48 protein-coding genes, 2 pseudogenes and 1 riboswitch are annotated in these 53,672 nt (G+C 76.0%); of the genes and pseudogenes, 22 read left to right on the top strand and 28 right to left on the bottom strand.

Going from position 1 to position 53,672, the window contains the following annotated elements; genetic code table 11:
- Positions 1–158: 158 nt before the first annotated feature.
- Complete coding sequence (locus tag ACF053_RS02165; protein WP_079046800.1) at positions 159–332, bottom strand: CsbD family protein; 174 nt, start codon at positions 330–332, stop codon at positions 159–161.
- Positions 333–348: 16 nt separating this feature from the next.
- Positions 349–750 (bottom strand): hypothetical protein, encoded by a 402-nt coding sequence (locus ACF053_RS02160; protein WP_391952015.1) that lies wholly within the window; start codon positions 748–750, stop codon positions 349–351.
- A 313-nt stretch (positions 751–1,063) separates the two neighbouring features.
- Between ACF053_RS02160 and ACF053_RS02155 the strand changes: the two genes are divergently transcribed.
- The 3 genes from ACF053_RS02155 (at position 1,064) to ACF053_RS02145 (ending at position 4,033) form a co-directional block, all read left to right on the top strand.
- Positions 1,064–1,525 (top strand): cupin domain-containing protein, encoded by a 462-nt coding sequence (locus tag ACF053_RS02155; RefSeq protein ID WP_391952014.1) that lies wholly within the window; start codon positions 1,064–1,066, stop codon positions 1,523–1,525.
- A gap of 75 nt (positions 1,526–1,600) precedes the next feature.
- Positions 1,601–2,587 (top strand): NAD-dependent epimerase/dehydratase family protein, encoded by a 987-nt coding sequence (locus tag ACF053_RS02150; RefSeq protein WP_391952013.1) that lies wholly within the window; start codon positions 1,601–1,603, stop codon positions 2,585–2,587.
- A 207-nt stretch (positions 2,588–2,794) separates the two neighbouring features.
- Positions 2,795–4,033: a DNA polymerase III subunit beta family protein gene (locus ACF053_RS02145; protein WP_391952012.1), complete on the top strand. Its 1,239-nt coding sequence runs from the start codon at positions 2,795–2,797 to the stop codon at positions 4,031–4,033.
- Positions 4,034–4,199: 166 nt separating this feature from the next.
- Here the strand turns inward: ACF053_RS02145 and ACF053_RS02140 are convergent, their stop codons facing one another.
- Positions 4,200–5,549 carry a cytochrome P450 gene (locus ACF053_RS02140; protein ID WP_391952011.1) on the bottom strand — a complete coding sequence of 450 codons (1,350 nt, stop codon included), beginning with the start codon at positions 5,547–5,549 and terminating at the stop codon, positions 4,200–4,202.
- Positions 5,550–5,786: 237 nt separating this feature from the next.
- Between ACF053_RS02140 and ACF053_RS02135 the strand changes: the two genes are divergently transcribed.
- Positions 5,787–7,172: a cytochrome P450 gene (locus ACF053_RS02135; protein WP_391952010.1), complete on the top strand. Its 1,386-nt coding sequence runs from the start codon at positions 5,787–5,789 to the stop codon at positions 7,170–7,172.
- A gap of 353 nt (positions 7,173–7,525) precedes the next feature.
- Complete coding sequence (locus ACF053_RS02130) at positions 7,526–8,635, top strand: selina-4(15),7(11)-diene synthase (protein ID WP_391952009.1); 1,110 nt, start codon at positions 7,526–7,528, stop codon at positions 8,633–8,635.
- A gap of 211 nt (positions 8,636–8,846) precedes the next feature.
- Here ACF053_RS02130 and ACF053_RS02125 read toward each other — a convergent pair whose 3' ends face one another.
- From ACF053_RS02125 to ACF053_RS02115, 3 genes are all read right to left on the bottom strand, one after another.
- Complete coding sequence (locus ACF053_RS02125) at positions 8,847–10,100, bottom strand: cytochrome P450 (RefSeq protein ID WP_391952008.1); 1,254 nt, start codon at positions 10,098–10,100, stop codon at positions 8,847–8,849.
- A gap of 79 nt (positions 10,101–10,179) precedes the next feature.
- A complete protein-coding gene (locus tag ACF053_RS02120; RefSeq protein ID WP_391952007.1) occupies positions 10,180–10,749 on the bottom strand; it encodes a hemerythrin domain-containing protein in 570 nt (189 codons plus the stop codon).
- A 203-nt stretch (positions 10,750–10,952) separates the two neighbouring features.
- Entirely contained in the window at positions 10,953–11,429 is a 477-nt protein-coding gene (locus tag ACF053_RS02115; RefSeq protein ID WP_391952006.1) for a VOC family protein, read from the bottom strand.
- Between the two features lie 190 nt (positions 11,430–11,619).
- Between ACF053_RS02115 and ACF053_RS02110 the strand changes: the two genes are divergently transcribed.
- Entirely contained in the window at positions 11,620–12,336 is a 717-nt protein-coding gene (locus ACF053_RS02110; protein WP_391952005.1) for a ribonuclease H family protein, read from the top strand.
- A 225-nt stretch (positions 12,337–12,561) separates the two neighbouring features.
- Here the strand turns inward: ACF053_RS02110 and ACF053_RS02105 are convergent, their stop codons facing one another.
- From ACF053_RS02105 to ACF053_RS02085, 5 genes are all read right to left on the bottom strand, one after another.
- Entirely contained in the window at positions 12,562–13,215 is a 654-nt protein-coding gene (locus ACF053_RS02105) for a response regulator (RefSeq protein WP_391952004.1), read from the bottom strand.
- On the bottom strand, positions 13,208–14,575 hold the full coding sequence (locus ACF053_RS02100) for a sensor histidine kinase (RefSeq protein ID WP_391952003.1): 1,368 nt from the start codon (positions 14,573–14,575) through the stop codon (positions 13,208–13,210). Before ACF053_RS02100 ends, ACF053_RS02105 begins: the two co-directional genes overlap by 8 nt.
- A 29-nt stretch (positions 14,576–14,604) precedes the next feature.
- Entirely contained in the window at positions 14,605–15,411 is an 807-nt protein-coding gene (locus ACF053_RS02095) for an ABC transporter permease (RefSeq protein ID WP_391952002.1), read from the bottom strand.
- Entirely contained in the window at positions 15,408–16,313 is a 906-nt protein-coding gene (locus tag ACF053_RS02090) for an ABC transporter ATP-binding protein (protein ID WP_391952001.1), read from the bottom strand. The genes ACF053_RS02095 and ACF053_RS02090 overlap by 4 nt, the downstream gene beginning before the upstream one ends.
- A gap of 159 nt (positions 16,314–16,472) precedes the next feature.
- On the bottom strand, positions 16,473–16,670 hold the full coding sequence (locus ACF053_RS02085) for a hypothetical protein (RefSeq protein ID WP_391952000.1): 198 nt from the start codon (positions 16,668–16,670) through the stop codon (positions 16,473–16,475).
- Between the two features lie 163 nt (positions 16,671–16,833).
- On the opposite strand from ACF053_RS02085, the gene ACF053_RS02080 reads away from it, so the two are divergent.
- The gene (locus ACF053_RS02080; RefSeq protein ID WP_391951999.1) at positions 16,834–17,586 is read left to right on the top strand and encodes a MerR family transcriptional regulator; all 753 of its coding nucleotides are present in this window, start codon (positions 16,834–16,836) and stop codon (positions 17,584–17,586) included.
- 79 nt (positions 17,587–17,665) lie between these two features.
- Here ACF053_RS02080 and ACF053_RS02075 read toward each other — a convergent pair whose 3' ends face one another.
- The 3 genes from ACF053_RS02075 to ACF053_RS02065 all read right to left on the bottom strand — a co-directional run bounded on the left by ACF053_RS02075 (position 17,666) and on the right by ACF053_RS02065 (position 20,888).
- Positions 17,666–18,055, bottom strand: a complete 390-nt coding sequence (locus ACF053_RS02075) for an ATP-binding protein (protein ID WP_391951998.1) — start codon at positions 18,053–18,055, stop codon at positions 17,666–17,668.
- A gap of 88 nt (positions 18,056–18,143) precedes the next feature.
- Positions 18,144–18,521 carry an STAS domain-containing protein gene (locus ACF053_RS02070; protein WP_391951997.1) on the bottom strand — a complete coding sequence of 126 codons (378 nt, stop codon included), beginning with the start codon at positions 18,519–18,521 and terminating at the stop codon, positions 18,144–18,146.
- Between the two features lie 735 nt (positions 18,522–19,256).
- On the bottom strand, positions 19,257–20,888 hold the full coding sequence (locus tag ACF053_RS02065) for a carboxylesterase/lipase family protein (RefSeq protein ID WP_391951996.1): 1,632 nt from the start codon (positions 20,886–20,888) through the stop codon (positions 19,257–19,259).
- A gap of 728 nt (positions 20,889–21,616) precedes the next feature.
- On the opposite strand from ACF053_RS02065, the gene ACF053_RS02060 reads away from it, so the two are divergent.
- Complete coding sequence (locus tag ACF053_RS02060) at positions 21,617–22,192, top strand: AAA family ATPase (protein ID WP_391951995.1); 576 nt, start codon at positions 21,617–21,619, stop codon at positions 22,190–22,192.
- Positions 22,193–22,348: 156 nt separating this feature from the next.
- Positions 22,349–22,528, top strand: a pseudogene (locus ACF053_RS02055) (right-handed parallel beta-helix repeat-containing protein); the annotation flags it as partial.
- A gap of 88 nt (positions 22,529–22,616) precedes the next feature.
- Here ACF053_RS02055 and ACF053_RS02050 read toward each other — a convergent pair.
- The 3 genes from ACF053_RS02050 to ACF053_RS02040 form a co-directional block, all read right to left on the bottom strand.
- Entirely contained in the window at positions 22,617–23,549 is a 933-nt protein-coding gene (locus ACF053_RS02050) for a hypothetical protein (RefSeq protein WP_391951994.1), read from the bottom strand.
- The gene (locus ACF053_RS02045) at positions 23,540–23,788 is read right to left on the bottom strand and encodes a hypothetical protein (RefSeq protein ID WP_391951993.1); all 249 of its coding nucleotides are present in this window, start codon (positions 23,786–23,788) and stop codon (positions 23,540–23,542) included. Before ACF053_RS02045 ends, ACF053_RS02050 begins: the two co-directional genes overlap by 10 nt.
- Before the next feature lie 217 nt (positions 23,789–24,005).
- On the bottom strand, positions 24,006–24,737 hold the full coding sequence (locus ACF053_RS02040) for a hypothetical protein (RefSeq protein ID WP_391951992.1): 732 nt from the start codon (positions 24,735–24,737) through the stop codon (positions 24,006–24,008).
- A gap of 499 nt (positions 24,738–25,236) precedes the next feature.
- On the opposite strand from ACF053_RS02040, the gene ACF053_RS02035 reads away from it, so the two are divergent.
- The 3 genes from ACF053_RS02035 (at position 25,237) to ACF053_RS02025 (ending at position 29,878) form a co-directional block, all read left to right on the top strand.
- Positions 25,237–27,627: an ATP-binding cassette domain-containing protein gene (locus tag ACF053_RS02035; RefSeq protein WP_391951991.1), complete on the top strand. Its 2,391-nt coding sequence runs from the start codon at positions 25,237–25,239 to the stop codon at positions 27,625–27,627.
- A gap of 539 nt (positions 27,628–28,166) precedes the next feature.
- Positions 28,167–29,252, top strand: a complete 1,086-nt coding sequence (locus ACF053_RS02030; protein ID WP_391951990.1) for an LLM class flavin-dependent oxidoreductase — start codon at positions 28,167–28,169, stop codon at positions 29,250–29,252.
- Entirely contained in the window at positions 29,249–29,878 is a 630-nt protein-coding gene (locus tag ACF053_RS02025) for an FMN reductase (protein WP_391951989.1), read from the top strand. The genes ACF053_RS02030 and ACF053_RS02025 overlap by 4 nt, the downstream gene beginning before the upstream one ends.
- A 197-nt stretch (positions 29,879–30,075) precedes the next feature.
- Here the strand turns inward: ACF053_RS02025 and ACF053_RS02020 are convergent, their stop codons facing one another.
- Together ACF053_RS02020 and ACF053_RS02015 are read right to left on the bottom strand one after the other, a co-directional pair.
- Entirely contained in the window at positions 30,076–30,555 is a 480-nt protein-coding gene (locus ACF053_RS02020; RefSeq protein WP_391951988.1) for an LIC_13387 family protein, read from the bottom strand.
- On the bottom strand, positions 30,552–31,775 hold the full coding sequence (locus tag ACF053_RS02015) for an FAD-dependent monooxygenase (RefSeq protein WP_391951987.1): 1,224 nt from the start codon (positions 31,773–31,775) through the stop codon (positions 30,552–30,554). The genes ACF053_RS02020 and ACF053_RS02015 overlap by 4 nt, the downstream gene beginning before the upstream one ends.
- An 89-nt stretch (positions 31,776–31,864) precedes the next feature.
- On the opposite strand from ACF053_RS02015, the gene ACF053_RS02010 reads away from it, so the two are divergent.
- A complete protein-coding gene (locus ACF053_RS02010) occupies positions 31,865–32,449 on the top strand; it encodes a TetR/AcrR family transcriptional regulator (RefSeq protein ID WP_391951986.1) in 585 nt (194 codons plus the stop codon).
- A 429-nt stretch (positions 32,450–32,878) separates the two neighbouring features.
- Here ACF053_RS02010 and ACF053_RS02005 read toward each other — a convergent pair whose 3' ends face one another.
- Entirely contained in the window at positions 32,879–34,288 is a 1,410-nt protein-coding gene (locus ACF053_RS02005) for a GAF domain-containing protein (RefSeq protein ID WP_391951985.1), read from the bottom strand.
- A 69-nt stretch (positions 34,289–34,357) separates the two neighbouring features.
- A riboswitch (ZMP/ZTP riboswitch) is annotated at positions 34,358–34,446 on the top strand.
- A gap of 58 nt (positions 34,447–34,504) precedes the next feature.
- On the opposite strand from ACF053_RS02005, the gene ACF053_RS02000 reads away from it, so the two are divergent.
- A complete protein-coding gene (locus tag ACF053_RS02000; protein WP_391952624.1) occupies positions 34,505–35,350 on the top strand; it encodes a bifunctional 5,10-methylenetetrahydrofolate dehydrogenase/5,10-methenyltetrahydrofolate cyclohydrolase in 846 nt (281 codons plus the stop codon).
- 228 nt (positions 35,351–35,578) lie between these two features.
- Here ACF053_RS02000 and ACF053_RS01995 read toward each other — a convergent pair whose 3' ends face one another.
- Complete coding sequence (locus ACF053_RS01995) at positions 35,579–37,054, bottom strand: SWIM zinc finger family protein (protein ID WP_391951984.1); 1,476 nt, start codon at positions 37,052–37,054, stop codon at positions 35,579–35,581.
- Entirely contained in the window at positions 37,051–40,272 is a 3,222-nt protein-coding gene (locus ACF053_RS01990; protein WP_391951983.1) for a DEAD/DEAH box helicase, read from the bottom strand. Before ACF053_RS01990 ends, ACF053_RS01995 begins: the two co-directional genes overlap by 4 nt.
- A 320-nt stretch (positions 40,273–40,592) precedes the next feature.
- Here ACF053_RS01990 and ACF053_RS01985 point away from each other — a divergent pair, with 320 nt between their 5' ends.
- Positions 40,593–41,702: an acyl-CoA desaturase gene (locus ACF053_RS01985; protein ID WP_391951982.1), complete on the top strand. Its 1,110-nt coding sequence runs from the start codon at positions 40,593–40,595 to the stop codon at positions 41,700–41,702.
- A 181-nt stretch (positions 41,703–41,883) separates the two neighbouring features.
- Here the strand turns inward: ACF053_RS01985 and ACF053_RS01980 are convergent, their stop codons facing one another.
- The 3 genes from ACF053_RS01980 to ACF053_RS01970 form a co-directional block, all read right to left on the bottom strand.
- Positions 41,884–42,828, bottom strand: coding sequence for a hypothetical protein (locus ACF053_RS01980; RefSeq protein ID WP_391951981.1), 945 nt, complete (start codon positions 42,826–42,828; stop codon positions 41,884–41,886).
- Between the two features lie 227 nt (positions 42,829–43,055).
- The gene (locus ACF053_RS01975) at positions 43,056–43,394 is read right to left on the bottom strand and encodes a hypothetical protein (protein ID WP_391951980.1); all 339 of its coding nucleotides are present in this window, start codon (positions 43,392–43,394) and stop codon (positions 43,056–43,058) included.
- 109 nt (positions 43,395–43,503) lie between these two features.
- The gene (locus ACF053_RS01970; protein WP_391951979.1) at positions 43,504–44,103 is read right to left on the bottom strand and encodes a class I SAM-dependent methyltransferase; all 600 of its coding nucleotides are present in this window, start codon (positions 44,101–44,103) and stop codon (positions 43,504–43,506) included.
- 476 nt (positions 44,104–44,579) lie between these two features.
- Between ACF053_RS01970 and ACF053_RS01965 the strand changes: the two are divergent.
- From ACF053_RS01965 to ACF053_RS01950, 4 genes and pseudogenes are all read left to right on the top strand, one after another.
- Positions 44,580–45,032: pseudogene (locus ACF053_RS01965) on the top strand (DUF742 domain-containing protein); the annotation flags it as partial.
- Positions 45,016–45,597: a GTP-binding protein gene (locus tag ACF053_RS01960; protein WP_391951978.1), complete on the top strand. Its 582-nt coding sequence runs from the start codon at positions 45,016–45,018 to the stop codon at positions 45,595–45,597. The pseudogene ACF053_RS01965 and the gene ACF053_RS01960, both read left to right, overlap by 17 nt.
- A gap of 99 nt (positions 45,598–45,696) precedes the next feature.
- Entirely contained in the window at positions 45,697–46,104 is a 408-nt protein-coding gene (locus ACF053_RS01955; protein ID WP_391951977.1) for a roadblock/LC7 domain-containing protein, read from the top strand.
- A gap of 51 nt (positions 46,105–46,155) precedes the next feature.
- Positions 46,156–47,640 carry a DUF6397 family protein gene (locus ACF053_RS01950; protein WP_391951976.1) on the top strand — a complete coding sequence of 495 codons (1,485 nt, stop codon included), beginning with the start codon at positions 46,156–46,158 and terminating at the stop codon, positions 47,638–47,640.
- Here ACF053_RS01950 and ACF053_RS01945 read toward each other — a convergent pair.
- Entirely contained in the window at positions 47,637–48,683 is a 1,047-nt protein-coding gene (locus ACF053_RS01945; RefSeq protein ID WP_391951975.1) for a phosphatidylinositol-specific phospholipase C domain-containing protein, read from the bottom strand. The genes ACF053_RS01950 and ACF053_RS01945 overlap by 4 nt on opposite strands.
- 231 nt (positions 48,684–48,914) lie before the next feature.
- Here ACF053_RS01945 and ACF053_RS01940 point away from each other — a divergent pair, with 231 nt between their 5' ends.
- Positions 48,915–50,462 carry an ATP-dependent DNA ligase gene (locus ACF053_RS01940; RefSeq protein WP_391951974.1) on the top strand — a complete coding sequence of 516 codons (1,548 nt, stop codon included), beginning with the start codon at positions 48,915–48,917 and terminating at the stop codon, positions 50,460–50,462.
- On the opposite strand, the gene ACF053_RS01935 is transcribed toward ACF053_RS01940, so the two are convergent.
- Positions 50,444–50,842, bottom strand: coding sequence for a DUF6328 family protein (locus ACF053_RS01935; RefSeq protein ID WP_391951973.1), 399 nt, complete (start codon positions 50,840–50,842; stop codon positions 50,444–50,446). The genes ACF053_RS01940 and ACF053_RS01935 overlap by 19 nt on opposite strands.
- 1,015 nt (positions 50,843–51,857) lie before the next feature.
- Here ACF053_RS01935 and ACF053_RS01930 point away from each other — a divergent pair.
- Positions 51,858–52,526, top strand: a complete 669-nt coding sequence (locus tag ACF053_RS01930) for an HAD family hydrolase (RefSeq protein WP_391951972.1) — start codon at positions 51,858–51,860, stop codon at positions 52,524–52,526.
- A gap of 48 nt (positions 52,527–52,574) precedes the next feature.
- Here ACF053_RS01930 and ACF053_RS01925 read toward each other — a convergent pair whose 3' ends face one another.
- Positions 52,575–52,898: a plasmid stabilization protein gene (locus tag ACF053_RS01925; RefSeq protein WP_391951971.1), complete on the bottom strand. Its 324-nt coding sequence runs from the start codon at positions 52,896–52,898 to the stop codon at positions 52,575–52,577.
- Between the two features lie 181 nt (positions 52,899–53,079).
- Between ACF053_RS01925 and ACF053_RS01920 the strand changes: the two genes are divergently transcribed.
- A complete protein-coding gene (locus ACF053_RS01920; RefSeq protein WP_391951970.1) occupies positions 53,080–53,484 on the top strand; it encodes a hypothetical protein in 405 nt (134 codons plus the stop codon).
- Positions 53,485–53,672: the final 188 nt, after the last annotated feature.

Raw genomic sequence — 53,672 nt, 5'->3', positions numbered from 1 at the left:
GCCCCTCTTTAACTCCGGCGCCCGGCGGGCCGGTCACACCGGGGTTTGGTGCTGCTCCCCGCCCCGCGGGTGTCGGGGGGGCCCGGGGTTGTTCCCCCCCGGGGGCCCGCCCCGTCCGGACGGTCAGCCGGGCCCCCACGGCCCGGGTCGGAACGTCCCTAGTGCTTGAACGTGTCCTTCAGCTTCTCGCCGGCCTGCTTGGCGTCGCCCTTGACCTGGTCCGCACGCCCCTCGGCCTCCAGGCGCTCGTTGCCCGTGGCCCTGCCCGCGGCCTCCTTGGCCTTGCCCTTCGCGCTCTGAGCGGCGTTCTCGGCCTTCTTGCCAGTGGTCATGTCCCACACCTCCTGCTCACGTGTCGGGGCCGCGCCCCACGTCCGGCGGGCGCGACGTCCCCTCACCGCTCCGGTTGCCCCCGATCCGCCGGTTCATCCGCCCATCCGTCCGCCGTGCCGGCGGGCTACCCGTTCCGGCCCCCGCCCAGTAGCGGCGGATCCGCTCCAGCCGACGCAGCAGCGCCCGCTCCCGCCACGCGTACTCGGCGCGCCCGATCCGGCCGGAGGCGAGGTCCCGGGCGAGGAGCGCCCGCCGCCGGGAGAGGCCACGGGCGTCGTACCGGGCGCCCCGCGCGAGTCGCAGGCCGTCCCGCGCGACGAGGACGGCCCGCCCCGCGGCCCGTACGGCGCCCCCCGCGACGTGCGTGACCCGGGCCGCGGCGAGCGACCCGAAGAGCGGCCGGGTGGTACGGCCCATGGCGACCTCGCTCCCACGGAGCCGTCCGACGGGGGGAATTCCACCGTAGCGCCGCCCCCACCCACCGGCCACGGAAGCCGACGGCGCCCCTGCCGGGCCCCACGGGACGCTGCCCGGCGGCGCGGATGTGCCAGGCGACCCGCCCCCGGCCGCCCCTGGCCGCCGCCGCCACCGCCGCTGCCGGACCGGGGGCGAGGCGCGTCGGGAGGCGGCCGCCGGCGGTGGCGTTCCCCGCACGCGGCTCGGCAGTGTCCCCGCCCGGCGCGGCGTCCCGGTCGTAGGCTGGCCGGACGGCGAGGAGAGGGAGGGAACCGTGCCGGACTGGAAACACCGCCTCGGGCTGGAGGCGCACCCCGAGGGCGGGTACTTCCAGCGGATCTACACCAGCCCGCACACCGCGCCGACGCCGTCCGGACCGCGTCCCGCGGCGACCGCGATCCACTACCTCCTCACGCGTGACGAGCCGCTCGGGCGCCTGCACCGCAACCGCAGCGACATCCTCCACTTCCTCGTCGACGGCGGCCCCGTCGAGTACGTGACCGTCACCCCGGACGGCGCCCTGGACAGGGTCACGCTGCGCGCCGGCGAACGGCACTTCCTCGTCGTCCCCGGGCAGGTGTGGAAGGGCTCCCGGCTCACCGGCGACGCCGCGCACGCGCTGGTGGCGGAGGTCGTCACGCCGGGCTTCGACTACGCCGACCACCGGTTCGCCGGTCCCGACGACTTCGCCGACCGGCCCGGGCTGCGCGAGGAACTCGCCCCGTTCCTGCCCTGAAGCCCCCGGGGAAGGCGCCGTCCGCCGGTGGCGAAACCGCCTGGCGCCCGGTACCCGGGGTGCTTGGGTGGCGTCATGGAGATCCTTGTGTTGGGTGGGACGGCCTGGCTGGGCCGTGAGGTGTCGCGGCAGGCGCTCGAGCGCGGTCACCGCGTGACGTGTCTGGCCCGCGGCGAGAGCGGCGAGGTCGTTCCGGGCGCGACGCTGGTGGCCGCCGACCGGCGGGCGCCCGGGGCGTACCGGCCGCTGGCGGACCGCACCTGGGACGCCGTCGTCGAGGTGTCCTGGCAGCCGGGCCTGGTGCGCGGGGCGCTGGACGCGCTCGGGGAGCGGGCCCGCCACTGGACGTACGTCTCGTCCGTGAGCGCGTACGCCACGCACGCCGAGCCGGGTGCGGACGAGTCGGCGCCGCTGCTCGACCCGACCGACCTCGACGAGGTCGACCGGTCCTCGTACGGCACGGCGAAGGCCGCCTGCGAGCAGGCGGCCCGCGCGGCGGTCGGCGACCGTCTGCTCGTCGCGCGCGCCGGCCTGATCGGCGGCCCCGGTGACCGGAGCGACCGGGCCGGCTACTGGGTGGCCCGCGCCGCGCGGGACCCGCGGGGCCCGCTGCTCGTACCGGCCGACCCCGCCCTGCCGACGCAGGTGGTCGACGTGCGCGACCTCGCCGGCTGGCTCCTCGACGCGGCGGCGGAGCGCACCACGGGCACGTACGACGCGGTCGGACCGGTCGTCCCGCTCGGGGAGTGGATCGACCTGTCCCGCACCCTCGGCGGGCACACCGGCCCGGTGGTGACCGCCGACTCGGCATGGCTGGTCGCGCAGGGCGTCGCCGGGTACATGGGCGCCGAGTCGCTGCCGATGTGGATGGTCGAGCCGGGGTGGGAGGGCTGGTCCGCCCGCGCCGGCGCGGCGGCCCGCGCGGCCGGGCTCCGGCACCGGGCCCGGGCCGAGCTGCTCGCCGACACGCTCCGCTGGGAGCGCGAGCTGGGACTGGACCGCGAGCGGCGCGCCGGGCTGAGCCCCGAGCGGGAACGCGCCCTCCTCGCGGCCCTCGACTGAACCCCGGCACGGGGAGCGGCGGCGGACGGGAGGCGGCGGGCGGGGGAGCGGCGGGCGGGGGAGCGGCGGCGGACGCAGGGCGGCGGGGGAGCGGACCCGCCCGGCGGGCGGCCGGTGCCGGCTCCGGGGGGGCGCCTCGCCCGCGCGGCCGGACCGTCCCGGGTCCGGTTTGACCTTCAAGCCGCTTGAACGCCCACAATCGCCGGCATGGACGACAGCGACGAGCTGATGGGTATCGGCGCCTTCGCGCGCCGCGTCGGGCTGGCCCCGAGCGCCCTGCGCTTCTACGACGACTGCGGGGTCCTCCCGCCGGCCCGCGTGGACGGAGTCACCGGCTACCGGTACTACGCCCCCCACCAGCGGGAACGGGCCCTGCTGATGCGGCGGCTGAGGGAGGCGGGGATGCCGCTGACCGACGCCGCCGTCGTCCTGGACGGAAGCCCCGAGGAGGCCCGGACGATCCTGCGCGAGCACGCGCGGAAGGCGCGGGACACGGCCGACGCGGCCCGGTCGCTCCTCGACGACGTCCTGCGCGCGCTGCCCGGCGGCGTCACCCGGACCGTGGCGCGGCTCGGCGGGGCGGAACTGGCCAGCGCGGTACGGCAGGTCGCCCCCGCAACGGCGTCCGCGTCCGGGCGCGAGGAGTTCCCCGTGCTGGGCTGCGTCCTGGTCGAGGTCGACCACGACGAGGTGCGGCTGGTGGCGACGGACCGCTACCGGATCTCGGTACGCGCCCTGCGTCCGCGCGGCGTCGAGGGGGTTCCGTGCCGGGTCCTGATCGACGAGGGGCAGGCGCGGGAACTCGCTTCCTGGGCCCTGGGCCGGCCCGAGGTGTCCCTGGAGACCGACGGGCGGGGCGTACGGCTCGTCGACGGCGGAGCGGCCCTGCCCGTGCGGGCCGCCGAGGGGACCTTCCCCGACTACCGCCCGGTCCTGGACGCGCTGCCCGCCGCGCCCCACCGGGTCATCACCGATCGGGCGGCCCTGCGCGCGGCGGTCGCGGTCGCCGGGGGAGCCGCTCCGGGCACGCCCCTGACGCTCCGCGCCGGGGCCGGGCGGTTGACGCCGGTGTGGCGGGGGACGACCGGCGCCGCGCTGCCGGCCGTCGGCCACGGGGGCCCGGTGGAGGTGGCCTTCGACCCGGCGGCCCTCCTCCCGGCTCTCGACGCCGGGGTCGGGCCGGACGTGCTGCTGGAGATCACCGCCCCCGACCGGCCGGTCGTCGTCCGCTCCGCCGACCAGGGCAGCTTCACCACCCTCGTCATGCCCGTGGCTGCCGTCGCCCCCGAAGCGAACGCCGTCGAAGCCACGACCGCCGAAGCCGCCAGCGGCGGAGCCATCACCCCCACGGCCACAGCGCCCACGGCCACAGCGCCCACGGCCACAGCCCCCACCACCACAGCGCCCACGACCGTCGCGGGGACCACCGCCCGTACCGCCGGATGACCACCACCGAGAGGACGGAGGACACACCCATGGACCCGGAGGACCCGGACGCCCCGCTTCCTGGGGCAGCCGCGCGGCGCCCCGTCGGCGCCGCGCTGCCGAGAGTGGGTCTCGTCCCGGTGATCGCCGGCTCGGCGCCGACGACGGCCTTCCCCGTGCCGGACGCTCAGCCGCGAGGGTGCACGACCATCGGGAGGCGATCGGGGTGCACCACGGCGGAGGCCACTTCCCTGGGGGTGTGGCCGGGCGCGGGTGAGAGCTGCCAGCGCTGGAGGACGGTGGCGATGGCGATGGGCGCCTCGGTCCAGACGAACTGGTCGGCGATGCACTTGCGGTTGCCGGCCCCGAAGGGGACGAAGTGGTGCCGCGCGATGGCCGCGCGCCGCTCGGGGAGCCACCGGTCGGGGTCGAAGAGGTCGGGGTGCTCGTAGACGGCGGGGTCGCGGTGCAGGGCGTAGAGGCTGAAGGCGACCTCGGTGCCGGGGGGCAGTTCGTGGCTGCCCAGGCGGACCGGAGCGGTGGTGCGCCGCATCAGCAGGGGGACGCCGTGCAGGCGCAGGACCTCGTCGAGTGCCCGTCGGATGGCGGGCAGGCGCGGCACGTCCGCGACGGTGACCGCCCGGTCGCCGACCACGTCGCGGATCTCCGCGGCGATCTGCTCCTCGACATCGGGTCGGCCCGCCAGCTCGTGGAAGACCCAGGCGAGGGCGGTGGCGGTGGTTTCGGCGCCGGCGAACATGATGGTCGACAGTTCGTCTCTGACCTCGGTGTCGGTCAGTCCGGTGCCGCTGTCGGCGTCCTGCGCGGCCAGGAGCAGGGTGAGCAGGTCGGACCGGTCGCGTGGGCCGGTCGTCCGGGCGTGTGCGACGACGTCGTCGATCACGGCCCGCAACTGGGCGGCGGCCGCGTCGAATTCCCGGTTGGCGCGGATCGGGAGCCGGTCGAGGGCCTTCGGTGACACGGCCCGCATGAGCAGGGTCTTCAGGAGGACGGGCAGGTTGGTGCGTACGGCCTCCACGGCCGGCAGGCCGATGTCCGTGCTGAAGAGGGTGGCGGCCAGCGTCTCGATCGAGTAGTCGGCCATGGCCTGCTCGATGTCGACGACCTGGCCCGGCGTCCAGGAGTCGGCCATGGCCTCGGCCTGGCGGCTCATCATGGCCGAGTAGTCGGCGATCCGGTCCGCGGAGAACATCGGCTGGACCATCCGCCGGTGGCGGCGGTGGGTCTCACCGTCGGCGTTGGCCAGGCCGTTCCCCGCGAGCGGCCGCAGCCGGTCGAAGAAGCGGCCCTTCTCGAAGCTGCGGGCCTGGGCGACGGTGATCTCGTGGACGAGGTCGTGCGAGGTGGCCACGTAGATCGGCATCAGTCCGAGGTCCACGCGGACGAGGTCGCCGTGGGTGCGCAGCGAGGTGACGAAGCCCAGGGGATCGCGCCACAGGCTCAGCGCGTGCCCGAGCAGGGGTATCGACCCGGGAACCCGCGGGGGCGAAGTCGAACCCGACCGGTCATCTGTCACGGCATTTCCTCACTCGCGTACCAGGGTTGCGCTCTCGGTGATCAGCCGCCATCTCACCATGGGCCGACCGGTCCGCGCGAGAGCGCCGTGCCTGGTCAACGCCCCCTGGGCGCGCGTGCGGTGGGGGTGACGGCGGCTATGCTGCCCACGTCCCTCCTGCTGAGGACTGATCGATTCCGCGTCGTCGTAGGGCCGGGGCGTCGTTGACCGTATGCAGTCGCCCCTCCGGAGGGCCTTGTGACCACACCGACAGACGGCACCGCGATACCTGCCGATGCTCCGCCGCCGCAGTGCCCCGCGCACGCCGGCATGCGCGCCGCACGGCAGCCGATGTACGGGCCGGAGGCCGCCACACCGTACGCCCTGTACGAGCGGATGCGCCGTGAGCACGGCCAGGTGGCGCCGGTACTGCTGCCCGGTGACGTACCGGCCTGGTTCGTGCTCGGGCACCGCGAGAACCTCGACGTCATGCGCACGCCGGCGTCGTGGTCGTGCGACTCGCGCAACTGGAACGTCCGGCTGCCGCCGGACTCCCCGCTGTTGCCGCTCACCGCCTGGCAGCCGCTGCTGGTCTTCGCTGACGGACAGGAGCACGCACGGCTGCGCGAGGCCGTGGTGGACAGCCTGGGGAAGATCGACCGGCACTCCATCCGCCGCTACGTGGTGCGTTACGCGAACCAGCTGATCGACTCGTTCGCGCACACCGGCCGCGCCGATCTCGTCACCGACTTCGCCGAGAAGCTGTCCGCCCTGGTCATGGCCCGTCACATGGGGGTGCGCGAATCCGACGCCCTGCCCCTGGGTGCTGCGGTGCGCGACATGGTCAAGGGCAGCGAGACGGCGCTGCAGAGCAACGACCTGCTCGTGTCGATCATGTCGGACCTGGTGGAGCGGAAGAAGGCCGACCCCGGCCCCGACCTCGCGAGCCACTTCCTCGACCACGAGTCGAACCTGAGCGACCAGGAGGTCATGGAGCACCTGCGGCACGCCATCGTGGCCGCGCACGAGAACACGACCAACCTGATGGCGAACGCGCTGCTGATGGTGCTGACCGACCGGCGCTTCCGCGCGAGCCTGTCGGGCGGGTCCCTCACCCTGCCCGACGCGCTCGAGCAGGTCATGTGGGACGCCCCGCCCCTGTCGGTCGGCGCGTTCCGGTTCGCGCGGCGCGACATCGAGCTCGGTGGTCAGCTGGTGCGTGCCGGGGACATGGTGCTGCTGGGCCTGGCGGCCGGCAACGCCGATCCGAAGATCCGGCCGGACCTGCATCTCCCGGCGCCCGGCAACCGGTCCCACCTGGCGTTCAGCGCCGGGCCGCACGAGTGCCCCGGCCAGGACATCGGCCGTGCCATCTCCGAGACCGCCATCGACACCCTGCTGACGCGGCTTCCCGACCTCGACCTGGCCGTGGCCGAGTCGGAACTCGACTTCAGCACCTCCCTGGTCTCCACCCGACTGAACAGTGTGCCGGTGCGGTTCGCCCCCCGGCGCGGCAGGCCCGCGGCCCAGGAGTCACCCACGCAGGCGCAGCCGCTGCCCGCGGTCGCCTCGCCGGCTGCGGAGCCTGCCGCCGCGGCTCCGGCGCGCCGGTCGTGGTGGCAGCGGTTCCTCGGGCGACGGTGAAACGGCGCCGGGCCCGAACCGCGTGTGTGGTTCGGGCCCGGTCGCGTACGGCGGCCGCGCCCGCCCGCGGCGCTGCGGCAGCGGTCACCGGGTGCCCCTCCGCGCCGATCGCCGCGGGGGCGGCACCCGCGCGGGTGGGCGGACGGGGACAGCGGGCTGTGGCCGGCACCCACCCCACCGTTCCCGCCGGACGGGCACTCGTCCGATCACTCGGGGAACCCCGCCGCGGCCGGTCTTGGAGAGCTGACCTCCCATCAGTACGATGCGCCTAGTCAATTACTCAACGTAAGACTCTGGCCATGGTCCGTGTGTGCAGCTGCGTCCGCGTACCAACGAGCTGAAAGGGGACCAGGGTGCCCTCACCCCTGGTGATTCCGCCGACGTACGCACCCATCCCGTCCGCGATCCACCCGAGCCACGCCGCCATAGACAAGCAGACGGCGGCCTGGGCCGATCAGTTCGACCTCGGGTCACCGCAGTGGCGGAGCAGGCTCGCCACCCAGGACATCGGCGCCTTCGCCGCGCGGATCCTCCCCGAGGGCCAGGAGGAGGTCGTCGCCGTCCTCTCCGACTTCGTCATCTGGCTGTTCGCCGTGGACGACGGCTACTGCGAGGAAGGCCACCTGGCCGACAAGCCCTACGAGTTGGCCGCGGTGCTGCACCGCCTGCTGCGCGTGGCCCAGAATCCGCAGACACCGATGCTCGCCGGCGACCCGCTGGCCGAGGGGCTGCGCGACCTGACGCTGCGGGTGTCCCGCTGGGGGACGGCCCTGCAGGTCGGGCGATGGGTGGACACGCTGCGCGAATACTTCTTCGCCGTGGTCTGGGAGGCCGAGCAGCGCGCCGCGAACCGGGTGCCCACCCTGAACGACTACACGCTGATGCGCCTCTACGACGGCGCGACCTCCGTCGTGCAGCCGTTCCTGGAGATGGGGTACGGGTACGAGCTCCAGCCCCATGAGCGGGACAGCCCGGCGCTGCGGGCCGCTGCCGAGATGACCTCGTTCATCACGACGTGGGACAACGACATCTACTCGCACCACAAGGAGAGCCGCGGGACGGGCTACTACCTGAACAGCGTGCGCGTACTGATGCACGAGTACGACCTCGGCCCCGAGGCGGCCCTGACCACGGCCGTCGCCCAACGGGACCGTGTGATGTGCTTGTTCCTGAGCCTGCGCGCGAAACTGGAGGACCAAGGGAGCCCGCAGATGCGGCAGTACCTGCGCAGCCTCGCCGCCTTCATCCGGGCCACCCAGGACTGGAGCATCACCTCCCTGCGCTACACCACGCCGGACGACCCCGCCGACCTTCCCCAGGCGTTCACCGACCGCCCGACCGACGACAGCACCGAGCCGCTGGACATCGCGTCCATCTCCTGGTGGTGGGACCTGGTGCCCGCGTCCCGCACGGACCCGCTGGGCGGACGGTTCTCGGGCACCGGTCACGCCCGCCCCGTGTGATCCACTGTCGCGGCGCCCGGCAGCACGGCCGCCGAGCGCCGTCGGCGCGCTCGGCGGCGGGTGCCGACGGAGCCACTCGCCGCCGACCGGTGCCCCAGGCGAGCAGCAGCGCCTCACAGCTCCTCAGCCCCGGCCCATCGGCCCCCCGATGGTGGGCCGCCTGAGCGCAGCGGCCCGGTGTGTGCCCGGCGGCCGCGTCAGGGCAGGCGCCTCATCCGGCGGCCGCCGGGGGCACGACCATGCGAAAGCCGCTGCGCGGGCGGGTCGGGACGCGACGCAGCGGGATCCGCAGGTCCTGCTCCGGGACGGTGTACTCCAGCCGGGCAAGGCGGACGGCGAACGCTTCGAGCAGCGCGATCGTGAAGGCCTCGCCGGGGCAGCGGTGGCCGCTCGACGGGTCGCCGCCGCCCTGCGGCACCAGCTCGTCCCGCTCGACGGGCTGCTCCAGGAACCGCTCGGGGCGGAAGGCGTACGGGTCCGTCCAGAGCGCGTCGTCGTGGTCCTGCCCGTACAGGTCGAGCACCACGAGGCCGCCCGCCGGCACGTGCCGGCCCCGCCACGTCAGGTCGGTGGCCGCCCGGCCGCCGGTGAACGGCGCGAACGGGTAGAAGCGGCGCACCTCGTGGGCGAACGCGGCGGTGCGGGCGGCGTCGCCGTCCCGCAGCCACGCCCGGTGGGAGGGCCGGCGGTGCAGTGCGTGGGCGGCGAAGGTGACGAACCAGGCGACGGCCACGGTCGGCCGGAGCATGTTGAGCACCTCGACGGCGGCGGTCCGCGCGTCCAGGGGCCGCCCGTCCGCGTCGACGTGGCGCGCCACCACGTCGACGGCGCTGCCCTCGGGCACCTCCGTCCGGCCCCCGCGCACGTCGTCCACGAGCCCGGCGATCCACGCCTCGCACCGCCGGCGCGCGGCGCGGGCGCGCCAGTGCCGCGGCCCCATGGTCGCGAAGCCGTCGACCAGGGAGACCAGGTCGCGGGCGACTGCCGCCGGGTCGCGCGAGCCGAGCGGCACGCCGGCCCAGCCGCAGACGCCGACGGTCAGCACACGGGCGGCCTCGTCGAACAACACCACACCCTCCGGCCGGCCGCGCCAGCTCCCGACGGCGTCGTCCCAGGCGGCGGTGGTCCGCTCCACCAGGTCCGCGACCTGCGCGGGAGGCGTGAGCAGCGCCAGGAACATCGCCTTGCGGACGCGGTGGGCCTCCCCGTCCAGCGTGTGGACCGCCCCGTGCCCGAAGAGCGTCGAGAGCACCGGGCCCGGGAGCGCGCCCTCGCGCCGCACGTGACGTTCGTCGTAGAAGAAGCGGACCGCCTCGGGGCCCCGCACGGCGAGCGCGGGGCGTCCCATGAGCCGCGTGCGGACCACGTCGTCCGGCGCGGCGCGCATCCGGTCGGGGAGCCAGGCGTAGCCGGCCGTCAGCAGCGGCGCCGTGCGGTCGACCAGGTGTTCTCGATCAAGAAACATGTGCCACGGTTGCCCGGTTTGTCGGAAACGGAAACTGCTCCGGGCCGGGTGACGCCCGTCACGCCACCCGTCCGCCGGTTCAGCCCTGCCGCTGGTGGCCGCGGCCGCTGAGGGCGTCGCGCACGCGGTCGACCATCCCCATGCCGGGCGCGAGGAGCCGGTTGGCGGGCGGTGTGTCCGGCGCGGCCGGGTGGGGCCGCGTCGGGGCGCTCTCCTTGGCGGCCCGGACCCGCGCGCCCAGCACGTCGAGCGCCTCCCCGGAGCAGGACTCCGCCAGGAGGGGGAACAGGTGGTTCTCCTCGTCGGCCACGTGCGCGGTGACCGACGCCTTCAGCTCGTCGACGAGGGCGTCGAAGCGGTCGTCGTCGGGCCGGCAGTCCTCCAGGTCCTTGAGCAGGCGCTCGATCCGGCCGTGGTCGGCGATCTCCTTGTCGGCGAGGTCGTCGCCGTCGTCCACGTAGCGGCGCACCGTCGGGTACAGGTGCTCCTCCTCCGCGACGGCGTGGCGGACCAGTTCCCTGGTCAGCTCGTCGGCCAGCTCGCGCCGCCCCGGGTCGCCCGGCGGCATGGCCTGGATGCGGGCGAAGAGCTCGTCCACCTCGCGGTGGTCAGCGGTCAGCTCCTGGATGACGTTCCCGCCGTGTCCCATGATCGGTCCTCTCCGTAGCCCGTGGCTGTTCGATCGACGTCGGTGACGAAGCCCCACCGGTCAGATCCCACGTGGCGTGCCGGAAGCAACCCGGCGCCCCCGCTATCACTCAGGCGGCGGGCGGCCGCCCGCCGCGTCACGGGCGCCGGCACCGCCGCCGCCGACGGGCGCCGCGTGCGCCCGCCCGTCCCCGACCGCTCGTCTCAGGCGCCGTCCCCCGCGGAGCCCGCGGCCCGCGCGGCGCGCCGCTCCAACTCGTCCGCCGGGACGTCCTCCACGTGCGTGGCCACGCTCCAGCGGTGGCCGAACGGGTCCTCGAACTGCCCGCTCCGGTCCCCGTAGAACTCGTCCTTGGGAGCGCGCAGTTCCGTCGCGCCCCGGGCGAGGGCCTCGGCGAAGACGGCGTCGACCTCCTCGACGTACACGTGCAGGAGCACGGGCGTGCCGCCCACCGTGCCCGGGGCGAGGAACCCCATCTCCGGGAACTCGTCCGCGAGCATGATCACGGAGTCACCGAGCACCAGCTCCGCGTGGCCGACCCGGCCGTCCGGTCCGGTCATCCGCATGCGCTCCTCGGCGCCGAGCACCGTGCGGTAGAAGTCGATCGCCGCCGCAGCCCCGTCGACGGCGAGGTAGGGGGTGACGCGGGGGTGGTCCTGGGGGATGGGGGTGGCGCTCACCGGACTCCGCCTCTCGCTCGGTGTCGGCGGCCACCGGCGGCGGCCGCGCCCCCCGGACCATCGTAGGGCGGTCCTGTCGGCGATGTCGGTCATGGAGGTCCCGGCAGGTGGGCCGGGGTGGTGGGGCCGGGCGGTCCGCCCGGCCCTCCGGCGGTCGGGACCGCCTCCGCGGGTAGGGCATGATCGAGGGATGTCTGATCGCATCATCGCCGCCTGCGACGGGGCGGCCAAGGGGAATCCGGGCCCCGCCGCCTGGGCGTGGGTCATCGCCGACACCGAGGGCCGCCCCCAACGCTGGGAGGCCGGACCCCTCGGCCGCGCCACGAACAACGTGGGGGAGCTGACCGCCCTGGAGCGCCTCCTGGAGGCCGTGGCCCCCGGGACCGCGCTCCAGGTGCGCATGGACTCGCAGTACGCCATGAAGGCCGTCACGCAGTGGCTGCCCAACTGGAAGCGCAACGGCTGGCGGACGGCGGCCGGCAAGCCCGTCGCCAACCAGGAGCTGGTGCAGCGCATCGACGCGCTCCTCGCCGAGCGGGACGTCGAGTTCCGCTACGTCCCCGCCCACCGCGAGGACGGAGATCTGCTCAACGCCATCGCCGACCAGGCCGCGAGCGACGCCGCCGTCGGTCAGCAGGCGGCGGGCACCGCGTTCGGCGCGGTCGACATGCCCGTACCGGCGCCGCAGCGCAGCGCGCCCGCCGGCCGCAAGCCCGCCGGCGCGCGCCGGGCCGGCGGGGCGGGGGCCGGGACCGGGGGCGCTACGGCGTCCAGGGCGCGGACCATCAAGGCGAAGTTCCGCGGCACCTGTCCCTGCGGGAAGCCGTACGCCGCCGGGGAGTCGATCGCGAAGCTCGGCACGCGCTGGGGCCACCCCGGCTGCGACGCCGCCGCGGCGACGGTCTGAACCCACCCCGGGCGCGGCGGGGCCCGGCGCGGCCGGCCCGGCCGGTCCCGGGGTGGGCCGCGCGGAGCGGGTCGGCCCGGCGGGGCGCGCGGGGCGGCGCGTCGGTCCGGCCGGCGGTGCGTCGGTCCGGCGCGGCGGCGCGTCGGTCCGGCCGGGAGGCCGGGGGAGGCGGGTTCGGTCGGCCGGAAGTCGGCGGCGCGTCGGTCCGGCAGTGCGGGGAGGCGGTCAGTCGGACGTGCGGGTGCCGCCGAGGATGCCCTGGTCGTAGCCGGTCGCGACCGCCGCGGCCCGGTCCCGGACGCCCAGCTTGCCGTAGATGTGGGTGAGGTGCGTCTTGACCGTGGCCTCGCTGATGAAGAGCTCGGCCGCTATGGCGCGGTTGGACGTGCCGCGCGCGACGAGGGAGAGGATCTCCCGTTCCCGTGCCGACAGGGCCCCGTCGGCGGGCGGGGCCGGCGAGCGCACGGCGCTGACGAGTCGGGAGGCGACGGCCGGTGACAGCACCGTGCGGCCGGCCGCCGCGGCCCGCACGGCGGCGAACAGCTCCTCGCGGGGCGCGTCCTTGAGCAGGTAACCCGTCGCCCCCGCCTCGATCGCGGGCAGGGTGTCCGTGTCGGTGTCGTACGTCGTGAGCACGAGGACCCGGGAACGGGCGCCGCGCCGCGCCAGCTCGGCGATGGCGTCGACGCCGCCGCCCCCGGGCATCCGCAGGTCCATCAGGACGACGTCGGGGTCGAGGCGCACGGCGAGGCCGACGGCCTCGACCCCGCCGGACGCCTCGCCGAGCACGGCGAAGCCCGGATCCGCGGCGAACATGCCGCGCAGGCCGTCCCGTACGACGGGATGGTCGTCGACGATCAGCAGGGTGATCTCAGTCATGGCGGACCAACGGTACGCGGGCGGAGATCGCCGTGCCCTCGCCGGGTGCCGACTCCACCGTGACCCGGCCGGCCAGACGCGCCGCGCGGGCCCGCATGCCGTCGAGCCCGAACCCCCCGCCGTGGCCGGAACCGCCGCCCCCCGGGCCCCCGCCCGGCCCGGGGGTCCCGCCCGCGCCGCTGTCGCCGCCGGCACGGGCACCGGCGGGGTGGAGGTACCGGGCGGGCCGGGCGGCGGGATCGAAACCGATCCCGTCGTCGCGGACGTCGAGGGTGACCTCGTCGCCCATGTACGACAGGGTGACGCCGGCCCGGGTGGCGCCGGAGTGCCGCTCGGCGTTGGCGAGGGCCTCCTGGGCGATCCGCAGCAGCGTGGCGGCGACCTCGTCGTGGAGGGGCTCCTCGGTGCCGGTGACCGTGAACACCGCCGCGACGCCGGTACGCGCCGACCAGTCGGCGACGGTCTTCCGCATGGCCTCCGGCAGCGCGTCGTGCTCCAGCGCGACAGGCCCGAGGTCCTGCACGGAGCGGCGCGCCTCGCCGAGGCTGTGCCGGGCGAGGTCGGCGGCGCGCGACAGGTGGGTGCGGGTCCGCTCCGGGTCGGTGCCGGCCGTGGCCGCCTGGAGCTGCGTGATGATCCCGGTGAGTCCCTGGGCGATGGTGTCGTGGATCTCGGCGGCGAGCCGGCGCCGCTCGTCGGCGACGCCCGCCTCCCGGGCCTGCACCAGGAGTTGCGCGTGCAGCGCGGCGTTCTCGGCGAGGGCCTGTTCGAGGCGGGCGTTCGCCTCGGCCAGTTCCGTGATGGTGGCGGTGCGCTCCGCGGCCCGCTCGGCCTCCTTCTCGGACAGGTGCGAGAAGACCAGGGTGAGGCAGGCGTTGAGGACGAACAGCGCCCCGAAGGCGGCCCACTGGAGCGGGGAGGACGGCGGCAGGCCGCCTGACTGCGACCCGGCCATGGTGACCGCGACGCCGAGCAGCCCGGCCCGCACCACGGCGGGTCGCGGCGGAAGGAGGTGCACCGCGTCGAAGTAGCCCACGCAGGCGTAGACCGCGAAGAAGGGGTTGAGCCAGGTGAGGGCGAAGCCTAGGAGCGTGCGCACCACGAAGTACACGGCGGAGGCGGGGCCCGGGGCACCCGGGACGAGACCGTCCGGCGCCCCGTCCCGGGCGGCCCGCTGGAGACCGGTCCACCAGACCTGCAGGGCCAGCGCCGCGGCGGCGAGGGGAACGGCCGCGGTCGCCTCCCACCGGTCCATGACCTCCTCCGCCGAGGCGGCCGCCAGGAGGGCCGCGATGAGCAGGAGCAGGTACGGGCCCCAGTGGAAGAACCGCCGCCAGTGCTCCTCGACCGTCGTCGCCATGCCCCACCCCCGTGGCGCGCGGCGCGCCGTCACTCCCAGCGGAACCAGCGGACCGCAGCGGCCGCCAGCACGACCGTCCAGAGCAGCACCACCCCGAGGGACAGCCACCCGGGCCACGCGCCGCCCGCCGCCGCGTCGAGCGCGTCGGAGGCGGCGCCGAACGGACTGAACCGGACGACCTCGCGCAGCGTATCGGGCATGGCCTGGACCGGCACCCAGACGCCGGCGGTGAACATCGTCGGGAAGAAGACGGCCGAGCCGACCGCGGTGGCGATCTTCTGGGTGCGGGAGACGGCGCAGACCGCGGCGCCGAGCGCGAGCCCCCCGGCGGTGGCGAGGAGCAGGGCGAGGGCGTACCCGGGGGCGTTGCTCGGCAGCGGTACGCCGAAGGCGAGCCGCCCGACGACGAGCACCAGGAGCGCGGAGACCAGGGCGGCCGCCGCGTGCAGGGCCAGCTGGGCGGTGAGCAGGGCCGCGGGTCGGACCGGCGTGGCGGACATCCTCCGCAGGATGCCGCGTTCGCGGTAACCGGCGAGGACCGGTGGCATGGCCTGGAGTCCCGACATGATCAGGGCGAAGAGGACCGAGACGGGGACGTAGAGGTCGATCACGCGGCGACCGCCCAGTTCGGGGGAGGGCTCCCCGAAGGAGGGGATGAGGCCGATGATCACCAGGAGGACGGTGGGGGAGACCATCACCCAGAACAGCGACCCGGGTTCGCGGGTGAACAGCCGGGCCTCGGTGCGCAGCACGGCGCGGGCGGCGGTCGGTCCGGCGGCCGGTGGCGCAGGGGACGTCGGGTTGGTGGGGATGCTGGGTGCGCTCGGGGCGGTCATGAGAGGTCGGCTCCCGTGAGGTCGAGGTAGGCGTCGTCGAGGGTGGCGTCACCCACGCGCAGTCCGCGGGCGGTGACCGCGCTGCGGGCGAGCAGGGCGACGAACGCGTCGACGGTGGCGTCCGTCCCGGTGACGACGGTGCGGCCCTCCGCCGTCGTCACCTGGGCGGCGCCGGGCAGGGCCCGCAGGGCGCCCGGTTCGAGCGGGGTGTCGGCGGCGAAGGAGATCACCCGCGAGGCGGCCGTGCGGCCGACGAGCGCCGCCGGGGTGTCGAGGGCGGTGACCCGCCCCCGGTCGATGAGGGCGATCCGGTCGCAGAGCCGCTGGGCCTCCTCCATGGCGTGGGTGACGAGGACGACCGTGACGCCCCGGGCCCGGATCTCCTCGATGAGGGCCCAGGTGTCGCGCCGGGCGCGCGGGTCGAGGCCGGTGGTCAGTTCGTCGAGGACGACCGCGCGCGGGTCGCCCACGAGGGCGAGGGCGATGGCCAGGCGCTGCTTCTGGCCGCCGGAGAGCGCGGCGTAGCGGGTGCGCAAGCGGTCCTGGAGGCCCAGCCGTTCGACGAGGACCCGCCAGTCCGCGGGCCGCTCGTAGAAGGAGGCGAAGAGCTCCAGTGCCTCGCGGACGGTCAGTTTGGGCTGGAGCTCGCTCTGCTGGAGCTGCACGCCCAGCACGCGGGTGACGTCCGCGTGCCGGGTGGCGGGGTCGAACCCCGCCACCCGCACCGACCCGGCGTCGGGGGCGCGCAGTCCGGCCACGCACTCCACGGTGGTGGTCTTGCCCGCCCCGTTCGGTCCCAGGATCCCGAAGACCTCCCCCTCGTCGACGTGGAAGGACACGCCGTCGACGGCCTTCCGTCCCCCGTAGGCCTTGTGCAGGTCCCGTACTTCGATCATCGGCATGGTCCGAGGTTCGCCCACGGGGCGACCGGGCGGCATCGGCCGATGCGCTCGACCCGGGGTCCACCGATCGGATGATGGCGGGCGTCGACCGGAGGAGGGTCGGGCGGCGGGAGGAGGGGTGATCGGACCGCGGAGGGGGTGTTCAGCCGGGGGGAGCGGTCAGGCCGCTTCGCCGGCGACGATGCGCCACTGCCCCACCTCCCGGTAGTCGGAGTCGTGGACGGGTGAACCGTCGCCGGGCTCCAACGCGTAGTGGTGCAGGTTCCCGCCCCAGTACCGCAGCACGCGGCCCAGTTCGCGCGCCCTGTCCTCGGCCGACTTCCCCTCGTCGACGGTGACTTCGAGAAGGAACTTCACGTCTGTGTCGCCTCCCATGCACGGGTCAACCGAGCCCGGCCGTCCGGCCGCCGCTCGTCCGTCTCCATTGTTTCATTCATGTCCTATGAGAGGCTTTCACGGCCACCTCGCCTGGTGGGTGCGGTGAATAGTCCGGAAAGTCTCAACTGGTGGTGAGAGCGGGATGATGTCGGCGACGGGACGGCACGGCGGGGACCGGGAAGGGCGCTGGCGGGCCGCCGACCTCGCCCGCACGGCGGGCGTCTCCGTCCAGCAACTCCGCAACTACGTGGCGGCGGGCGTCCTGCCGCCCGTGGGCCGCACCGAGAGCGGCTACCGCGTCTACACCGGCGCCCACGCCCAGGCCCTCACCGCCGCCCGGGACATGGCGGCCGGCCACGGTTGGGCGACCGCCCGCGCCGTCATGCGGGCCGTCCACGAGGGCGACCTCGACACCGCCCTGGCGGCCCTCGACGAGAGCCACGCCCGTCTCGACCTGGAGCGCGGCGAGCTGGCCGCCGTACGCGACGCGCTGGAGACCGTCCTGGCCCACGGGGCGCCGCCCCCGCCCCCGTCCCGGCGCGGCCTGCGCATCGGTCAGGTCGCGGGTGCCGTGGGTGTCCGCCCTCCGGTGCTGCGCCTGTGGGAGGAGCGGGGCCTGCTGAGACCGGACCGCGACCCGGCCACGGGGTACCGCGTCTACTCGCGGGGAGAGCTGCGCGCCGCCCACGTCGTGGCGCTGCTCCGGCGGGGTCACCACCCGCTTGCCGCCGTCCGCGCGGTCCTGGACGAGCTGCGCACGACGGGCGACCCCGGCCGTGTCCGCGCGGAGCTGGACCGGCGGGAGCGGGATCTGAGCCGGCGCAGCCTCCACCGGCTCCGCGCCTCGGCGGCGCTGCACGCCTATCTGGAGTACCTGGGCCACTCCGGCCCGTGATCGCACGCCGCCCGGCGGCCTGCGGGCCCCGGGCCCGGGCGGCCGCTCTCCGCGGACGCGGAGGGCCGCCCCGGCGCCGTCAGTGCGAGCGGATGACCGCGGTGATCGTCTTGCCGTCGGTGGAGGGCACGACGGTGACGCGTGTGCTGAGCCGCCGGATGAGGGGCCAGCCGTAGCCGCCCGGGGTGGCCGGGTGGTGGCGGGGGATGGTGGTGGGCGGTGTCGGGCAACGGTCGCTCACGCTGATGTGGACCGTGTCCGCGTCGCGCTCGGCGGCGAAGGCGGTGATGCCGCCTCCGTGGCGCAGCGCGTTCGTGACGAGTTCGGACGTCACCAGCAGGATGTCGTCGACCACCCTCTCGGGCGGCGGCGGGCCGGTGGCGGCGAGGAGGTGGCGTACCTGGTCACGGGCCGCGGCCGCGGTGGCCGGCCACCGCGTGTGGCCGGTCATCGTGTCGTGGGTCGTCATGTTCACCTCCTTCACTCCTACTGTCCGGTCTACCGTCTCTCGCGTGTCGCTCATGTCCGTTTGCCCGGGTTTGGCGGACCGGACACGCTCATCCTTCCGTCGGACCATCACTCGACACCCCACGGGCCGCGGAGAGGGCGGCGGTGACCGTGCCGGCGAGGATGAAGGAACCGGCCGTACCGGTGACCTCCAGCAGCCGGACGACGCACGCGGCCGGCTGCGCCAGCACGAGCCGCGCACCCGCCTCCAGGTGGCGCGCCCGCGCCTGGAGGAGGGCGTGCAGGAACGCCGAGTCGGCGAACCGCACCTGCGACAGGTCGAGGACGGTGGCCGTGGTGCCGCCCCCCTCCCGGGGGTCGAACGCGCGGACGAGTCGCTCGACGGTGTCGAAGTCGAACTCGCCGGCGACGCGTACGACGCGGACCTCGCCGGTCACGGTCGTCAGGACTTCCGGGTCTTCGCTCACCGCGGCATTGTCGCAGCCCCTCCGTCCGCGGCGCACGGGGGTGGACGACTGCCCCGACGGGCGCCACGAGCGGTCCGCCGCCGATGACGCCTGGTAGTCCTGTGTGGCCTTTCGGCGTCGGCGGGCCGCACGCGCTGTGCAGATGCCCCGCCGGCCGCGGGTCCGGCGGGCTTTCACCCGGAAGCGCTTTCCGGAAACGCAAACCTCGCGCACACCGTGGGCGCCTCCTGGATGAGCGCGCCCTACCCCGCACTCGTCGCCGACTCCACCGGCGGCGTGGTGCGGACGAAGGACGCCGCGGCCGCGCTCTTCCCCGAGGCGGTCACCGGTGCCTGGATCGACGACACGCTGCCGTCGTGGCTCGCCGACGCGCACCGCGGCCTCGCCCATGGCCAGGACGACGACGCCGGGCCCGGCGCCGCGGGCCGCCCCGTCCGGGGCTGCCACGACGGTCTCTCCCTGGAGGCTCACCCGACCGTCGGCGCGGACGGCGACGTCGTGTGGTGGCTGGTCGACGACACCGACCGGTCCCTGGCCGAGCGGGCGCTCCACCACGAGCAGCAGCGGACCGCGTTCCTCGCCCACGCCTCCACCCAGCTGCCGGCCTCCCTGAACGTCGAACGCTGCACCGCCCCGGTCCCGTCGCCGGGGGCGGGGTCCCGGCGCACGCCCGACCACCGCAGTCCACCCAGGGCCGATCGGGGCGGGCTCGCGGTGCCCGGCCCGCTCCGGACGTCAGGGGAGCCGGCTCCAGAAGTCGAGGCGGTGCTCGCGGTGGTAGTCGACCGGCCCGATCCGGCCGGGCGCCAGGGACTGGGTGTACGCCGGCCGGTCACCCGGCCGGTACGGGCGCCAGGCGGGCCGGCCGGGACCGTTCGGGTCGCCCGTCCGCGCGAACGCCGCCCAGTAGTCCGCCATCGTGGCGGCCAGCCGCCGCTGCGCCGGAGTGAACAGCGGCTCCGCCTTGTCGTCCTCGAAGAGGTACGGCAGGTCGCCGGCGTGATACGCCCCGAAGTCGAACCCGTCCGGCAGCGGCAGGAACATCGGGGCGTCGCGGTCGGCGAACTCGTACGCGTACACCGGCGCCCGCCGGGCCAGGGCCTCGTGTTGCGCGTGGGTGCCGCGGGCCCACATGCGGTCGGTCACCACCGTCGCCCAGGCGAGCCCCGGCGAGGGGAAGGACGCGAGCGGGTACGCGGCGGCGACGCGCCGCGCGTGCGGCCCGAACGCGGTGCGCAGGGCCCGGTCGTAGTCCGCCCCCGTGAACGGGCGGCCCACCGCGTCGTACAGCAGACCGACGAACGTGCGGTGCTCGTCGCGCGTCGCCCCGGAGAGCACCGGCACCCGGTGGGAGCGGCCGACCCGCAGCGCGTCGGGAGGGAGCTCCGGGAGGGTGGCGCCGCCGACCGCGAACGCCTGGTGGGCGTTCATGATGTGCGGCACCTCCAGGATCCGCTTCACCGGCAGCGCGCGCAGGCAGTCGAGCGTGCGCCGGGGATCGGCGTGACGGCAGCCGAGCGGGGCGGTCGTCTCGGTCGTGACGTCCTCCAGCTCCCGGACGGACCGCCAGACGTACCACGGGTAACCGGGGACGCCGGGGCCCATCGTCCCGGCCGGCATGTCCATCATGCCCTCGCCGCTCGCCATGACCGCCCGGTCGAACAAGCCCCGCGCGCCGGGCGAGGTGAGGTGCCCGGCGATGGCGGCCGCCCCGAAGGAGACGCCCGCGACCGTCACGTTCCGCGGGTCGCCACCGAACGCGGCGGCGTTGCGCCGCACCCAGGCCATCGCCGCCTGCTGGTCCTGGAGCCCGAACGCGCCGGACCCTTCGAGCCCCGGCAACGCCAGTCCGCCGAAGACGCCCATGCGGTAGTTGACCGTCACCACGAGCACGCCGCGCTCGGCGAGTCGGCGGCCGTCGAAGAAGGCCCCGCCGCCCACCGCGCCGTCGCCGTGGATCCACACCAGTACCGGAGCGGGCCCGCGCGTCCCGCGGGGCGGCGTCGTCACGTTCAGGACGAGGCAGTCCTCCTCCTCGCTGGCGATCGGCGCGTACGCGGACGGCACCTGCGGGCACAGCGGACCGGGCCGCGTCGCGTCGCGGACACCGGACCACGGGACGGCCGGGCGGGGTGGCGCCCACCGGTGGGCGCCGGTGGGCGGGCCCGCGTAGGGGATGCCGTAGTACAGCGTGTGCTCACCGGAGCGGACGCCCCGCACCTTCCCCGACTCCGTCCGGACGGTGTCCCGCCCGGGGTCCGTGCCCGCGGCGGACGGTGCCTGGAGCACCGTGACCGCCGCCACCAGCGCGGCAACCGCCACCGCCACCCGCCGGCGGCTTCCGCCGCCTCCGGTCCTGCCGCGCATCGCCTCGTCCTTCCGCCCGGTCGTGCACGTCGCGCACCGACGCTTCCGGCGGATGTGTTCCACGGATCGCGGCCGGCGCACCACCCGCCGCCCCCGGCCGGCCGCACGGCGCGGTCCGGTCCGGTCCGGTCCGACGCAGGATCGATCCGGACCGACCCTGCCCGTCCCGGCGCTCGGCCCGCCTGCCGGAGCCGATCCGTCCCGGCGCTCGGTCCGCGACCAGGGCCGCCCCGGTCTGGTGCTCGGCCCGGGCCGCCCCGGCGCCCGACCGGGCCCAGGTCGTACCGCCGCTGCCGCGTGGGGCCGTGCTCTCGCCACCGTGTGGGGGCGCTGTGTCCGGTCGCATGGCGGCGCGTGCCGCATTGCCGTGTCCGGCACACTGTTCCGACCGGAGAAGAGCGGTGCCCGCGGCAATCCCGTTGACCGTCCCTCACCTGATCGACACGCTGAACGGATGGGGCCGGGGCCGCCGACGCCCCGGCGCTCGCGTTCTCCGGGGCACCAGACCGGCGCCGCGGCGGCCCGGCCGCGCGGCGGCACCGGGAGATACGACCGCACCGGCACGCCGGTGATCCGGCGACGCGTCCCGGCCCGGGGCGGGCGCCGCGGCGTACATCACCGGGAGGGACGGCTCCTCTTCCTGCAGGAGGTCGGCTCCGCCCGGCCGGTATCGTCCGCATCGTCCGCGCGCCGCGCCCACGCCCGTGCACGAGAGAGGACCCCCGTACATGACCGGACACACCGGCCCCACCGCCGTCCCCGGCGGCGAGGCGCCCGGCGTCATCGTCGTCTCGGGCATCTCGGCCGCGGGCAAGTCCACCGTCGCCCAGGCCCTCGCCGAGCGGCTGCCGCGCTCGGTCCACCTCCGCGGCGACGTGTTCCGCCGCATGATCGTCAGGGGCCGGGCGGACATGACGGCCGAGGCCCCGCCGGAGGCCGTCGCCCAGCTGCGGCTGCGCCACCGGCTGGCCGCCGCGTCCGCCGACGCCTATGCCGAGGCCGGCTTCACCGTCGTGCTCCAGGACGTCCTGCTCGGCGAGCACCTGGTCGAGATCACCCGGACGATCAGGAGCCGCCCGCTGGCCGTCGTCGTGCTGGCGCCCGACCCGGAGGCCGTGGCCCGGCGCGAGGAGCAGCGCGCGAAGACCGGCTACGGGGCCGACTGGCAGCCGCGGGACCTCGACAGGATCCTGCGGGTCGACACGCCCCCGATCGGGCTGTGGCTCGACACCTCCCACCAGTCCGTCGACCGGACCGTCGACGAGATCCTGCGGCGGGCCTGGTCCGAGGGCGCCGTCTCCTGACCCGCCGGGGGCCGGTCCGGTGGCCGCAGGGGGGTGGTGTCCCGGGGCCCGGCCCGCCCCTCTTCCCGTACGAGCGCCCATCGCGTCCCCCGTACCGGGCAGCCAACGCCGAGCCTGCCGTCCTGCCGTGCCCGCCCCACGCCGTGCCGGCCCCAGTCCTGCCGCACCGGCGGCGGCACGAACGACAGGACCGTCGGGGACGCCGACGGCTCCCACCAGTCCTGGACCGGCGCCAACGGTCCCCGCTGCTCCGCGTACGGCGGGACCCTCGCCTGGTCGTGCGCCGCCGACGGCCGCCTCGTGGTGACCTTCGGCGGCACGGTCGCCACGCCCTGACCCCGCACGCCCCGCGCGTACGGGCCCCTCCGCACCACGCGGAGGGGCCCGTACCCGTCCCCGAACGACGCGGCGGACACCGCGCCGTTCAGCGCGGCATACCGAACTCCCGCAGCGGGGCCAACTCGGCGGCGGTGGCGGGCCGGAGCGTGGACAGGACGTGCCGGGCGGCGGACAGCTCGGCGTCCGCGCCGCGGAAGGACACCGTGTACACCAGCCCCTCCCGCTCCAGGCGCAACTCCCGCCGGGTGTCGCCGTCCTCGTACGTCACCAGCAGCCGCCCCCCGGCGTCGTCCGCGCAGCGCACCACACCGCCGTACGGGACGGGGCAGCCGCGCGCGTCGACCCGCCGGGCGTCCTGTCCGGCGCGGGCCACCGCCAGGTGCAGCCCCGGCGACCCGGGCCGCTCGTACGCGACGCCGAACCCGTCCCCGCTCGCGCCGAGGACCCGCGACGCGTGGCCGGGGGGCGTGTCGCCGAGGCGCAGCAGGTCGCGGTCGACGCGGTGGGCGGTGAGCCAGGTGTCGAGCGTGGGCGGCCGCGACGCGTCCCACACGGCGTACGCGCCGGCGGCCACGAGCAGGGCCGCCGCCCCGAGCGTCCCCGCCCGCGCCCGCGCCCCCGGCACGAGGGACGCCGCGGCCAGCGCGTAACAGGTCCCTCCGGCGAGGAGGACGAGCGGGCCGCCGCGCCCGCCGGTGGACAGGCTCGCCGCGACGGCGGCGGCCGCGCCCGCGGTGCCCAGGCCATACACCACCGCGGCCCACCTCCACGGGCCGCGCGGTCGCCGGACGAGCGGCACGAAGACGCGGGCCGTCCTGCCCATGACCGCCAGCAGGGCCACGGCCGGCGGCACCACGACGAGCGGGACCACGGCGAAGGCACCCCACCCTCCGACGAAGAGCGCGACCAGCACCGCCTGGAACTGCACCGCGGTCAGCACGCACCCGACGAACCAGACTCCCGCCAGATGGACGGCGGCCGCCCGCGCCGCCCCGCCGGGCCGCCCGCTCACCGGCACGGCGCCGGGACGTCCCCGGCGTACGTCGGGGACTCCGGGCGGGCGGCCGCGACGACCGCGCGGGCAGGGCTGCGCGGGGTCAGCGCGTGCCTCCCGGGCGGCGGGGTCGGCCCGGAGTGGCGGCGGCACCGGAGGACGTACGGCTCGGCGTCGACGACGCCGCCGCCGTCGGGCGCCGCGGCCGGCCGCGCCGGCGCGGGAAGGAGGAGGCGGCGGCCGCCACCATTCGTCTCGCTCATCCGTGCAGGCTAACCGCCGCCACCGCGGCCAACGACGCCGCCTCGAAGCACCGGTGGGCACCCGGTGTGGCCCGGCGAACGGCGAACGGCGAACGGCGAACGGCGGCGGGCGCCCAGCGGGGCCGGGGGGCGAACGGCGGCGGGCCGTGCGGCTCCCGGCCCCCCGCTGCCGCCGGTCCGCCGAACGCGTTCCGCGGGGACGGTCGGTGGCCGGTGGTCAGACGGGTGAGCCCCAGGCCGTCGCGAGCCCCTCCAGCCAGGCGGGCGGCAGTTCGGCGGCGTCCCACTCCTCCCGCAGCGCGGACGGCGCCGCGCCGAGGCGTTCCAGGACGGCGACGCTGGTGGGGGAGTGGATGAGCGAGTAGCGGCCGTGGACCGCGACGGAGCTGCCGGGCCCGTACGTCCCGAACAGCCGCTCCAGCCGCTGCCGGTGCTCGGCTGCGAACTGGGCGAGCAGCCCCGCGTACCCGGCCCGCTGCCGCGAGCCCATGGTGCCGAGGACGGCGGTGAGCACCTGGTCGGACACCTCGGGATCGAGGTCGGAAGGGGTGGTGAACGACAGGTACAGGGGGACGACCGCCACCTTGGCCCGCTCCACCTCCATCCGCCCGACGGGAGTGCGGGCGTCCTGCGAGGCGGCCGAGGAGTCGCGGGCCACGGCGTCCCGCAGGGCCCGCTCGGCGAGATCGCCGAGGTGGTCGGCGGCGGCGCGGGCCCCGTCGAGCCAACCCGAGCCGTACAGCGGGCCCTTCTCCGTCGGAGCGCTCCGCACCAGGCCCGCCACCTCGTCGCCCGCGAGGGAGAGCGCGCCGGCCTCGACCAGCCCGACCAGTTCCTCCGCGTCGCCGGCGTAGACCCCCGCGCGGCCGAGGAGCTGGACGAGGGTCCTCTTGGCGTTGAGGACGCTGGCCGCGTCGAGCTGCTGCCGTCGTTCACCGGCGGCGTTCATGGGGTCCTCCTCATCGCGTGGGCGGCGCGGTCGCGCGTACACGGAACGCTCTCTCCGCGGGTACAACGGTCGGTGGTCACGTGGAGATCCCCTCCCGGACGGCGGGCGTGCGTTCCCCCGACGGGGGCGCCGCCCCACGGCTCGGGGAGACGATCGGGAACGATCAGAAACGGAGAAGCACGGACCACCCGGCCGCACCTACCCTGATCCCCGTGGGCAGCACCCGTCACCTGATCCTCTCCTCTCGCACGACGTCCCGGCCGCCACCCCGGCCACCGTCCCGGCCTTTCTACCCCGACACCGATGCCCGCGGGCCGCGCGGCGGCACGGGACACGGCGGGCGGCCGGGCGTCGCGCCGGCGGTACGGAGCGGGTGGGCGCCGGGCCCGCCCCCGCCACCGCTCCGATGCCGGGGGCCCCACCGCTCGCAGCAGGCAGGACCGATCCGCGTGGCGCCCGGGCAGACGGCCGTCCGGCCCCGTACACCGAGGGAGACATCATGAGCAAGGCCACGAGGACGGCCGCGCGCACGGCCGCGCCGCACGCCGCGGACCGCCACGACGTGATCCGCGTGCACGGCGCGCGCGTGAACAACCTCAAGGACGTCAGCGTCGAGATCCCGAAGAGACGGCTGACGGTGTTCACCGGCGTCTCCGGCTCCGGCAAGAGCTCCCTCGTCTTCGACACGATCGCCGCGGAGTCGCAGCGGCTCATCAACGAGACCTACAGCGCCTTCGTCCAGGGCTTCATGCCGACGCCGGCGCGGCCGGAGGTCGACGTGCTCGACGGGCTGACCACCGTGATCAGCGTCGACCAGCAGCGCATCGGCGCCGACCCCCGCTCCACCGTCGGCACCGTCACCGACGCCAACGCGATGTTGCGCATCCTCTTCAGCCGGCTGGGCGAGCCGCACATCGGCCCGCCCAGCGCGTACGCGTTCAACGTCCCCTCGGTCCGGGCGAGCGGCGCGATCACCGTGGAGCGCGGCGCCAAGAAGGCGGTGAAGGCGACCTTCCAGCGCACCGGCGGCATGTGCACGCGCTGCGAGGGCCGGGGGACGGTCTCCGACATCGACCTCACCCAGCTCTACGACGACTCCAAGTCGATCGCCGAGGGCGCGTTCACCATCCCCGGTTGGAAGTCCGACAACGTGTGGACCGTCGGCGTCTACGCCGAGTCCGGCTTCCTCGACCCGCACAAGCCGATCCGCGCGTACACGAAGAAGGAGATGCAGGACTTCCTGTACCGGGAGCCGACCAAGGTCAAGGTCAACGGCGTCAACCTCACCTACGAGGGGTTGATCCCCAAGATCCAGAAGTCGTTCCTGTCGAAGGACAAGGAGGCGATGCAACCGCACATCCGGGCGTTCGTGGAACGGGCCGTCACCTTCACCACCTGCCCCGAGTGCGACGGCACCCGGCTCAGCGAGGGGGCCCGCACGTCGAAGGTCGCGGGGATCAGCATCGCCGACGCCTGCGCGAGGGAGATCCGGGACCTGGCCGAGTGGGTCCGCGGCCTGGACGAGCCCTCGGTGGCGCCGCTCCTCGCCAAGCTGGGCCACACCCTCGACTCGTTCGTGGAGATCGGGCTGGGCTACCTGTCGCTCGACCGCCCGTCGGGCACCCTGTCGGGCGGTGAGGCGCAGCGCGTGAAGATGGTCCGCCACCTCGGGTCCTCCCTCACCGACGTCACGTACGTCTTCGACGAGCCGACCGTCGGCCTGCACCCGCACGACATCCAGCGGATGAACGAACTGCTGCTGCGCCTGCGCGACAAGGGCAACACCGTGCTCGTCGTCGAGCACAAGCCGGAGGTCATCGCCATCGCCGACCACGTCGTCGACCTCGGCCCCGGCGCCGGCACGGCGGGCGGCACCGTCTGCTTCCAGGGCACCGTCGAGGAGCTGCGGACCGCCGGCAGCGTCACCGGGCGCCACTACGACGACCGGGCCGGCCTCAAGGAGACCGTGCGCGAGCCCACCGGCACGCTGGAGATCCGCGGCGCGAACACGCACAACCTGCGCGACGTCGACGTCGACGTCCCCCTCGGCGTGCTGTGCGTCGTCACCGGGGTCGCCGGGTCCGGCAAGAGCTCCCTCGTACACAGTTCCGTCCCCGCCGGAGCGGGCGTGGTAGTGGTCGACCAGAGCCCCATCCGCGGCTCGCGGCGGAGCAATCCGGCGACGTACACCGGGCTGCTCGATCCGATCCGCAAGGCGTTCGCCAAGGCCAACGGGGTGAAGCCGGCCCTGTTCAGCGCCAACTCCGAGGGCGCCTGCCCCACGTGCAACGGCGCCGGCGTCCTCTACACCGACCTGGCCATGATGGCGGGCGTCGCCACCCCCTGCGAGGACTGCGAGGGCCGGCGGTTCCAGGCGTCGGTGCTGGAGTACCGGCTCGGCGGCCGCGACATCAGCGAGGTCCTGGCGATGTCGGTGGCGGAGGCCGAGGAGTTCTTCGGCTCCGGGGACGCGGCCACGCCGGCCGCGCACCGGATCCTCGACCGCCTCGCCGACGTCGGGCTCGGCTACCTCACCCTCGGCCAGCCGCTCACCACGCTCTCCGGCGGCGAGCGGCAGCGGCTCAAGCTGGCGACGCACATGGCCGACAAGGGCGGCATCCTCGTCCTCGACGAGCCGACCGCCGGCCTGCACCTCGCCGACGTGGCACAGCTGCTGGGGCTGCTCGACCGGCTCGTCGACGCGGGGAAGTCGGTCATCGTCGTCGAGCACCACCAGGCGGTCATGGCGCACGCCGACTGGATCATCGACCTCGGGCCCGGCGCCGGCCACGACGGTGGGCGCGTCGTCTTCGAGGGCCGCCCGGCCGACCTGGTGGCCGCCCGCGCCACCCTCACCGGCGAACACCTCGCGGCGTACGTCGGCCGCTGACCGGCACGGGCCGCGTGACGGGGCCGCGACGGGCACCGCCGCCCGGCTGAGGGGCGGCGGGCCCCACCGGTGGGCGCACGCCGCCCGGGGCGCGCCGGTGGGGTGCCGCGCCGGCGGAGGGGCGTCCGGGGGGTGCCGCGCGCAGTGGGGCGTCCCGGCGCGGGCCGGTCGCCCGCGCCGGATGCCGGGTGACGGGGGTCCCGCGGCTCCCGCCCGTCCCGGCGCTCGGACGGGCCGGCCACCCCGCCCGGCGACGCCACCGCCGGCCACCCCGCCCGGTGACGCCACCGCCGTCCCGCCGTCCCAGCGGCCCGGGGCCCGGCCGAGGTCCGCGGGCCTTGCTCCGGACCCGTGTCACCGAGATCGACGCCCACTTCCCGCCAAGCGCACCGGACAGGGACCTGATCCGGCCGGGGACACCCACGCCCCCGACAAGGGCGGCGCCGACGGGCGCATGCTGGGAGGTGGCGGACGGCTCCACGACCGGTCCCACGGGCCGTCCCACGACCGACCACGTACGGACGACGAAGGTGGAACCTGTGCAGTTCGGCATCTTCACGGTGGGGGACGTCACTCCCGACCCGACCTCGGGGCGGACGCCCACCGAGCACGAGCGGATCAAGGCGATGGTGACCATCGCGCTCAAGGCGGAGGAGGTGGGACTGGACGTCTTCGCGACGGGCGAGCACCACAACCCGCCGTTCGTGCCCTCCTCGCCCACCACCATGCTCGGGTACGTCGCCGCGCGCACCGAGCGCATCATCCTGTCGACCTCGACGACCCTCATCACCACCAACGACCCGGTGAAGATCGCCGAGGACTACGCGATGCTCCAGCACCTGGCCGACGGGCGCGTCGACCTGATGCTGGGACGCGGCAACACCGGCCCCGTCTACCCCTGGTTCGGGCAGGACATCACCCAGGGGATCCCCCTGGCCGTCGAGAACTACGCGCTGCTGCGCAGGCTCTGGCGCGAGGACGTCGTCGACTGGGAGGGCCGCTTCCGCACACCGCTCCAGGGCTTCACCTCCACCCCGCGTCCCCTCGACGGGGTGCCGCCCTTCGTCTGGCACGGCTCCATCCGGTCACCCGAGATCGCCGAGCAGGCGGCCTACTACGGCGACGGCTTCTTCCACAACAACATCTTCTGGCCCCAGGAACACACGAAGAAGATGGTCGACCTGTACCGGCAGCGGTACGCGCACTACGGTCACGGCACCCCCGAGCAGGCCGTCGTCGGCCTCGGCGGCCAGGTCTTCATGCGTCACGACTCCCAGGCCGCGGTGCGCGAGTTCCGGCCGTACTTCGACGACGCGCCCGTGTACGGGCACGGCCCGTCCCTGGAGGAGTTCACCGAGCAGACCCCGCTGACCGTCGGCTCCCCCCAGCAGGTCATCGAACGGACCCTGGGCTTCCGGGAGGTCGTGGGGGACTACCAGCGCCAGCTGTTCCTGATGGACCACGCCGGGCTGCCCCTGAAGACCGTGCTGGAGCAGTTGGACCTCCTCGGCGAGGAGGTCGTGCCGGTACTGCGCAAGGAGTTCGCGGTCGGCCGGCCGGCCGACGTCCCGGCGGCCCCGACCCACGCGGACCGCGTCGCCCGGGCCACCGGGGAGCAGCGGTGACACCGGCCCGCCTGGCGGTCGTCACGGCCGGGTTGAGCGTGCCGTCCTCGACGCGGCTCCTCGCCGACCGGCTCGCCACCGCCGTCGGCCGCCACCTGGTGGACGCCGGGCGGCCGGTCGAGGTCGAGACGGCCGAACTGCGCGAACTGGCCGTGGACATCGCCCACAACCTCGTCACCGGCTTCCCGCCCCCGGCGCTGCGCGACACGATCGGGACCATGGCGCGGGCGGACGGCCTGATCGCCGTCACGCCCGTCTTCAGCGCCTCCTACAGCGGCCTGTTCAAGTCCTTCTTCGACGTCGTCGACCGGGACGTGCTGGCGGGCAAGCCCGTGCTGATCGCGGCGACCGGCGGGACCGCCCGCCACTCCCTCGCCCTGGAACACGCGGTCCGGCCGCTCTTCGCGTACCTGCGGGCCACGGTGGCACCGACCGCCGTCTTCGCCGCCCCCGAGGACTGGGGGGCGAGCACCGACCCCCGGACCACCGCGCTCGCCGAACGCGTCGACCGGGCGGCCTCGGAACTGTCCGCCCTGATGACCGGCCACCGGCCCCCGCCCGCGGCGGACGAGGTGACGCCCTTCGCCGACCGCCTGGCCGCCCTGCGCGTCCCCCCGCACCCCTGACGCCGCCCGGAACCGGCCTCCCGCCGGGCGACCACCGCCCGGCACCCGGTCCGGCCCCCGGGACGGCGGCGGACCGAACCGGCCACAGCCCCGCCGCGGGCGGTCGTCCCGCACGGCACGAGGCGGGGGTGTGGGCGGCCCGCCACCCGCACCCCCGCAACCAGCCCACCCGGGCGGGCGTGGCGGCCCGCGTCACGTCACCGGGCCACGCGAGCGGAGGGGGCCGCCGCCCTGCGCAACGACAGGGCGAAGGCGCAGCTGCTGACGGTGAGGACGACGATCGGCGGAGGAGGCAGCAGGAGAACCGACACGGCCAGGACGGCCAGGGAGACCACGAGGGCGATCCAGCCGAAGGCCGTGCGGTGCTGGACGAGGGTGGGGGCGTGCCGGACGGCAGCGAGGACCAGCAGGCCGCAGGCGATGGCGAAGAAGGCCATGGCGATGCTCATGCCGTTGAAGACGTCGATGAGCGTGCGTTCCAGACCCAGCAGGGCGAACGTGGACTCCCGCATGGCCGTGTCGACGGCACGCCGCTGCGGTGTCGCGGTGGCCGCCGCCGCGACGGCGGAGAGCGCGAGGTGGCCGACGCCCAGGAAGACGAAGCCGTAGGCACCGACGGTGAAGGGCCGGACGGAGTCCGCCCGGGGGAGGGGGCGGGAGGTGACCGCGGTGTTCATGACTGCTCCTTGAGGCTGACCTGCGTGTTGACGTTGACGGGGGCGGGGCCGGGGGCGGAGGGCGGTCGCCAGCCGAGGACCGGGTCCAGGGCTCTCGCCGTCACCGCCCGCGGGGTGGCTCGTACGGCGAGGTTCCGGAGGGCCGCGGCGAGGGGATGGGAGAGCCGCGCGAGTTCACCGATGCGGCGCGAGCGGCGGCTGATACGGGTGGTGCGCCGGTGCCTGGCCTCCGTGTACGCGGCGAGCGCGGCCGGTACGTCGGCACCGGCTGTGAGGAGGTGCGCCACGACGACCGCGTCCTCGATGGCCTGGCAGCCGCCCTGGCCCATGTTGGGCGTCATCGCGTGGGCGGCGTCGCCGAGCAGGGCCACCCGGCCGACGTGGAACCGCGGCAGCGGCGAGGCCAGTTCGTGGAAGTCGTGGTGGAGTATGCCGACCGGGTCGGGGTTCCGCCGGTCCAGCCGGTCCAGCAGCGCGGGTATCGGATCGTGCCACGCGCCGAAGCGCCGGATGAGCTCCGCGTGGTGGTCGGCCGGCTCCGCGCCTCCGGGGCCGGTGACGGCGGTGGCGTACACGTAGGTCCGGCCGTCGGCGAGGGGAACGACGCCGAACCGCTCACCACGGCCCCACGTCTCGGTCGCCTGCAGGGCAGGCGGACCGGCACCGGGCAGCACCGCTCGCCAGCCGGCCTCACCGGCGTGACGCAGCCCGGGGTGCCCGGGGAAGAGCCGGCCGCGGAGCACGCTGCGCAAGCCGTCGGCCGCCAGTACGACGTCGGCGCGCAGGTCGCCCGCGGACGTACGCACGACCGCGCTGCCCCCGGCGTCGTCCACACCGGTCACCGACACGCCGAGGCGTACGACGCCGGGCGGCAGGGCGGCGGCGAGGACGTCGATCAGGAAGCCGCGGTGCACGGCGCGCGTGGGGAGCCCGTAGCGCGTGGACATCGCGTCGCCGTCGGACCGGTTCAGCCACGTGCCGTCGGGTGTGCGCAGCCCCAACGTGCCGGGCAGGGCGTGCCCCGTCGACACCTCGGCGCCCAGGCCGATCGAGTCCAGCGCGCGCAGTGCGTTGGGGGCGAGCACGATGCCGGCGCCGATGCCCCTGAGAGCGGGAGACCGCTCGCACACGGTGACGCGCCATCCGCGGCGGCTCAGGGCCACCGCCGCGGTCAGACCCCCGATACCGCCGCCCGCCACGACGGCATGACGAACATCCATGTCGACTTCCCCCACGTGCCACTTGTCCACCGGCGCCTCTACAAATGTAGAGGCCGTTGTCGGGCACTCTACACCTGTAGAGTGGGGGTGTGTCCCTCCCTGATCGCCGAGACCTGATCGCCGACGCCGCCATCAGCACCGTGGCCACCGCCGGGCTGCGCGGTCTGACCCACCGCGCGGTCGACGCCGCCGCGGGGCTGCCGGCCGGCAGCACGTCGTACTACTTCCGCACGCGCAGCGCCCTGATCAGCGCCTGCTACCTCCGCCTGGCCGAACTGTCGGTGGCCGACGTGGACCGTTGGGAAGCGGAGCACGGGCGCCCGGACCCGGACTCCGCCGCGGAGGCGCTGGCCGCGCTGCTGCACCACTGGCTGACGGTGGAGCGGGACCGCCAGCTCGCCCGCTTCGAACTCAGCCTGGAGGCGACCCGGCGGCCGGAACTGCGCGCCGACCTGCGGACCGCCGGCCTCGCCGCACGGTCCAGGGCCGCCGCCCTGCTGGCGACGCTCGGCGCTCCCGACCCGGCGGCGGCCGCGGACCTGCTCGTCGCCTGGACCGACGGCCTGCTGTACGACCGGCTCGCCGGCGCGATGGCCGCGACCCGCCCGGTGCCCGACGCGACCGAGCTGACCCCGGTCGTCCGGCGGATGCTCACCGCCGTGCTCTCCACCTGACGGACGCCCGCTCCCTGCGCACCGCCGCACCGTCGTCCTGCGACGTCACGCGCGCACCGGCGTCACCGGGGGCCGCTGTGCATCGCCCCGCGCCCTTCCGAGCGGAGGTCTTCCAGGTGTCCTGACGGCCGCTGACCGTCCCCCGCCGCGCGGCCCGGCCACCGGCACCCCGCCGGTCCCGAGTGGCGGCCGGGGTGCTCGGCGGACCTCCGGCCGCAACGCCTCCCGCCCCGCCCGCCGGGGGCGGGACGGAGCCGTTCGGGCGGGCCCCGCGCTGCGCGGACCGCTCATCCCGTCGTCGCCCCGGTGGCCGGCCGGTGGGACGGCGGCGGCGAGCCGGCGCGGCGGCCGGCCGGCCGACCGACCGGCCGGGCCCGGGCGGTGTCGGGAGCGTCGGCCGCCGTCCGGCCGGCGCTCCCCTCCGTGAGGCTACGGCGCGGGACGTTGCGACCACGTTGCGCGCGGCGCAGGGCCCCGCACCGCCCACCCCGGCGCCGCCAACTCCGCGTCCAGTGCCCGCACCCGCGCCAGTACCTGCGGTCGCCGCCCCGCCGGTACCGCCGTCGACAGGGCACGCCACACCTCCACGTCGTCCTCGCCCCACGGGCTGTGCGCCCAGTCCGCCAGCAGCTCGGGGTCCCCGCGCGCGACGAGCGCCGCACGCAGCCCGTCCGCCAGCCGCCGCCGCAACCGCGCCACCCCCGGCGCCCACGACCCGGGCAGCAGCGGGCCGGCGTACGCGCCGAGGGCGGCCGTCACCGCGCCCGACGACAGCCGCCGCGCCACGGCGTCGAAGTCCGCGTCCACCGGCGGGCCCAGCCGGTACGGCCGCGAGCGCAGCAGCTCCGGTCCCAACAGGCCGCGCAGTCGCGACAGTTCGGCGCGCAGGGTGACCGGGGTGACGGTCCCGTCCTCGTACAGCGCCGTCAGCAGCTCGTCCCCGCACAGTCCCTGCGGGTGCGCGGCCAGCACCACGACGATCTCGCTGTGCCGCCGGCTCAGCCGTACCGTGCGGCCCCCCGCCGCGAGCAGCGCCTCGTCCCGCCCGAGCGCGCACAGGCGCAGCCGGTCGGGCGCCGGGGCCGGTGCCCGCAGCGCGAGGTGGGACTCCGCCGCCCGCGCCACCGCCTGGACGAACGCCAGACTGTGCGGGTGCGCCAGCCGGTCCCCGCCCGTGACGTCCACCGCGCCGAGCAGCCGCCCGGTCCGCGGGTCGTGCACCGGGGCGGCCGCGCACGTCCACGCCTGGACCGGGCGCCGGAAGTGCTCGGCGGCGAAGACCTGCACCGGGCGGTCGACGGCGAGGGCGGTGCCCGGCGCGTTCGTGCCCATCGCCGACTCCGACCAGCGTGCCCCCGGTACGAAGTTCATCCGCCGCGCCGACCGCAGTGTCCGAGGGTGCCCCTCAACCCACAGCAGCCGCCCGTACGCGTCGCACACCGCCACCAGGTGCTCCCCGTCCGTGGCGTACGCCCCCGTCAGCTCGCGGACCACCGGCATCACCGTGGCCAGCGGGTGCGCCGCCCGGTACGCCGCCAGCTCCTCCTCGTCCAGCTCGACGCTCGCGGCGCCCTCAGGACTCACCCGGGCCCGCGCGCACCGCCACCACGACTCCGCCACGACCGGCCGCAACGGCACGCCCCCCGCCCCGACGGGCCCGGCCCCGCCGGCCCCGTCCAGCCCCGGCGCGGCCCCGTCCCCGCCGGCCGCCGTGACGAACGCCTCGTGCGCCCGGCGCAGCTCACCCGCGCGCCGCACGGGGTCCGCACCCGGCTCCAGGGCCGTCCACGCGTCGCTCAACCCGCCCTCCCCGTCGAGGTCTCCGTGCCGGGTGCCCATCGTGGTCCTCCCGCCGCACGCCGACAACCCGGTCCGCGCCCCCGCGCGCCCCCCTCCTCCCGTACAGTGGGGACGGGCCGTGACTGGCGCTTGGGTGGAGTACCACCGGGGAGCGGCCCGGCGGACACCGCCACCTGCCGCGCGCCTGGGCGATCAGCACACACGTTCTGTCGACGCCCAGGAGGACCCGTGTCCACGACCGCAAGCGCCCGCCTCATGGACGGCAGCGGCCTCGCCCGCCGTCTCGTCGAGGAGACCGCCGCCCGCGCCGCCGACCTCACGCGCCGCACCGGCACCCCGCCGTGCCTGGCCACCGTCCTCGTCGGCGCGGACCCCGCGTCCGTCACGTACGTGAAGATGAAGCGCGCCCGCTGCGAGAAGGCCGGCATCCGCTCCCGCCACGTCGAACTGCCCGCCACCACCACGACGGAGGAGCTGGTCGCCACGCTGCGGTCGCTGTCGCAGGACCCCGAAGTGGACGGCATCCTGCTCCAGCACCCGGTCGGCCGGCACATCGACGAGCGGGCCGCGTTCGAGGCGATCGCCCCCGAGAAGGACGTCGACGGCGTCACCACCAGCTCGTTCGCGTCCATGAGCTTCGGTCTGCCGGGATTCGTCTCGTGCACGCCGGGCGGCATCATGCGACTCCTCGACGCGTACGGGGTCGACCCGACCGGCAAGCGGGCCGTCGTCGTCGGCCGCAGCGCGATCCTCGGCAAGCCCGCCGGGATGCTGCTGCTGGCCCGCAACGCCACGGTCACCTACTGCCACTCCCGCACCCCCGCCGCCGACCTGTCGGCCGTGCTGCGCGAGGCCGACATCGTCATCGCCGCGGTCGGCCGGGCCCGCTTCATCACGGGCGCGGACATCAAGCCCGGCGCCGTCGTGGTGGACGCGGGCTACAACGAGGGCAACGTCGGCGACGTCGACTTCGCGTCCGCCGCCGAGCGCGCCGGCCTGATCACCCCGGTGCCGGGCGGGGTCGGCCCCATGACGATCGCCACCCTGCTGGCGCAGACCGTCGACGCCGCGGAACGGCTGCGGGGCACGACGACCGCCTGACGGACGGCCGCCTCCCGGAACCGTCCCCGGGCCGGGGGCGTGACGGTCCGCCCGGCAGGGTCGGGAGACCCGTCCGCGCCGGGCGGCCGCTGGGTCGCGGGCGCGGACACGGGCGCGCGGCCCGCGGCCCGGGGTCGTGACGGACCGCCCGGTACGGACGGGACGCCCGTCCGCGCCGGGCAGCCCCGGCCCCCGGGCCCGGACGTGGGCGCCCGGGCCCCGGCGCCGTCATCCCAGGTCGTCCTCCTCCAGCAGCCCGGCCAGGACCGCGCCCGGGTCCGGGTCGGCCGGGCCGGCGGGCGTCCACCTGCCGTCCAGCCGGCGGTAGGGCCACCAGCGGCCGTCGCGTCCGAGACGGAGCTGCGCGCCGGCCCCCGGCACCTCCCACCGCCCGCCGCCGAGCGGCCGCAGGGCGGGTCGCCCGCCACCGTTCCCGGCAGCGCCGCCCGGGGCGGAGCCGCCCCCGGCGCGGCCGGCAGGGCGGTCCCCGGCAGGGCTGTCCCGTGCCGGGCCGTCCCCGGCAGGGTGGTCCTCCGCGGGGACGTCGGCGGGGTCGTCCCCGGCGGGGGCGTCCCAGGCCCGCGCGAGCAGGGCCTCGGCGCGGGCCAGCACGTCCGGCGCCGGCGTGCACTCCTCCTCCAGCACGGCGAGGCCGGCCGCACCACCGAGCCGCCAGGCCCGTACCGCCGCCGCCATGTCCGCCGCGTCCCGTCCCGTGCCCGCCGCGAGCCGCGCGACCACGGCGGGAACGGCCGCCGCGGTCGTGGCGGCGAGCCGCACGGCGTCCCGGCGCACGTCCGGCGGCCCGTCGTCCGCCGGGGCCGCCGGCACCGCGCCCAGCGCCTCGGCCAGCATCCGCCGCGCCCGTACCGCCGCGTCGGCGGCCAGCACCTCCAGTGCGGCCGGATCCACCGCGCCGCCGCCCGTACGGTCCGTACCGTCCGTGCCGCCGGAGCCGTCCGTGCCGTCGTCGCCCGTGACGAGGGACGGCGGTTCGCCGGCGTCCTCCGGTACGGGCGGCGGGCCGGGGAGCGCGGGCAGGATGCCGCCCATCGCGAACGCCTCGTCCGCCCGGACGCCCGCAGGCCCCGCGGCGCCGGCCCCGGCGCGCGCGTCGGCGCCGGCCGCCGCGGTGCCCCCCGCGGTCAGCTCCGCGAGCAGCCGCCGCTCACCCCGCCCCCGCGCCAGGAGCAGCACGAAGGGGTCCCGGTCGAGGAGCCGCGCCACCTGGTAGCACAGGGCCGCCGTGTGCGGGCAGTGGTCCCAGGCGCCGCAGCCGCACTCCGCCTCCAGGTCGCCCGTGCCCGGCAGCAGGTCGACGCCGACCGCCGCCACGTCCTCGACGAGGTGCGGAGGCACGTCCCGGTCGAGCAGCGCGGCGACATGGCCCGCGCGGGCCGCCACCGTGGCCGCGAACCGTTCCCAGTCCCCGTCCGACAGCTCCTGGACGAGCACGTCGGCGCGGTGGGCGGTGCCGTCCCGGTCCGTGACCACCGCGGTGATCCGGCCGGGCCGGACGGTGACGGCCCCGACCGCTCCCGCGCGTGCCCGCGCCCGGCCCTGCTGCAACTGCCGGCCGTCGAGGGCCGAGTCCTCCAGGGTCCGCAGCCAGGCCAGGCCCCACCACGTCTCCGCGAAGCCGCGCCCGCGGGCGGGCGGCAGCGCGGCGAAGGTCGCCTCGTCACCGTGATCGGTGCCGTTCATCGTCCACGCCTCCCGTTCGCCTCGTACGCCCCACGCGCCCTGTCCGCTTCGCCGGTCCCGCGCGTGCCGCTTCTTCCACCGGTGCCGCCCGCGACGCCCGTGCTGCCCGCGACGCCCGTGCGACCCGTGCCCGGGTGGCCGGAGGCGGCCGTGTCGGCTCCGGCGCCACCGCCGGGGCCGCGCAGCTCGACCAGCTCCGCCAGTTCGGCGTCGGTCAGCTCGGTGAGCGCCGCCTCGCCGGCGCCGCCCAGTACGGACTCCGCCAGCCGCCGCTTGCGGGTCAGCATGTCAGCGATGCGGTCCTCGACCGTGCCCTCGGCGACCAACCGGTGCACCTGTACCGGCTGGGTCTGCCCGATCCGGTACGCCCGGTCCGTGGCCTGCGCCTCCACGGCGGGGTTCCACCAGCGGTCGTAGTGCACGACGTGCCCGGCCCGCGTGAGGTTCAGCCCCGTCCCCGCCGCCTTCAGCGACAGCAGGAACACCGGTACCTCGCCGTCCTGGAAGCGGCGCACCATCTCCTCGCGGCGCGCGACCGGGGTGCCGCCGTGGAGGAGCTGGGCCCGTACGCCCCGGGCGGCCAAATGGTCCTGGAGCAGCCGGGCCATCCGCACGTACTGGGTGAACACGAGCACGCTCCCGTCCTCCGCCAGGATGGTGTCGAGGAGCTCGTCGAGCAGCTCCAGCTTTCCCGAGCGGTCCGCGAGCCTCGGAGCGTCCTCTTCCTTGAGGTACTGCGCCGGGTGGTTGCAGATCTGCTTCAGCGCGGTCAGCAGGGTGACGACGAGGCCGCGCCGCTCCATGCCGTCCGCGGCGGCGATGGCGGCGAGCGTCTCGCGGACCACCGCCTCGTACAGCGCCGCCTGCTCCGTCGTCAGTGCCACCGCACGGTCCGTCTCCGTCTTGGGCGGCAGCTCCGGGGCGATCCCGGGGTCCGTCTTGCGGCGGCGCAGCAGGAACGGGCGGACCAGCCGGGCGAGGCGCTCGGCGGCCGCGGGGTCGGCGCCGCCCTCGACGGCCCGGGCGTACCGGTCGCGGAACGTGCCGAGCCGGCCGAGCAGTCCGGGTGTCGTCCAGTCGAGGATCGCCCACAGCTCGGACAGGTTGTTCTCCACGGGCGTGCCGGTGAGCGCGACCCGCGCGCGGCCGCCGACGGCGCGCAGCCTGCGGGCGGTGGCCGAGTACGGGTTCTTCACGTGCTGGGCCTCGTCGGCGACGACCATGCCCCAGTCCGCGCGGGCGAGACGCTCGGCGTCCAGCCGCATCGTGCCGTACGTGGTGAGGACGAACGAGCCGTCGGCCACGCCTGCCAGGTCGCGGCCCGGGCCGTGGTACCGGCGTACCGGAGTGCCGGGGGCGAACCGCTCGATCTCCCGCTGCCAGTTGCCCATGAGTGACGTGGGGCAGACGACGAGCGTCGGGCCGGCCGCGGCCGGTTCGGTCTGCCGGTGCAGGTGCAGCGCGATGAGCGTGACGGTCTTGCCCAGGCCCATGTCGTCGGCGAGGCAGGCGCCGAGGCCGAGGGACGTCATGCGGTGCAGCCAGTTCAACCCGCGCAGCTGGTAGTCGCGCAGCGTCGCGGTGAGCGCGGCGGGCTGCCCGACCTCCTGGTGGCCGCCCTCCGGGTCGGCGAGCCGGTCGCGCAGTTCCCGCAACCATCCCGACGCCTCGACGCCGACCCGACGGCCGTCCACCTCCGTGGTGCCCGTCAGCACCGCTCCGAGCGCCTCCACCGGCGTGATCTTGCGGTCGCGCCGCTCCCGGGCCCGCCGTACCTCCTCCGGGTCGACCAGCACCCACCGGTCGCGCAGCCGGACCAGGGGACGGCCCGCCTCCGCGAGCCGGTCCAGCTCGGCGCGGGCGACGGGCCGGTCGCCGAGGGCGAAGCGCCAGTCGAAGGAGAGCAGGGCGTCGGCGGAGAGGAGCGACGGCAGCCCGGACTCCCGTCCGGACGGGTGGCCGTCGCCCGCGCCCCCGCCGTGCGGAGGTCCGACCACGGCGCGGATGGTCAGCGACCGTGCCAGGTCGCGGGGCCAGTGCACCTCCACGCCGTTGTGCGCGAGCGCCCGCCCGGCGGCGCCCAGCAGTTCCGCGACCTCCTCGTCGGCGAGGTCGAGCGCGTCGGGCACGGTGGCCGACAGGAGCGGCGACAAGGCGGGCCAGATCCGGGCTGCGCGGCGCAGAGCGAGCAGCGCGTCCCGGCGGGCCGAGGCGCCGAAGGCCGTACCGGCGGCGCCCGACCACACGTCGGAGGCGTCCGCGACCAGCGCGGCCTCGGCGACGCTGTGCAGCTGGGGCACGGCACGGAAAGCCGGCCGGTGCCCGGTGTTCCCGGCGACGGCGGGCCCGTGCCCGGCCCCGGCCCGCGTGTCCCCGGCCGTGTCCCGGTCCGCCTCGTGGGGATCGGTGTCGACGGCGGACGCGCAGGCGCCGGACCGGTGGTGGGCGGACGGGCCGTCGCAGGCCGGCGCGGCCGCGGCCGCGCCGGCGGTGGTCGGGGCATCGGGAGCCGCCCCGTCCGCGTCGAGGCCGGTGACCTCGATGCGCAGGGAGAGCCGCACTCCGGCGTCGTGTCCGGCCGCCACCTCGGCGGCCCAGTCGCGCAGGCCGGGCACGTACTGCGGTTCCTCCGCCGCGTACGGCGCACCGCCCGTGGCGAGCGGGGCGGCGGGCGTGCGCGGCAGCGTGTCGGCCACCGCGTCCAGGAAGGCCCGCAGCAGCGCCTCGGGGTCGGGGAGCAGGACCACCCCGTCGTCGTCCGTACCGGCGGGGAGCGCGTGGGCCGCGGGCGGCATCGACGCGGCGAGCGTCCGCAACCGGTCCAGGTCGTCGGCGGGGAGCGGCCCCGCCCGCCACGCGTCGTGGCCGGCGGTGCTCAGGCCCGGCAGCAACCGCCCGCGTGCGGCGACGCGCAGGGCGAGCAGCGCGGCGGCGCCCCAGAAGGCGCAGGACGGCGACGGTTCGGCGACGGCTCCGGCGCCGACTCGGGCCAGCAGGGGCAGGGCGTCCGCGACGGGCAGGCAGCAAGCCGGGACGGGCCGGGGGAGGGCGTCGTCGTCGACGACCGTGACCTCCTCCACGGAGCCGCGCCCCGGTGGTGCGGGCAGCGGTCCGTCGTCGGGCGCCCAGAAGGCGACGCGACCGGTACGGGCGGGGTCGGCGGGGAGGAAGAGGGTGGAGCAGCGGGCCAGATCGGTGAGTGTGGGGTCCCAGTGCACGGTGCTGACGTAGTCCTCAAATTTGACTAGCTCAGATCGGAAGGGCCGAACATACAGGAAGGCAAGGTTGGAAGGCGCAGTTCCGGTGGTGAGGTACGTCACGCACCCGGGAAACGGTGCCGCCACGGCTGCCACCGGGCATCGGGGGCGGGGGAGGGCGGCCCCCCTCCGGGTCGGGTGCTGTCCCCATGGTCCGGCGCCGCATGCCGCCCATACGTTCGTAGGGCGCCGCCGCCGCGACCCGATCCACGCCCGCGATCCGCGCCCACCGCACCCACCCGCCCCGCGCCGACACCTCGGCAGACAGACCGGAGACCGCCATGCCGCAACTCACCGCCGCCCCAGCGGAGCGCACCCCGTCCCCGCCCGCCCCGCGGGTCCCGGACGAGGCCGCGCCGCGGACCCCGGGCCCCGTGCGCCGGGGCGGCAGCGAGTTCAGCCCCCTGCTCCGGGTCGTGCGGGAGCAGGGACTGCTGGAACGCCGGACCGGCTGGTACGCCCTCCGCATCGCCGCCAACCTCGCCGGGCTCGCCGCCGTCGGCGCCGCCCTCGCCGTTCTCGGTGGCTCCGCCTGGAGCCTGCTGCTCGCCGTCCCGCTGGCCGTGCTCTCGGCGCGTACCGCGTTCGTCGCCCACGACGCCGGCCACGCCCAGATCGCCGCCCGCCGCCGTACCAACCACCTGCTGCAGCTCCTCCACGCCAACCTCCTCCTCGGCATGAGCCAGGAGTGGTGGAACGACAAGCACAACCGCCACCACGCGCACCCCAACCACGTCGACAAGGACCCCGACGTCGCCCCGGACGTGCTGGTCTTCAACCACCACCAGGCGGTGGGCCGCACCGGACCTCGCGGCTGGTTGACGCGGCACCAGGCGTGGCTGTTCTTCCCCCTCACCACGCTGGAGGGGTTCGCGCTCAAGGCGTACGGCTTCCGGGCGCTGTTCTCGTCGGACGGCCCGCGCCGCACGCGCGGTGAGCGCGCCGTCGAGGGCGGGCTCCTCCTCGCCCACGTCGCGGGGTACGCGGCGCTGCTGCTCGCCACGATGCCCCCCGGCCGGGCCCTGCTCTTCGCGCTGCTCCACCAGATGCTGCTGGGCCTGCACCTGGGTCTCGCCTTCGCGCCCAACCACAAGGGCATGGCGGTACCCGGCGACGACGAGCGCTGGGGCCATCTGCGCCGACAGGTCCTGACCTCGCGGAACATCCGCGGGAGCGCCCTGACGGACTGGCTGCTGGGCGGCCTCAACTACCAGATCGAGCACCACCTCTTCCCCAGCATGCCGAGGCCCCACCTCCGGCTCGCCCAGCCGCTGGTACGCGCCCACTGCCGGAGCCTGGGCATCCCCTACGCGGAGACCGGCGCGGTCGACTCCTACCGCCAGGCCCTCGGCCACCTGCACGCCGTCGGCGAGCCACTGCGCACCGCCTGACGGCCCGGCTCGCCCGACCCGACCGGCCCGGCCCGATCCGCGCCGGCCCGATCCGGCCCGGCGCGGCCCGACCAGCAACTCGGCGCGGCGCGTGCCTGCCTGCCTGTCGACGGGGGCCGCACCCGACCGAGGGCCGGGCCGCGGGGACGGCGGGGCGACTCCGGGTACTCAGCCGGATCGCTCACCCGGGACGGACGGCCATGGCGTCGAGCCCGGCGAGGAGGCCCGGCAGCTGCGGGCCCCGGCCCACGGGCAGCACTTCACCGGGGTACTCGTCGAGCAGGAGGAACGCGATGTCGTCGGTCCGGGCGATCAGCGACCACCCGGGTCCGTCCGCCCGCAGCGTCCGTGCGCCGCCGGGTGCGAACGTCGACCGCACCCGCCCGGGCGGCGGCGGATCCTCCAGGTAGCCGCGCGCCTCGTCCAGGACGCGCCGTACGGCCGCGTACGGACCCCCGCCGCCACCGTCGGGCCCCGCCGCGTCCGCGCGCGGTCCTTCCGTCCCTGCGCCACGGTCCCCTCCCGTGGGGCCGTCCGCCCTGCCGTTCCCCCCGGTCCCGGTGGGATCGGCCGCCGGGGCGAAGTCGTCCCCGCCCAGTTGCTCGCGCCAGGCCGCCCACTGCAGGGCTATCTCGTCCGCGCCGAGCCGCCGCTGCGCGGGACCCCAGACCGAGTCGTCGGGCGGTGCGAGCGGCGGCGGGTCACCGGGCTCCGGCCGCGGGTCGTGCGGAGCGGGGACCCCGGGAGCGCGGACGGTGAGGGCGAGCGGCCACCCCGGCAGCGCCGCGACGACGCTGTCCTCGCCCGGTGACAGGTCGTACTCCATTCCGCAGTCCCACGCGGCGATCGCGACGGCGACCAGGGAGACGTCGTCCACGGCGACCGTCCAGCGCGCCCCCTCGCCGTCCTGCCCCAGCACCAGCCCGTAGCCCTCCGCGTACGGCTCCAGCCCCAGGGCGCGGCACGCCTGCGGGTAGTCGTCGCCGAGGACGCTGGGGAACTGCGCCGGGGTGAGCAGCACGGCGGTCAGCACGTACAGGTGGTCGTCCGCGCCGCCCGCCGCCGCGGCGGATCCGTCCGTCCGTCCCGCCGGGGCGCCCGCTTCCTCGTCCGTCGTCCCGGTCACGGCGGCCTCCGTCCTCCAGTAGCAGCCCCGTAGCGATCCCGCGTCCCGTCGGAAGGGGCCCGGTCGGCGCACCCTAACCAGTGAGTAACCCGGCCGTCGAGAGGAAGGGAAGGAGACGTACGGCGCACCCGGTGAGCGGCGGGCGGGCGGGTGGCCGGTGGGCGGGGAGGCAGGCGCGGGAGCGCGGTGCCGGTACGCGGGCGTGCGGAGGCGGCGGGCGTCGGCGTTCAGGGCGTCGGCAGGCCCAGGAGGGAGCGGGTCACCGTCTCGGGCGACTCGTCCCGCTCCCGGGCGAGGGCTATCACCGCACGGCAGGCCAGTTCGCCGACTCCGAACGACAGGGCCTCCGGCGACACCCAGCCGCTCGCCTCGTCCATGGCGTCCTCGTCGTCCTCGGCGCACGCCGCCACGTACACGGCCGCCGCCTCGAAGATGTTGTGCTGCCGCTTCCGCGTCGCACCCGTACCGCTCGTACCGTCCGCCGCGCCCGCGCCACCGGACGCCGGCGCGCCCCGCCTCCCGGCCCGCGCGGCCGACGGGAGGAGCGTACGCAGCCTGCTGAACATGGGGCCCGCCTTCCCGCGCGGCGCCGCCGTCCGCCGCGCCCGTCCGTGAACCTCCAACGTAAGCTCACGGCCGCCGCGGCAGAAGAGGGCCCCGCGCCGGGCGGGAGGGTCAGTCCGTCCGCTCGGCAAGCACCAGGAAGCGGGCGTCCTCGTCGACGTACGAGAGCGTCCGCCAGCCGGAACCGGCGAGCAGCGGACGCAGATTGTGCTCCGCGCGCAGGTCGTCCTGGGTGAGCGGGCGCCCGTGGCGCGCGGCCAGCGCGGCCCGGCCGACCGGGTGGAACAGCGCGAGCCGCCCGCCGGGCCGCACCGCCCTCGCCAGCTCCCGCAGGTCATCGGCGGGCATGGCCAGGTGCGAGACGAGACCGGCACCGAACACCGCGTCCAGGGCCCCGTCCCGCAGCGGGAGCCGGCCCACGTCCCCCAGGAGCAGCGCGGCGCTGCCGTCCCGGCCCTCCCGCACCGCCTCCCGCAGCATCGCGGGCGTCAGGTCCAGGCCGAGGACCGTCCCCGAGGGACCGACCGCCTCCCGCAGCGCGGGGAGCGCGCGGCCGGTGCCGCAGCCGGCGTCCAGCACGGCGTCACCCGGACGGAGACCGAGGTCGGCGACGGCCGCCGCGTAGGCCGGGCCGTCGTCCGGGAAGCGACGCTCCCAGTCGGCCGCCCGAGGGGTGAAGAACTCCTGCACCTGCCTGTGGTCGTCGTCCATGCGCCCATGATCCCGTACCGGATGACGCAGCCGAATACCTTCCCGACGCAGCGGCCGTGCGGGGCGTTCGGCGCACTCGTTCGGACAGGAGCGGTCCTCCATGGGTGTGATCCCGTCATGTTCCGTCAGATCCGGTCCGTGCGCCGGACATGCGCCCCCGCAGGGCTACGGTCCCGGACCCATGGAGCCACCGGATTTCGCCACGCCTCGGCGACCTCCGGGCGGCAGCGCGACCCACCCACCCGCCGCGGCGACGGAGGACAAGCGTGAGCGACCCCGAGAGACCCGCCGCCCGGCGCCGCACCCCGGGCATCCCCCTCGACGGCGCCCCGGGCCACCGCCCCGACCGCCCGCCGGGCACCCCGCTGCCGCACGGCGTGTCCCTGCCGCCGGGCACCCCACCCGCGGCGACCGATCCACGGTTGCCGGGAGCCCCACGGAAGGTGACCGATCCGCTGGTGCCCGGCACTCCGCCGGTGCCGGTCGGTCCGCCTACACCGGCTGCCCCGCCCCCACCCGCCGACCCGCCACCGCGGGGCGGCCGCTGGTACGACACCGACGCCGGCCCTCTCGTACGCCCGTACGCGCTGACGGGCGCCCCCGCCGAACCGCCCGGCGGACCTCCCGTCGGCCCGACAGCCGGCCCCGATCTCGTCGCCCTGGTGGCCGCCGTGAGCGAACCGCCCTCGGAGGGGGCCGGAGAACATCTGCCGGGCCCCCGGCGCCGCACCCTCCTCGCCCTCTGCCGCGCCGGCACGAGGTCCGTCGCCGACCCGGGCGCCGGCGCGGGCCTGCCGGTCGGCGCCGTCCGGGTACTCCTCGGCGACCTCGCCGGGGCGGGGCTCGTCACCGTCCACCGTCCCGGCCGGGTCGTGCGCCCGCCCGACGAGCACACCCTGGGAGAAGTGATCGATGGCCTCCGCACACTCCGACCTCCTGCCCCTGAAGATCCTCGTCACCGGGGGCCTCGGCGCCGGCAAGACCACCCTCGTCGGGGCGGTCAGCGAGATCCGGCCGCTGCGCACCGAGCAACCGTCCACCGGGGCGTGGCCGGACGGGGAAGGCCCCGGAGGAGCGGGGGAGCGGAGGACCACGACGCTCGTCATGGACTTCGGCCGCATCACCCTCCGTCCCGGTCTCTCCCTCCACCTCTTCGGCACACCCGGGCATGACCGCGGCGCGTTCCTGTGGGAGTTGTCGCGGGGCGCCCTGGGGGCCGTCGTCCTCACCGACACCCGCCGCCTCCAGGACTGCTTCCCGGCCGTGGACCACCTGGAGCGCCGGGGCGTCCCGTTCCTCGTCGCCGTCAACTGCTTCCCCGGTGCCCGCTCCCACGGCGCCCATGACGTCGCGGCCGCGCTCGACCTCGACCGCGGCACTCCGGTGGTCCTGTGCGATGCCCGCGACCGCGACTCGGGCAAGGAGGTCCTCGTCCGGCTCGTGGAGCACGCGGCCCGCGTCCACACCGCCCGGTTCCTCGACCCCGTGCCGTGACCCGGTGGCCTGGAGGGTGCTTGCCGGGCCCTCCGCGGTGGGTAAGGCTTACGCGGGAACGGGGAAAAACGGGGACATGCGGAACGGGGAGGACCGGGCATGGCGCTCGAGAAGGAACTCGACTGGCTCCTGGACGACTTGACCAAGCGCGTCGCGCACATACGGCACGCCCTCGTCCTGTCGAGCGACGGGCTCGTGACCGCCGTCAGCAGCGATCTGGTCCGGGAGGACGCCGAGCACCTCGCCGCGGTCGCCTCGGGCCTGCACAGCCTCGCGCGCGGAGCCGGACGCCACTTCCGGGTGGGCGGCGCCCGCCAGACCATGGTCGAGTTCGACGACGCGTTGCTCTTCGTGACGGCCGCGGGGGAGGGCAGCTGCCTCTGCGTGCTCAGCACGGCCGAGGCGGACGTCGGCCACGTCGCGTACGAGATGACCCTCATGGTGAACCGCGTCGGTGAACACCTCTCCGTGGCCACCCGCCGCCCCGGAGCCCGCGACATCCCCTGACGGCCGCCCCCGAGCACGTCCGCGGACGGTTTTCCACAGGCACGGCGCAGCATGCTCCCCCGTACTAACCTCGTCACCGAGAGTAATCGGCGAACGGGGGGCGCGATGCGGGACGACCGGGCGGTAGGCGGCGGGCGGGACGGAGACACCGTCACCGGCGGGCGGGCGGCTCGTGAACTGGGGCTGGGGCGGGGCGAGATGGCGGCGGCGGTCGACCTGGGCCTGGTCCGCTCCGTCGCGGCAGCGGGAGGGGGCCGCCCCCGGGTGGCGTGGGAGGAGATCGACCGGCTGCGCGCCGAGCCGGACTTCCCGGACGGGTTGCACGACCGGGTCGGCACGGCGGGCACGGCGCGCGCGGCGGAGATGGCCGACATCTCACCCGACCGCTTCACGAGACTGGCGAGAACAGGCCATGTCACACCGATTGCCTTCCGCCTCAACCGTTACCGCGCGGTCGTCTGGCTCTACCTGGCCCGCGAGGTACGGCAGTTGACGGAGAAGCACCCGCAGCTGCTCACCGGTCGCGCGCCGCGGGACCTGACGGACCGGCTCCGAGCCGGGGAGGACGCCCGGCCGTGCGGGTGGCGGGCCCGACGCCTGCGGCTGCTGGTGGCGCGGGCGTCGGACGCGTGGGCGGTGGCGGCGGCCGTCGCCTCGTTCCTGGAGGCGGAGCGGCTGGCCGAGGTGGTCCCCGACCCGTCCGAGCGGGCCCGTCTCGACCGGCTCCGCCCGCCGCCACCGTACGGCCACCCGGAAGTGCCGTCCGCCCGCGCCGTCGCCGACCGGCTGCTCCTCGCCGAGCATCCGCACGAAGGGGACCGGCTCCGCCTCGCCCTGGCGGAGGCTCTCCAGGCGGCGCGAGGCTCGACCCCGCGCTCCTCCACCCCGATCCCGGCCCTGACCCGGCCCCTGGTCCTTCACGACCCGACGGTCACCCCGGCCCGGCGCCCGGGCCCTGACCTCCGTCGCGCCCCGACTCCGCCATCGGCGGCACACGGCACGGCGACCGCCCCGGCCCCCGCCCCGGGCTCGGGTGCGGAGCCCGCCTGGGCCGCGGCCCCCGGAACAGGCACAGGGCCCGACTCGCCCCCCGGCCCTGGCCCCGGCCCCGGCTCAAGTCCCGACCCCGACCCGATTGCCGATCCGGGATCCGACTCCGGTTCCGGTCCGGGCGTGGGACCGAACCCCGGCCGAGTACCCGGCCTCGGCTCCGGCCCTGGCTCCGGCCGTGGCCCCGACCCGGGCGACCACTGCGGCCCGCCCCCCGGGGCACGGACTGTCGCCGCTCGGCCCGGAGCGCGGAACGGGACACCCCTCGGGATGCCGCCCGGGACACCGCTTGGGTCGCAGACCGGGACTCCGCCCGGCATGCCGCCCGGACCGTCGTCGGGGGCGGTGGTGGGCGGCCACCTCCGTCGTCGGCGGCCGGCACCGCCAGGGCCGGCGGGCCGCCGCCCCGGTCGGTTGCGGGAGGCGTTGCGGGCACGGTTCGGCCGGGGGCGGTCGCGAGCGGTCTCGGGCCCGCCGAGCGGCTAGCCGGCGGCGCGCGGGACGACCGACGACAGCACCGCCGGCAGCGGGTACCAGTCGGACGACACCACGCTCGCGTGGCGCCCGGACAGCAGGCCGATCCGGTCGCGGGCCTGGGCCTCGGTCGGGCGGACGCCGTCGATCGCCGGGGCCACGCCGTGCGCGTCCGTCATGACGACCAGGTAGTTCCGCCGCGCGTACCAGGACGTGTCCACCGAACCGCTCGCGTACACCGACGCGTCCCCGTCGAAGACGACGAACCACGGCCGCAGCGCGGCGTCCGCGTACCGCTCACGTGGGTCGCCGGACTGCGCCCGGTGTACGGCCGGGAAGGCCCCGGCCTCCCGCAGCCGCCCGGCCGCCGCCAGGTCGCGCAGGTGCGTGGCGTACTCGCGGTCCGTCCACAGGGAGTCGGCCGGGTTGTCCTCCTCCACCGTGCCGGGGATCAGCTCGACGACGAACTTGCCGGCCATCCGGTCGCGGGACGGCCACCCGTCGGCACGGACGGCCGTGTCGAGGTCGACGTGCCCGCGGACCACGTCGGCGGGCCGGAACAGGGCATCGCCCAGCCGGGCGGTCAGCAGCGCGTCCAGCGCGGCCGGCCCCCGTCCGAGGCGGCCCGCGAACCCGTCCTTCAACTCGATCTTCAGCAGTACGGGCCGGTGCCCCGGATGGGCGTCGTGCCAGGCGCGTATGTCGGCGAGGCAGCCGCCGAGGTCCTGGTTGCGGTCCTTCGTGCGCAGCTCGCCGGCGTGCGCGGCGTTCTCGCAGTTGTTGTCGTTCCCGAGAGGATTGCTGTGCGACACCCTCCACGACCGGCCGAACGTGTTCGTCCACACGTCCAGCTCCAGCATTCCCGCCCCCGAGTCGAGCGCGTCCGCGAAGTAACGGAACTTGCCCTTCTCGTACGCGTTGTGCACCCCGACCGACGTCGACGCGCCGTACGACAACTGCCCCGCGTCCACGGCCGAGGCCGGGCCGGGACCCGCGCCCAGTACCAGCATCCCCGCCGCCACGGCCGCCCCGGCGGTGCGCGCCAATGTCCCCATGTCGTCCCCTGCTTCCTGATCGGACCGGTCGAAGTCCGCCGAAGCGTAGGGGAGTTGTGTGAAGGAGGGGAGGCCCGCGGCTTGACTCGCCGCCACGCGCCGGAGTCACCCGGGCGACGACCACCGTGCCGCACCGTCCGCCGCGCACCATGCCCGCGCGCGGGACGCCCCGCCCGCCTCCCGTACGCCCTCCCGCGTGCGGGAGGCGGGCGGGGCGGGCACCATGGCCGCATGCTGCTGGCCCGAATCGCCGACGTGTCCGACCAGGTCGCCGCCACCTCGGCGCGCTCGCGGAAGATCGCCGTCCTGGCCGACCTGTTCTCCGCGACCCCGCCCGCGGAGGCGCCGCTCGTCATCGCCTACCTCGCGGGCCGCCTGCCCCAGGGCCGCATCGGCGTCGGCTGGAGTACCCTGAGGGATCCGGTCCCGGCCGCCGGGCACGCCACGCTCACCATCGCCGACACCGACGCCGCGTTCACCGCGCTCGCCGAGGTCGCCGGCCCGGGGTCGCAGGGCGAGCGGCAGCGGCTCGTGCACGGGCTGATGGCCGCCGCCACCGCCCCCGAGCAGCGGTTCCTGCTGCGTCTCCTCACCGGCGAGGTGCGCCAGGGAGCGCTGGACGCCATCGCCCTGGAAGGAGTCGCCCGGGCCGCCCACGCCCCCGCCGCCGACGTGCGCCGCGCCGTGATGCTCGACGGGTCCCTGCCCCGCGTCGCCACGGCCCTCCTCGCCGAGGGCCCGACCGCGCTGGAGAGGTACCGGCTGCGCGTCGGCACTCCGGTGCAGCCGATGCTCGCGCACACCGCGAAGGGCGTCGCCGACGCGCTCGCCGCGCTCGGCCCCTGCGCCGTGGAGGAGAAGCTCGACGGCATCCGCGTCCAGGTGCACCGCTCCGGCGAGGACGTGCGGATCTACACCCGTTCCCTCGAGGAGATCACCGACCGGCTGCCGGAGGTGAGGGAGGCCGCCCGGGCCATCGCCGGTGACGCCCTCGTCCTGGACGGCGAGGTCATCGCTCTCGACGGACAGGGCCGGCCCGTGCCGTTCCAGGAGACGGCCTCGCGCGTCGGGTCACGCGTCGACGTGGCCGCGGCCGCGGCCGCCCGGCCCGTGTCGCCGGTCTTCTTCGACGTCCTCGCCGCCGACGGAGCCGTCCTCCTCGACCTGCCCGGCCGGGACCGGCACGCCGAGCTCGCCCGCCTCGTCCCCGAACCGATGAGGGTGCGGCGCACCGTCGTCACCGACCCGGCCGACCCGGGCCAGCGTGCCGCGGCCGAGGCGTTCTTCGCCGACACCCTCGCGCGCGGCCACGAAGGCGTCCTGGTCAAGGCGCTCGACGCGCCCTACAGCGCGGGCCGCCGCGGCCGGTCCTGGCTCAAGGTGAAACCGGTGCACACCCTCGACCTGGTCGTCCTCGCCGCCGAGTGGGGGCACGGCCGGCGCACCGGCCTGCTGTCCAACCTGCACCTCGGCGCCCGTGCCGCCGACGGGACGTTCGTGATGCTCGGCAAGACCTTCAAGGGCCTCACGGACACCATGCTGAGTTGGCAGACCGACCGGCTGCGCGAACTGGCCGTCGACGACGACGGGACGACCGTGCGCGTACGACCCGAGCTGGTCGTCGAGATCGCCTACGACGGCCTCCAGCGCTCCTCGCGCTACCCGGCCGGCATCACCCTGCGCTTCGCCCGCGTCCTGCGCCACCGGCCCGACAAGCCGGCGGCGCAGGCCGACACCGTCGACCGGATCCTGGCCGGTCCTCAGTCCCCGGTCGTGTAGCGGTGCCGCGCCCAGGCGGGCAGCACGAACCAGCACAGCAGGTACCAGGCCGCCACCCCCGCCACCAGCCACGGTACGAACGAGTCGTGCGTCGCCACCCGCAGCACCAGGAAGAGCGCCGACACCATCGTCGCCAGCAGCAGCACCAGACCCACGAAGGTCAGCCGTGACGCCCACACCACGGCGTGCGGTTTGAGCCGGCGCCCGGAGACGATCCGGTGGAACGACACCGGTCCGATCAGGGCTCCCGTCGCCGCCGCGCCGAGGACCACCGTGGTGATGTAGACGGCGCGGTCGAGGTCGGGCAGATCGGCGAAGCGCGGGGTGAAGACCACGGTCAGCAGGAAGCCGAAGAGGATCTGCACACCCGTCTGTGCCACCCGTATCTCCTGGACCAGCTCGACCCAGCGCCGGTCGGCCCGCTCCTCGGGCGTCTCGCGCCGACCGTGCCCCCGGTCGGCCTCCTGTCCGCCCCGCCGCCGGCCGTGCGCATGTTCCGGCCCCGCGCGTCCGACCTGTCGGGGTGTCGCGTACTCCGGTGTCCTCGGACCGCCGGGGCCGTCCGACCCGTCCGCCGCGTCCGCTCCGCCCGTGTCGCCACGCTCACTGCCACGCATGCCGGCCTCCCGACGTTGGTCCGCCAGTCCTTTGGTAACTCTCCGGGCGCGCCGAATCCACCCCTGGAGGGTTCGAAAATCCCGCCGGGCTCGCGGACCCTCGTACGACGGGGCTTCTCGCCGCCCCGACCGGGCCGCGCTACGGCACCGGGAGGACGCGCGCCGGGTGTCGCGCGCCCGGAGCGTGACCGCTGCCCGACCCACGGCGATGCTCGTACCACCGTCCGGGACGCCCCCGGGCCCCAGCGCCGAAGGGAGCCCGGCCCGATGCGTCCCCCGTCCCCCCTCGAACCACCTGCGTGCCCCTCGAACCTCCCCGCGCCGCCCCCTCACCCACGCATCGCCGGCCCTCACCGGCGCCGCCCCGCACGCCCCTCAGCCCTCCGCGCCCCCGGCCCCGCGCGCTCCTCGCCCCGCGCGCTCCTCGCCCCGCGCGCTCCTCGCCCCGCGCGCTCCTCGCCCCGCGCGCTCCTCGCCCCGCGCGCTCCTCGCCCCGTTCCGCGGAGGGTCGCGAGCGGGCCCCCGGCTGTTGGCCGACAGGGTGCGGCAGCACGCGGGCCGGCGCGTCCGGCCCGCGTCACGGCGCCATGCCGACGGCGGTGGTCTGCGGCGGGCGTGTACGCGCGGTCGCCGGGCATCCGGATCTGCGTCGTGTTCCCGGCCCTCGTCAGCCCGGCCCCCGTCGGGCGTGTGTCCTGCCGCCCCCCGACCCCGCCGGGCCTGGGGCGGGGCGCCCGTGCCAGGAAGACGCCAGAGCCACCGCACCGAAAGGAACCCCATGACCCGCGCCGCCGTGTTCGACGTCGACGGAACCCTCGCCGACACCAACCACCTGCACGTCACCACCTGGTGGGAGGCGTTCCGTCAGGCAGGCCACCAGGTCCCGATGCACGCCGTCCACCGTGCCGTGGGCCTCGGGGCGGAGGACCTGGTCGAACACCTCCTCGACCCGGACCGGGACAGGAGCGGGGACGCGGCCGTCACCGCCGCGCACACCGCCCTGTACGGCACCTACTCCGACCGGCTGCCCGCGTTCCGGGACGCCGGCCGCCTCCTTCAGACCCTCGCGGAACGCGGCTGGACCGTCGTCCTCGCCACCTCCGCCGGGGGCGCGGAGCTCGACGCCCTGCTGCGGGCCATCGACGCGGGTGACGCCGTCACCGCCGTCGCGAGCGCCGACGACACTGAGGCGGGCAAGCCCGCGCCCGATCCGGTGCGGCACGCGCTGCGGCTGGCCGGGGCCGGGGCCGAAGGGTCGGTGTTCGTCGGCGACACGGTGTGGGACATGAAGGCCGGCACCCGTGCGGGCGTCACCTGCGTGGGCGTGCTGTGCGGGGGCATCCCTCGGGCGGACCTCACCGACGCGGGCGCCACCGCGATCTACGCCGACCCCGCCGACCTCCTCGCCCACCTGGACGACAGCCCGTTCGGCGGGGCCGCCTCGTGAGGCCGTCCGCCGGTCCGGTGTGAGGCCGTCCGCCGGTCCGGCGCCGGGTCACTTCCCGAGCTTGCGCTGCAGCTCCGACTTGTTCATGGAGGACCGGCCCGGGATGTCGCGCTTCCTGGCCTCCGCGTACAGCTGGTCGTACGTGGGGCCCTGGGCGCCGCTGTGCGAGCGCTGACCGCCGCGCTTCGACGAGGACATGTCCTTCGTCGACGTCTTGCTCGCGGTCTTGGACTCGCCGCTGCGGGCCCGCTCCTTGTTGACGGTCCGCGCGGCGATCTCCTCGGCGCGCTTCTCGCTCTCGCCGCGGTCGCGCGCGCTGTCCTTGATGTGCTCGTACTGGCGTTCACGCTTCGGGCTGGAACCTGCGGGCATGGCCCTTCCTTTCCTCGGTGTCCCCCCGTCATCCCCACCCTGGTACCAGGCGGCCACCCCCGCAAACACACGGTGGCCACCCGCGCGAGGCCAAGAGTGGCAGCCCGGCGTCATCCGTGGCGGTATGGGGAAGACGGGTACTCGTCCCGCAGCACCCGACGGAAGGACGTGGTGAACGAAGATGGCAAGCGACCAGGGCAGGGGCACGGGGGCCGGGGCCGCCGGGGGCCACCCCGCGGACTGCGACGTGACCGTCCAGCTCAGCGACTGCGGCCGCGCCGAGGCAGAGGCGATCTTCGGCGTACTGGACCAGGTCTTCGCCGGTTGTGAGGACGTGGCGCCGGCGGCGGCGGGTTCCGGACCGGAGCCGACCGTGTGGATGGCCACGTTCGACAGCTCCGCGCACTCGGGCGACCCCTCCGACACGCCGCGGCTCGACGCCCCGGTGGAGGCCCTGCTGACCGGGGACAGCCACGCGGTGGACGAGGTGGTGAAGGTCCTCGGCAGGCTCTTCGAGGTGCGCTCCACGCAGGACGTGTCCGGAGAGCACGAACGGGAGTCGCGCCTCCTGCTCGCCTCACGCTGACGGGGCTGACCGCGCTGCCTCGCTGACGCACTGACCGGCGACGCGCCGGCAGAGAACCGCGCGCAGTCGGAAAACCCCCCGGCCGCGGGGGGGGGGGGGGGGCGCGGCCGGCCGGGGGCCCCCCCCCCGCGCCCCGGGCCGGGGCGCGGGGGCGGGGCCGGGGGGCCGCGCCGGCGGCCGCGCCCGCG

This window comes from Streptomyces kanasensis, assembly GCF_043077165.1.
In the GTDB taxonomy this organism is placed as follows: Bacteria; Actinomycetota; Actinomycetes; order Streptomycetales; family Streptomycetaceae; genus Streptomyces; species Streptomyces changanensis.
Note: the sequence above shows the minus strand (reverse complement) of the source record. Positions and strands in the feature narration are given on the sequence as shown.

Coding starts and splice junctions, on each gene's coding strand:
- ACF053_RS02165 (WP_079046800.1), bottom strand. CDS start 332: ATGACCACTGGCAAGAAGGCCGAGAACGCCGCTCAGAGCGCGAAGGGC.
- ACF053_RS02160 (WP_391952015.1), bottom strand. CDS start 750: ATGGGCCGTACCACCCGGCCGCTCTTCGGGTCGCTCGCCGCGGCCCGG.
- ACF053_RS02150 (WP_391952013.1), top strand. CDS start 1,601: ATGGAGATCCTTGTGTTGGGTGGGACGGCCTGGCTGGGCCGTGAGGTG.
- ACF053_RS02145 (WP_391952012.1), top strand. CDS start 2,795: ATGGACGACAGCGACGAGCTGATGGGTATCGGCGCCTTCGCGCGCCGC.
- ACF053_RS02125 (WP_391952008.1), bottom strand. CDS start 10,100: ATGTTTCTTGATCGAGAACACCTGGTCGACCGCACGGCGCCGCTGCTG.
- ACF053_RS02120 (WP_391952007.1), bottom strand. CDS start 10,749: ATGGGACACGGCGGGAACGTCATCCAGGAGCTGACCGCTGACCACCGC.
- ACF053_RS02110 (WP_391952005.1), top strand. CDS start 11,620: ATGTCTGATCGCATCATCGCCGCCTGCGACGGGGCGGCCAAGGGGAAT.
- ACF053_RS02105 (WP_391952004.1), bottom strand. CDS start 13,215: ATGACTGAGATCACCCTGCTGATCGTCGACGACCATCCCGTCGTACGG.
- ACF053_RS02100 (WP_391952003.1), bottom strand. CDS start 14,575: ATGGCGACGACGGTCGAGGAGCACTGGCGGCGGTTCTTCCACTGGGGC.
- ACF053_RS02095 (WP_391952002.1), bottom strand. CDS start 15,411: ATGACCGCCCCGAGCGCACCCAGCATCCCCACCAACCCGACGTCCCCT.
- ACF053_RS02090 (WP_391952001.1), bottom strand. CDS start 16,313: ATGCCGATGATCGAAGTACGGGACCTGCACAAGGCCTACGGGGGACGG.
- ACF053_RS02080 (WP_391951999.1), top strand. CDS start 16,834: ATGATGTCGGCGACGGGACGGCACGGCGGGGACCGGGAAGGGCGCTGG.
- ACF053_RS02075 (WP_391951998.1), bottom strand. CDS start 18,055: ATGACGACCCACGACACGATGACCGGCCACACGCGGTGGCCGGCCACC.
- ACF053_RS02065 (WP_391951996.1), bottom strand. CDS start 20,888: ATGCGCGGCAGGACCGGAGGCGGCGGAAGCCGCCGGCGGGTGGCGGTG.
- ACF053_RS02060 (WP_391951995.1), top strand. CDS start 21,617: ATGACCGGACACACCGGCCCCACCGCCGTCCCCGGCGGCGAGGCGCCC.
- ACF053_RS02045 (WP_391951993.1), bottom strand. CDS start 23,788: ATGAGCGAGACGAATGGTGGCGGCCGCCGCCTCCTCCTTCCCGCGCCG.
- ACF053_RS02040 (WP_391951992.1), bottom strand. CDS start 24,737: ATGAACGCCGCCGGTGAACGACGGCAGCAGCTCGACGCGGCCAGCGTC.
- ACF053_RS02035 (WP_391951991.1), top strand. CDS start 25,237: ATGAGCAAGGCCACGAGGACGGCCGCGCGCACGGCCGCGCCGCACGCC.
- ACF053_RS02020 (WP_391951988.1), bottom strand. CDS start 30,555: ATGAACACCGCGGTCACCTCCCGCCCCCTCCCCCGGGCGGACTCCGTC.
- ACF053_RS02015 (WP_391951987.1), bottom strand. CDS start 31,775: ATGGATGTTCGTCATGCCGTCGTGGCGGGCGGCGGTATCGGGGGTCTG.
- ACF053_RS02005 (WP_391951985.1), bottom strand. CDS start 34,288: ATGGGCACCCGGCACGGAGACCTCGACGGGGAGGGCGGGTTGAGCGAC.
- ACF053_RS02000 (WP_391952624.1), top strand. CDS start 34,505: ATGGACGGCAGCGGCCTCGCCCGCCGTCTCGTCGAGGAGACCGCCGCC.
- ACF053_RS01995 (WP_391951984.1), bottom strand. CDS start 37,054: ATGAACGGCACCGATCACGGTGACGAGGCGACCTTCGCCGCGCTGCCG.
- ACF053_RS01985 (WP_391951982.1), top strand. CDS start 40,593: ATGCCGCAACTCACCGCCGCCCCAGCGGAGCGCACCCCGTCCCCGCCC.
- ACF053_RS01975 (WP_391951980.1), bottom strand. CDS start 43,394: ATGTTCAGCAGGCTGCGTACGCTCCTCCCGTCGGCCGCGCGGGCCGGG.
- ACF053_RS01970 (WP_391951979.1), bottom strand. CDS start 44,103: ATGGACGACGACCACAGGCAGGTGCAGGAGTTCTTCACCCCTCGGGCG.
- ACF053_RS01960 (WP_391951978.1), top strand. CDS start 45,016: ATGGCCTCCGCACACTCCGACCTCCTGCCCCTGAAGATCCTCGTCACC.
- ACF053_RS01955 (WP_391951977.1), top strand. CDS start 45,697: ATGGCGCTCGAGAAGGAACTCGACTGGCTCCTGGACGACTTGACCAAG.
- ACF053_RS01950 (WP_391951976.1), top strand. CDS start 46,156: ATGCTCCCCCGTACTAACCTCGTCACCGAGAGTAATCGGCGAACGGGG.
- ACF053_RS01945 (WP_391951975.1), bottom strand. CDS start 48,683: ATGGGGACATTGGCGCGCACCGCCGGGGCGGCCGTGGCGGCGGGGATG.
- ACF053_RS01940 (WP_391951974.1), top strand. CDS start 48,915: ATGCTGCTGGCCCGAATCGCCGACGTGTCCGACCAGGTCGCCGCCACC.
- ACF053_RS01930 (WP_391951972.1), top strand. CDS start 51,858: ATGACCCGCGCCGCCGTGTTCGACGTCGACGGAACCCTCGCCGACACC.
- ACF053_RS01925 (WP_391951971.1), bottom strand. CDS start 52,898: ATGCCCGCAGGTTCCAGCCCGAAGCGTGAACGCCAGTACGAGCACATC.
- ACF053_RS01920 (WP_391951970.1), top strand. CDS start 53,080: ATGGCAAGCGACCAGGGCAGGGGCACGGGGGCCGGGGCCGCCGGGGGC.